We start from the raw sequence: 56,976 nt of genomic DNA on the forward strand, positions 1-56,976 counted from the left end.
GCCGTGGCCCACGCCGAGGAAGGCCGGAACCTGTGACCGACAAGTCCACCGACACCGCCACCGCCGAATCCGCCACCGAAGCCGCCGCCACCCCCGCCGCGCAGCACACTGTTGATCAGGATGCCGCCGAGGACCGCACCGGCGATGTTGCCGCCGCTACTGCCACCGCGCGGACCGTGGCGATTCTCCCAGTTCTGCACGTCGGACTGGGCGATCTGCGATGCGCGCGAGGCCAATTGGCTCGCAGCGTGCGCGTGCTTGAGGGCCTCGTCCGGGTTCTCGGGTTCGAGCTGACGCGCCGCACCGAGGTGCCGTTCGGCCTCGGACAGGCGCGTTCTGGCGTCGGCACCCACTCCGCCGCGGCGCGTCGAGATGTAGTCCGCAGCGGCGGTGATCTGCGCCTGAGCGGCCGCGATATCGCGATCCAGGCGGGCCCGAAGTTGGTCCTCGGCCGCCTTGTCCGCCGACGCCTCGTCGACGATCTTCTCGAGTTCGGCATCGGCTTCGGCGAGGGCGGTGTAGCTGCCGAGAGGGTCCGAGGACTGCGCCGTCTCCGCGTTCTTCAATGCAGTCTGGGCGGCTGTCACGGCTGCCTGCAGTTCGGCCCCGCCGTGTTCGGCCAATCCACGAGCCTGCTCGATGTCGCGTCGAACGTCCGCGATGGCGTCGGGCAGGGTTGCGATGGCATGCCTGATGTCGTCACGGGCATGGTCGACGCCATCGAGCAGGGTCTTGGCCTGGTCGACGGCTCGCTCGGCCGTGCGAATCGCGGTGACCGCCGGCCCCTGCTTGCCGGGCGGGAGTGCCGCCGCCGAGCGTCCGGCCTCGATGTTCTCCTCGGCCAGCGCCATGCGCTCCTTGGCCATCGTGACGTTGTCGGCAATCGAGTTCAGCGCCGATTCGGAGAAGTCCGAATGCAGCTGAGCAAGAACCGATTCGGACTGCGGAATTCTCACCGTCAAGCCGACGACAGCCTGGGTGAGCTCGTCGAGGTGGGCGTCGGCGTTCATCACGAGATCGCGGAACCCGTCGAATTCCTCCACCCGCGAATCGAGTTCGCGATCGGCCTGGCCACACGAGGAGATGATCTCGACGAGCATCGCCCGTCGCTGATCCGGAGTTTCCGGAATGGCGTCGTCGAGGCGTTGACGAATCTCGAACGCCGAGGCCAGGGCTTTCTTGGCGTTGTCGTAGGCGGTGATGAACGGCGCGGCCGCGGAATCTCCGAATTCTCCACGGGCGAGGTTCAATTCCTCTTCGCTGGCGCGCACCGCGTTGTCGGTCTCGATCAGAATTTCCTTGGCCCGCGTGTCGAGGACGTCGATGGGGAAGGCGGCCAGTGCGGCCGGGTCGCTCGGGTCGATCTTCGCCACGGCCTCGACCTCGGCGGCGACTCGGGCCTTCTTGCGGCGCGACGAGTAGACGACGGCTCCGCCGCCCGCCACGGCCAGTGCGCCGACTCCGATCAGCAGGGGTGCCGACGAGCCACCGCTGCCGCTCGAGGCGTACGCGTCGCCGAGTGCACCGGCTGCCGCAATGGCCGCACCGGACCAATCTTCTTCGCGCAGTGCAGGTTCGACATCGTCGACACGGATCGAATCTTGTTCGGAGGTGGTGATCTGAGACAGGCCGGTGTTCACCGCGAGGTAGTACGAACGGTCCACGGTGGCCACGGCGAGCAGAACGTCGCGCTGGCCGAGGTCACTTCTCTGGTACGTCTGCTCGGCCCAGTTCGCCGCCGACATGTTGTCGAAGTCCGCGACATAGGTGACCCACAACCGAACCTGGCTGCTGCCGTAGAGATCGTCGATCGAGGTCTGCACCTCGGCGAGTGCATCCGGGTCGAGTGCCTGGACGTTGTCGGTGATCTGTGTGGCCAGTCGCGACGGAGCCTCGGCGGATGCAACTCCCGGCGCGAGCAGGACCGCGGCGAAGAGGGTCAGAGCACCCACGGCGGCGAGACGACGAAATCGATGGATTGCTTCTCGAACGACTGGGGCGCTGGTGTGCCGCCGGTGCTGGACTGCCATGGCCTGAAATCTACCGGCTACGCGCCCGTGAGATCGAGCAGGTCGATCCGGATGCATGACAGTTGTCACCTCGCAATCGTGACGCCCGAACGAGGTCGGAGCTGCTCGGCCGCCGCAGAGTGATTCCCATGACCACAACGAAAGCAGTCGAACTGCGCAGCGTCACCAAGACCTACGGCTCGGTCCGGGCGGTCGACGGGCTGAGCCTGTCCATCGAACCGGGCGAGGTCGTCGCATTCCTCGGACCGAACGGAGCGGGAAAGACGACCACCATCGACATGATGCTCGGCCTGGCGACACCCACCACCGGGACGGTCTCGGTGTTCGGGGGAACGCCCGCCGACGCCATCGCCCAGGGGCGCATCTCGGCCGTCATGCAGACCGGCGGTCTGCTTCGCGATCTGACCGTCCGCGAAACCGTCGAGCTGACCTCGGCACTGTTCGCCCACACCCGGTCGGTGAAGGAGGTACTGACCAGGGCCGGCATCGCCGATATCGGAGACCGTCGAGTGGCGAAATGCTCCGGCGGTCAGCAGCAAAGGCTTCGGTTCGCGCTCGCTCTGCTGCCCGATCCGGATCTGCTGGTGCTGGACGAGCCGACCACCGGCATGGACGTCGAGGGGCGTCGCGACTTCTGGAACGCCATTCGCCAGGACGCCAGCACCGGCCGCACGGTGCTGTTCGCAACGCACTATCTGGACGAGGCCGACGCGTACGCAGACCGCATCGTGCTGGTGCGGCACGGCAAGATCGTCGCCGACGGCAGCGCCGCCGAGGTGAAGAACCTGGCGGCAGGACGCACCGTCACCGCCACCCTGCCCGGCGTCGACCAGTCGGTGTTGCTGGCTCTGCCGGGGGTGGACCGCGTCGACACACGTGGCGATCGGGTGATCGTGCACGGACGCGACTCCGACGCCGTGGCCCGATACCTACTCAACGATGCACACGCGACCGATCTGGAAATCGTCTCGCGCAACCTCGAAGACGCATTCCTCGCCCTGACCACCGATTCTGAAAACGACAGAGCCGAAAACGACACAGCCGCAAACGACCTCGCCGGGAGCATCCGATGACCACGACCGCACACTCCGCAGCCACCCGTACCTCTGCCAGAGCCGTTGCCTGGGGCGGATTCTCGCCGACCTTCCTCGGACTCGAGATCCGCAGGCTCTTCCGGAACAAGCGAACTCTGATCTTCACGTTGGTGATGCCGCCGGTGTTCTTCGTCATCTTCGGCACGCAATCCGACTACCGGACCGACTACCCCTTCGCGCACGGCAACGTCACCGGTTACATCGCCATCAGCATGGCCGTCTACGGCGCGATGCTCGCGACCACGAGCGGGGGAGCGATGGTCTCGGTCGAACGGGCGCAGGGGTGGAGCAGGCAACTGCGGTTGACTCCGCTGAAGCCCGTCGCCTACATCGTCACCAAGGTTCTCGTGGCCATGACGATGGGTGCAGCCGCGATCGTCGTGGTGTTCGTCGTCGCGAAGTTCTTCGGAGCAGACATGCCGATCTGGGTGTGGCTCGCGTGCGGAGTGATCGCGTGGCTCGGCTCTGCAGTGTTCGCCGCGTTCGGGCTGTTCATGGGCTACCTGCTGCCCTCGGAGAACGTCATGCAGATCCTCGGACCGGTGCTCGCCTTCCTGGCGTTGGCCGGCGGACTGTTCGTCCCGCTCGGTGACAGCGGCTGGTTTCCGATGCTGGCCCAGTTCACCCCGCTCTACGGCCTGGCGACCGTGTCCCGGGCACCGTTAACCTCGGCCGACACCGGCACCCTGGTGATCGCCGTGGTGAACCTGGTGGTGTGGGCCGCGATCTTCGTCGCCGGAGCGTCCTTGCTGTTCCGGAAAGACACCAAGCGTGCGTGAGACCGAAACCGCTGATCATGTCGTCCACAGAGATACCGTGGGCGACATGACCACGTTCACCGCCGACCTTCCCGAGGGACGGATCTGGCGGTTCGGCTGGATGTTCGGAGCCATCTGGCTGGTGTACCTGATCTATCCGTTGAACGACATCCTCGCTCTGGAATACGTGCCGGCTAAGGTTGCCGGGGTCGTCACGATCGTTGCCTTCGGTGCCGTGTTCACGTCCACTTTCTGGCGTTTTCGTAACGGACACCGCCGAGGAAAGCCGCTGCCGGTCTCCCAGGCGTGGATCGCGCTCGGAGTCATGATCACGCTGACCGTGTCCATGAGTGTATGGATCGGAACCACCGCATTCGGCGCGACCGTCTACATCGCAGTACTGGCCATGATGACCCTGCCGGTCAGGCAAGCGTGGGTGTTGGTGGTGGTGATGGTTGCGCTCGTCGAAGCGGTGCCACGCTTCATCTCGTCCTGGGAGCCCGACACCTTCTTCGCATTTCAGCTGCTGATCAGCGCGGCCGCGGCATGGGGGATCACGCAGGTCTTCCAGCGCAATCACGAATTGGCCGTGGCCAGGCAACAATTGGCCGATCTGGCCATCGTGGCCGAACGCGAGCGCATGAGCCGGGACGTGCACGACATTCTGGGCCACTCGCTGACCGTCATCACCGTCAAGAGCGAATTGGCGGGCAGGCTCATCGAGATCGATCCGGCCCGCGCGGCCGTGGAGATCGCGGAACTGGAAACCCTTGCTCGGCAAGCACTCGCCGACGTGCGCAGTACCGTCGGGGGCATGCGCCAGGTCGACGTCGGATCCGAGTTGGCCAGTGCACGAACGGCTTTGACCGCGGCGGGGATCGAAGCAGATCTGCCCTGTGACGCCGACGTGGTGCCGCTGCGGCATCGAGAACTCTTCGGCTGGGTGCTCCGCGAAGCAGTGACCAACGTGGTTCGACACTCGCGTGCACGGCAGTGCCGGGTGACGCTGACGGCGTCGAGCATCTCCATCGTCGACGACGGGGTGGGACCGGCAGACCAGCAGTCCGGTGGCAACGGTCTGCGCGGTCTCGGTGAACGGGTGACGGCAGCGGGTGGTTCACTGACGATCGCCCGGGTGCCGACCGGTGGGTTCAGGGTGGAGGTACACGGTGAATAGGACGCAGGCGCGATGACCATCACGTTGTTGTTGGCCGACGATCAGGCCCTGGTGCGCGGCGCACTTGCGGCCCTGCTGGGGCTCGAACACGATCTCGAGGTCGTCGCCGAAGTGGGACGTGGAGACGAGGTTGCCGCCGCCGTTCTCGAACATCGACCCGACGTCGTCCTGCTCGACGTCGAGATGCCCGGCAAGAACGGTATCGAGGTCACCGCCGAACTGGCGCTCGTCGCCCCGCAGTCGAGGGTGCTGATCGTCACCACGTTCGGGCGACCGGGATACCTGCGACGCGCCATCGATGCGGGTGCGTCGGGTTTCGTGGTCAAGGACACTCCCGCCAAGCAGCTGGCCGACGCCGTTCGGCGCGTACACATGGGGCTTCGCGTCGTCGATCCGACGCTGGCGACCGAAACCCTCACCGATGGCGTCTCTCCACTGACGGCCCGAGAGCAGGAGGTTCTCCGCGCGGCTGCCAGGGGCGGAACCGCTGGGGCCATCGCTGCTCAGGTCCACCTCTCCGAGGGCACGGTGCGCAATCATCTGTCGTCGGCGATCGGAAAAACTGGCACGAGCACCAGGGCCGAGGCGGTCCGGGTGGCCGAGGATCGAGGGTGGCTGTAGGTCGTTCGAGGCGCGCCGTGACGGTTCCGATGCCTGGGCCTGGCAAACTCGAGGAGTGAATTCAACTCTCGACCGAGATTCGTACGGCGATCCGTACGACGACCGGTATGCCCCGGACCCCGGTCCCGAGCGTCTCGGCTTCTTCGGAACGCTCGGACGCTGGACCGGTCGGCTGGTCGCGGGAGTGGTACTGATGTCGTTGGTGCTGGTCGCGGGAACAGCGGTGCGGGTATGGCAGGTGGCGCGCATCGACGACTACTCCAAGGCCGACGCCATCGTCGTACTCGGCGCTGCTCAGTACAGCGGCACACCCTCGACGGTGTTCGAGGCACGACTGTCCCAGGCCGCGTCGCTGTACGAGCAGGGAATCGCCCCCGAGATCGTCACCGTCGGTGGCAAGCAGGAGGGCGACCTGTTCACCGAGGCCGCGTCGGGTCGCAACTATCTGATCGATCAGGGAGTTCCCGCCGACGCCATCATTGCCGTCGAGACCGGCTCGGACACCCTCGAGAGCATCGAGGCGGTGAGCAACACACTGCGTGAGCAGGGCAGGTCGTCGGTGGTGTTGGTCAGCGATCCGTGGCATTCACTGCGCACCCGAACCATGGCGCGCGACGCCGGCCTCGATGCCTGGACTTCGCCCACGCGCACCGGGCCCGCGGTCTACACCAGAGAATCCCAGGCGCACGGAATCGCCAGGGAGACAGGCGCTCTGCTGTGGTATCAGCTGACCCACTTCACCGCGGACTTCTCCTACACGGCGGGCCAGTAGATGAGCGGCACGTACTCGGCGCACGACGTCGAACGATTCGTCACCGAACCCCCGAAGACCGCAGGACTGCGGGCCGGGGCGGACAACGCCTCGCATCGAAGCGCGTTCGCACGCGATCGAGCGCGCGTGTTGCATTGCGCCGCGTTGCGCAGGCTCGCCGACAAGACTCAGGTCACCGGTCCTCGAGACGGAGACACCCCGCGCACACGATTGACGCACTCGCTCGAAGTTGCGCAGATCGGCCGCAGCATCGCCGAGGGGCTCGGCAGCGATCCGGATCTGGTGGACCTCGCCGGGCTGGCGCACGACATCGGCCACCCGCCGTACGGACATAACGGCGAACGCGCCCTCGACGAAGTGGCTCAGGATTGCGGTGGGTTCGAAGGCAACGCGCAGAACCTGCGCATCCTGACCGGGCTCGAGCCGAAAATCCTCGACTCCGACGGCCGCAGCGCAGGACTCAACCTGACCCGGGCGTCGCTCGATGCCGCAACCAAGTACCCATGGATCAGGCCCGCCCCCGGAGCGAAGTTCGGTGCCTACGACGACGATTCCGCCATCTTGGGCTGGGTACGTGACGGCGCTCCGGACAAGCACAAGTGCCTCGAAGCGCAGAGTATGGACTGGTCCGACGACGTCGCGTATTCGGTCCACGATGTCGAGGACGGTGTGATCGACGCCCGAATCGATCTACGGGCGCTTTCTGATCCGATCGAGCGACGCGCCCTCGCCGAGCTCGGCGTCTCGGAATTTCGCGGACTCGATGTGGAGGAACTGATCGAGGCCGCAGATCGACTGTCCAGGATGCCCGTCGTGGTCGCGGTCGGACGCTACGACGGCACTCTCGCCGCATCCGTTGCGCTCAAGCACATGACCAGTGAACTGGTAGGCCGCTTCGCCACCGCCGCGATCGAGGGCACCCACGAGAAGTACGGCACTGCGCCGCTGAGCCGATACGACGCCGACCTGGTGGTGCCGTCGATCGTCGGCTCGGAAGTTGCACTGCTCAAGACGATGGCGTTGCGGTACGTGATGTCCGATGCCGGACACAAGATCCGCCAGGAGCGCCAACGCGACCGTATCCACCGCGTCGCCGAGTGGTTGATGCGCTCTGCTCCTGGCGAACTGGACCCCATTCTGGTGCCCGCGTGGCAGCGGGCCGACAGCGATGCGGAACGCACTCGTGTGGTCGTCGACCAGATCGCCTCGTACACCGAAAGTCGCCTCGAATTGATCGACAAGCGGTCACTCGGGGCTCAGGCCAGCTGGGGCTGATCGCTCCGCCGACCGAATGTGGGTAGGTCCGGATCGGGACTAGACTGCCCTTCGTGGCCGGCCGAATTCCTGAACGCGACATCGCCGCCATTCGCGAACGCACACGGATCGAGGACATAGTCGGCGACTACGTCTCGCTCAAGCGCGCGGGCGGCGACTCCATGAAGGGGCTGTGCCCCTTCCACGACGAGAAATCCCCGTCGTTCCACGTTCGCCCCAATCACGGTCACTATCACTGCTTCGGCTGCGGCGAGGGCGGTGACGCCTACTCCTTCCTGCAGAAGATAGAGCACATCTCGTTCGTCGAGGCCGTCGAGCAACTGGCCGACCGGCTGAACTATTCGATCTCCTACGAGGGCGGAGGCCCGTCGGTTCAGCGCGACCGCGGCACCCGTGCGCGACTGATCGCCGCCAACGCAGCAGCGCAGGAGTTCTACGCAGGCAGGCTCAGCGGTCCCGACGCCCAGGCCGCGCGGGACTACCTGACCGAACGCAATTTCGACGGCCATGCGGCGTTGGCCTACGGCTGTGGGTATGCACCCGACGGCTGGGACACCCTCACCAAACACCTGCTGGGCAAGGGGTTCGAGGCCAAGGAGATCGTCGACGCAGGGCTGGCGACACCCGGCAAGCGCGGAACGCCCATCGACCGCTTCCGGCGCCGGCTGGTGTGGCCCATTCGCAGCCAGAGCGGCGACGTCATCGGCTTCGGTGCGCGCAAGTTGTTCGACGACGACACGATGCCGGGTAAGTACATCAACACCCCGGAAACCATGCTGTACAAGAAGTCTCAGGTGTTGTTCGGCCTCGATCTGGCGCGCAAGGAAATCGCGAAGTCCCATCAGGCCGTCATCGTCGAGGGCTACACCGACGTGATGGCGATGCATCTGGCAGGCGTCAAGACTGCGGTGGCGTCCTGCGGAACCGCGTTCGGCGAGGACCACCTGGCGATGCTGCGCCGACTGATGATCGACGACAGCTACTTTCGCGGGGAAGTGATCTACACCTTCGACGGCGACGAAGCCGGCCAGGCCGCCGCGATGAAGGCGTTCGAGGGTGATCAGAAGATCGCCGGTCAGACGTTCGTCGCCGTCGCCCCGGACGGAATGGACCCGTGCGACCTACGGCTGAAGTCCGGCGACAACGCCGTTCGCGATCTGGTCGCCAGGCGTACCCCGATGTTCGCCTTCGTGGTCAAATCACTTCTGCGAGAACATGATCTGGATACGCCCGAGGGACGCGTCGAGGCGTTGAAGCGAACCGTCCCGGTGGTCGCCCGCATCAAGGACGCGTCGTTGCGGGACGAGTACGCCCGGCAGTTGGCCGGGTGGACCGGCTGGGACGACACCGCGATGGTGCTCGCCCGAGTGCGCGACGAGGCGAAGAAGGGTGCCAGGGGCGACACGAGCGGCAAACGTGTCCCGTTCGAGAAGCGTCAGGCCGCTCCGGCACCGGCCCCCACGGGTCCTCCGCGTCCCAACCCCACCGATCCGACGCTGTGGCCGCAGCGAGAAGCACTCAAGGCGGTGCTGCAGATGCCTGCCGTGGCGGGCACGGTCTTCGATTCGCTCCCGCCGGAGAGCTTCCACCACCCGGCGTATTCGGCCGTGCGCGACGCGGTGGCCGCTGCCGGCGGCACCGCAGCAGGCCTGGGCGGAGGGGAGTGGGTCGACGCCGTCGCCAAACAGGCCAAGGACGCCGTTGTCGTGTCGTTGGTCACCGAGTTGGCCGTCGACCCGATGCGCGTGGCCGACGACGCTCTCACCCGCTACATCTCGGGCGTACTCGCACGGCTGCAGGAGGTGTGGGTCGGCCAACAGGTGGCCGAACTGAAATCGAAACTGCAGCGCATGTCACCGGTGGAGAAGCCCGACGACTACAACGCGCTGTTCGGCGACCTCATCGCCCTCGAGCAGTACCGCCGCAGTCTGCTCGAGCTCGCCGTCGGAAGTGTGGCCGAGGTCGGTTAGCGCCGCAGCTGATCGCGGGGAACGAAGACCTGGGTCTCGTCGTCGATCGGCTGCATCGGCTCGAGCCGCGGTTGCGTGTTCAGGGAATCGGACAGCTTCTGACGGCCGACCTCGATCGCCTTCTTGGTGGCGGGGCTCGACGCAACGGCGTTCGCAGTCTTGCGAATCTGCTCGTACCGGCCCCGTCCTGCCTTGGCGCCGAGCACATAAGCAGCTCCAGCCGCCAGTACCAAACGAATCATCAGTAGGTCCTTCCATAGAGCGTGCGGCTGTTCTTCCATCTTGCCCGACGAACCTCGAGCAGGGCGATTTGGTACTCGGCAGGGGGTGTGCGCTATTGTTTCCAACGGCTCGCACGAGAGTGTGACGCCGCGAGGTAATCCCCCATAGCTCAATTGGCAGAGCATTCGACTGTTAATCGAAGGGTTCCTGGTTCGAGTCCAGGTGGGGGAGCGCAGTCCCCGTTCGGTTCGCCCGGGCGGGGATTTTTGCTGTCCGGAGTGAGCCGCACGAGCCGACCGGCACTGCCCGTGAACGTACCGAAACAAGTGGTACCGAGAGTTCGAGTCAGTTAACAGATCGTGACGGTTATTTCTGTATATCGATTGAATGAATCCCTTCGACCGATGCCAGTTTTGTCGGTCTCTCGCGACATACTGAACGAGCGATCCCGGTGGCTCAACAGTGCTATAAAAAGCCGGGTCGGTCGGTTTTAAGGGGCTTCATGAGTTTGAGTTACGCAGCAACAGTTCCACGGCACCTCGTGCATCGGAGGTCGCCGGGCGACGTTCTGTTGACCGATTACGAGACCGTCGAGGGCACCCATCGGGCGGCCGTTCAGTTCCCCACGTCGCATCGCATGTTCGCGCCGGTGCGCCGAACCCACGACTCGTTGATGGTGGCCGAGGCTCTGCGCCAAGCGATCAGCCTCTTCTGCCACGTCAACCACGGGGTGCCACTCGATCACGTGGTGTTCATCGAGCACTCCCGCTTCGAGATCCTGGACCCGCTCTCGGTCGACGACATCGATGATTCGCTTGTCGCAGAGTCGATCACGACCGACGTTACGTTCGAGAACGAGTCGCTCGACAACATGAAGCTGTCTGCCCGACTCCTGAACGGCACCCACCTCGTCGCGTCGGGGACGGCGTCGGTGCGGACCATCGGACCCGAGGTGTATTCGCAGTTCCGCAAATCGACCGTTGCCGACCCCCACTTCCGTTTCCTGCCGGCCGGAACCGAGGTGGTCCCGGCGTCCTCCGTCGGACGTCTCGATCCCTCCGACGTGGTGCTGGCACGGCACACATCCGACGGCACCATCGTCGTCGCGCCGGATCCGCGAAACCTGGCGATGTTCGACCATTCGGTCGAGTATCTCCCGGGAGTGACGATGCTCGAGGCGGCCCGTCAGGCTCTGCGTCTGGCGACCGAAACACCGACGTTGGATTTCACCTCCTGCGAGGTGAGATTCATGGGATTCGCCGAGTGGACCAACCCGTGCACGGTGATCGTCGACACGGACTCCACCGACGGCGTCTTTCGCATTCAGTTCGAGCACGACGGCGAGGTGTTGTCGGCAATGTCCGTCACGGTGACGTCCGAACCGTGGTTGGCCCCTACCGATCGCTCCAGTCGATAAGGGCGTCTTCGGCGACTGTCATCACGCGCGCGAGGCGTCGGCGCGGCACCACCGAGGGCAGCAACATCTGCCACATCTCGGTCAGCCTCTGCTGTAGATCGGCGCGTCCGGTCAACATCTCCGACACCGTCTGTACGCCGGTGAACGAGGCGACGATGTATCGACCGAGCGTGTGCGCGTCGATACCGTCGACGATGTCGCCCTCGGCCTGAGCACGTGCGGCGAGATCACCCATCTTGCCGATCCAGTCCTCGAATGCGCGCGCATTGGGGCTGTCCGCGATGGCCGACTCCAGCGTCAACCGCATACCCCCGCGGGCGATGGATTCGGTCTGCAGTTGGCGTCCCAATTCCTTGCTCACCAGGATCAAGGCATCCAAGGCCTTCGGCGTCCGCTCCATGATGAGGGCACTCGCGCTCGCCGCCATGGACAGTTGCGCGTCGATAACTGCCTGCGCCAAATCTTCCTTGGACGAGAAATGAAAGTACATCGCGCCTTTGCTGACCCCGGCATGGGCGATGATGGTGCTCAAACTTGCTGTGCCGTAACCGAACTTCTCGAAACTGGCGGCGGCCCCTTGGAGTACGGCCTGCCTGGTGGACGCTGCACGCTCCTGCATCGGTAGACAATAACTGTTACCCGGGTTCGCGGCACGACGGCGCGAAGGACTTCTCCCTGCGAATCGATGGCAGGCTGAGGCGATGGTCCATACCAGTGCAGGAATTCTGTTGTATCGCGTCGGTGTCGACGGTCCGCAAGTCCTGATCGCTCACCCCGGAGGACCGTTCTGGGCGCGTAAGGACGACGGGGCCTGGTCCATCGTCAAGGGGCTGATCACCGATGGTGAAGACCCCTGGACGGCGGCCCGACGGGAATTCCGAGAGGAAGTCGGTGTCGATGTGCCGGCCGGAGAACACATCGAACTCGGCACCGTCAGGCAACGCGGCGGGAAGATCGTCATCGCGTTCGGCGTCGAGGCCGATCTGGATGTCTCGAATGCGGTGAGCAACACATTCGAGATCGAATGGCCGCCGAAATCCGGTCTCATGAAGTCGTTTCCCGAGGTCGATCGCGTCGAATGGTTTCCGCTGGCGCAGGCGAGGACGAAGCTGCTCGCCTCCCAGCACCCCTTTCTGGACGCGGTGGAGGCGGTTGTCGCAGCACCGTAGTTTCGGCGCGGGTTCCCGGGGTATCCACCGGCCGGAAATGGCGAGGGTCGCGGATGCAGAGTGGGAAACAGATCATGACACCTACGGGTACGGCAGGCGTGACCGCTCACGCGGAGACTGCTCTCGTGGAGACAGTATGGGGCGGCCGGATAGTGGCATCGGGGTTCGTGGTTCTGGCCACAGGACTGTCGTGGGTCTTCGTCGCGTCGGCAATGATCGGACAGTGACCGAGGATCGGTCGGCCGAAACTGCTCGGCGACAACGACGAAGGACAGCACTGTGACCGACAGCATTGCCTCAGCAACACCACCCTCGACGGAGGTGCCCGCACGCGCCTGGAAAGCGCTCGTGGTTCTGCTGCTGGGGATGTTCATGGCGTTGCTGGACACCACCATCGTCAACGTGGCGTTGCCGACGATCAGCACCACCTTGGAAGCGTCGGAATCGGTTCTGTCGTGGATCATCTCGGGGTACGCACTTGCGTTCGGATTGGCTCTCATCCCGGCGGGCAAGGTGGGCGACCGCATCGGTCACAAGTGGGTCTTCTTCACCGGTCTGGCACTGTTCACTCTCGCGAGCTTCGCGTGCGGGCTGGCTCAGGACGATCTGCAACTGGTCGTCGCGCGAGTCGTCCAGGGCTTGGCGGGCGGCATGTTCGTCCCCGCCGTCACCGCGTTCATCCAGCTGTTGTTCCCAGGGCCGGTGCGAGGCAAGGCATTCGCCATCATGGGTGCCGTCATCGGCGTGTCGACCGCGCTCGGTCCCATCGCCGGCGGCCTGATCATCCAGGCTTTCGGCGACGAGAACGGCTGGCGGCTCGTCTTCTGGGTCAACCTGCCGATCGGAATCGTCGGTCTCGTCGCTGCTGCGGTGCTACTTCCGGGCAAGACCGATACCGAACCGGCTGCGCGCCCCGGAATCGACTGGCTCGGACTGGTGCTCATCTCCGCAGGTCTCATCGCGCTGCTCGTTCCGCTGATCGAGGGCCAGGAACTGGGCTGGCCCCTGTGGACCTACCTGACGATCGCAGCGGGACTCGGTCTGATCGCGTTGTTCGGCTGGTGGGAAGTGATTCGGACGGGCCGCGGACAGAATCCGTTGGTACCACCTCGATTGTTCACCCGTCCGGCGTTCACCGGAGGCGTGATCCTCGCGCTCGTCTACTTCGCTGCCTTCACGAGCATCTTCTTCACCATCTCGCTGCTGTGGCAGACCGGACTCGGCAACACGGCACTGGCATCGGGCCTGGTGTCCATACCCTTTGCGATCGGCAGCATCATCGCCGCCTCGCAGAGCAACAGGCTGACGATCAAACTCGGGCGTACCGTTCTGATACTCGGCGCGTCCCTCGTCTCGATCGGGCTCATCTGGTTGTGGATCATCCTCGCGACCAGCTCCGCCGACACGATCTCGCACTGGACGCTGATGGTGCCACTGTTCATCGCGGGTCTCGGCAACGGTGCGTTCATCGCACCCAACGCGCAGTTCATCGTCGCGACCGTCGATCGCGACGATGCGGGAGCCGCGAGCGGCGTCATTTCCACGATGCAGCGCGTCGGCTCGGCGATCGGCATCGCAGTGATCGGCAGCGTGCTGTTCGGGTCGCTCGAGATCACCGGGCCGGACACCGTCGGGTCGGGCTTTCTACACGGAGCAGCCATGGCAATGGCTGTCAGCGCGGCGTTCAGTGTGATTGCGCTGGCGTTGGTCTTCGCGCTTCCCAAGAAGGTGCAGGGCGCACACTGAGCGCTGCCGATCAGCCCTTCAGACCTTTGCTGTGTCGCGCGACCACGGTGGACGCGAGATCGGCGATCTTGACGTTCAGATCCTGGGAAGACTTGCGCAACAACGCGAACGCCTCGTCGCCGTTCACGTCGTGCAGGGCCATGATCAATCCGATCGCCTTGCCGATCTCACGGTTGCTCTCGAGGCCGGCGCGCAGCGTCGACGCCTCTTCGCCGTTCATGACGGCGGCGACGGTGATCGAGGTGAAGGCCGTCAGAATGACTGCCTTGTCCACACTGTCCGAGCCGAAGACGCCGGGACGATCGGTGAACAGATTGAGCGCGCCCACCTTCTGATCGTCGACCTTGAGCCGAAATCCCATCGCGCCTCGTACCGGCGTCCGGTTCAACACACCGCGAGCCATCGCCGGCCACTGGGTGGGAGTGCGGAAGTCGGCTTCGAGCTGGGCTGCCTCGCTGGTGATCGCGTCCAGGCACGGTCCTTCGCCGGTAGCGCGCTCGATATCGTCGACGACCCGCGCTATGTCGTCCGAGGCTGCGACCGTGACAGCCTTCCCGTGGCGCATCAACATCAAGCTGGCGTGGTCACAATGCGGAACCAACAGCGTGGCCGCATTGCACAGTGCGGTGTAGACCTCTTCGGCGGTGGTACCTCGGTACACGATGTCGGCCAGGGCCGCGAACACAGTAGCCGGGTCGGTGGACGGGGCGTCGAACTGTCGGTCGTCGTTCATTGCTTCTCCCGTCGCGTATGGAACCGTCTCCCCGATAACCGGGCGTAGGCGCTACTTACCGTACCGCCAGGCGGCTGGGGGTACGAACAGTCGGGTCTCGGCAGTAGCCTCAGGTCGTGAGCGATGCGCAGGAGTCCACCGGGTTCGAGTACGGCCACGACGGACCGAAATCGATCGTGGTGGGCGTCGACGGGTCCGATTCGTCCTGGCGCGCCGCGGCCTATGCGGCAGGGCTCGCCCGTAGGCAGCGGTCGCTGCTGGTATTGGTGTACGTGCAACCCATTGCGACGGCCTCGTGGGGCCAGGCAGGCATCTCACTCGTCGAAACCGGTCAACAGATAGCCGACGAACTGCTCGACTACATCAGAACGTCGGCCGCCCGGTTCGGGGATCGGGAGCACGTGCGGTGGGAGTTCCGAACCGCACAGGGTGACCCGTACAACGGGCTGATCGCCGTGGCAGAGCAATTGCGTACCGACGCCGTCGTGGTGGGGGCGTCCGAGACTGCCGGACATCGAATCGCCGGCTCGGTGGCGGTGCGATTGGTCAAAGCGGGACGGTGGCCGGTGACCGTCGTGCCCTGAACGGAGCGAAATCGAGCCGATCTGCCGTCTGCCCTGTAAAAATAGGCAGTCACCTCGTCGGATGCGAGGCGCACGTGGTGCCGTTTTCGGATCCGAGGAGTTCCATGACCGGGCTGTCGCGTAGACAATTCGTGGCGAGAGTGGGGACACTCGCGGCGGTGTGGGGTATCGCACCCCACGTGCTGGGTCAGGCTCTTGCGGCGAACGCCCAGCCCGTGAACGTGGGCGCAACCGGAACACTCGCGCAGACGATCCTGCGATCCTCGACAGGGCCGGGGAAGTACCGCGTGCTCGATGCCGGTCCGGGGGAGCCGTACGTTGCACGCCTCGACGTTCTCGGACGAGCGCCGAACCCGTCGAGGGCGCAGTCGCGACGGTCGCTGCTCTACCTCGGGCACCTCTCGGACATGCACGTCATCGACGCCCAATCTCCCGGCCGCATCGAGCCCATGATCGTCTCCGACCACGCCGCATGGGGTTCGGCGTTCCATCCGCAGGACACGCTGACCGTGCACGTCACCGCGGCGATGGTGAAAGCGTTCGCGGACGCGCGGATCAGCCCGGTCACCGGCGCACCGATGGGGGCTGCCGTGGTCACCGGGGACAGTGCCGACATGCATTCGCACCTCGAATTGCGCTGGTACATCGACGTTCTCGACGGCGTACCGGTTCGGCCGACGAGTGGGGCCGCGGACATCTTCGAGGGTGTTCAGGCCTGGCCGGAGGCGCAGTGGGCCTACCGACCCGGTGATCCTTCGGGAGGGTCGTTCGGCGATTACGGATTCCCGACGCTTCCCGACCTTCTCACCCAAGCGATGTCGGGAACCGTCGAATCGGTGGGTCTGCCCGTGCCGTGGTACTCGGTCTACGGCAACCACGACACTCTGTTGCTCGGCACCTTCGACCTGTCCTCGCAGCTGCACGCGCTCGCCGTCGGCGGCCGCAAGGCGTACACCCTCGAGGCGACGGCCACCTCCGCCCTGGCCGGCTACGCGTCGACGGCCAGTCCGCTGCAGAGAATGGTCGATGCGCTGGGCGTCGGATCCGGTGCGCGACCGGGGTTTCGCGCAGTGTCGGCCGACCCGGCACGGTACCTGTTCGAGCAACGCGAGTTCATGCAGGAGCACTTCGAGACCACCCCGACACCGGGACCGATCGGACACGGCTTCACCCAGCACAATCTCGACTCCGGTGAGACGTGGTGGGCGGCAGACCCCACCCCGAACATCCGAACGTTCGGACTCGACACCTGCAACGCCGTCGCCGGCCCCGACGGTGCGGTGCCCGAGAACCAATTCGACTGGCTCACCGAGCAATTGGAGAAAGCGCAGGCCGAGCGCAAGCTCGTGCTGATCTACACCCATCACAACAGTCTCACGCTGGAGAACCGAGCGCAGCGTCCAGGAGAATCGGGGAAGCTCTACGGCGCAGACGAATTCATCGACCTGCTGTTGAAGTATCCCGTGGTGATCGGCTGGCTCAACGGCCACACCCACCAGAACCAGATTCTGGCGCATTCGAGCGGCGGACGCGGATTCTGGGAGATCACCACCGCGTCGTGCATCGATTTCCCACAGCAGCAGCAGGTGGTCGAGATCGTCGACAACCGCGACGGAACTCTGTCGCTGTTCACCACGGTGCTCGATCACGCGTCGCCGATCACACCCGGAAACAGCGGAAGCTACCTGGATCTGGCGTCGCGCAGCCGCGAATTGGCGGCCAACGACTGGGCCGAGAATCCGCTGATGCGTCGAGGGTCGCGCCTGGATCGCAACACCGAATTGCTGTTGCCTGCACCGTTCGATCTGAGTGCCATCACCGACGCCGCGCTCGAGCAGCAACATCTGGACGAGCACGCGAGACTGATCGCCTACGAGACGAGGCAGGGTCGATGAACGGAGTGTGCAGGAAGATTCTCCTGGTCGCCGCCGTGGTGGCGTGCGCGGGATGTTCGCAGACCGCTGCGCTCGCGCCGGTCGGCGGTGCCGAACTCGGGGACCTCCGCTACGCAGTGAACGACGTTCTGTTCGAGAAGGGAATCGAGATACTGGTTGCGCCGGTCTGCTCCGGTACCGGAGCGGACATCGAATGTGTCGGGGAGACAACCGACAACGAGGCGATCACCGGCTCGGCCACGTCGGACGACGCGAGCACCGTCGAGGTGAAGGTCGGCACGGAGGTTCTCTACTCGGGGTCTGTGCAGGACGTGCTCGACCGCAATTCGACGGTCGGTGCGCCGTGAGGGGGAGTGCGGTGCTCGCTGCCGTTGTGCTCGTGTCTGCGCTGATTCAGGCGGTGACAGTCCTGGGCGATCCCGTTCCAGAATCCTCCGTGGGATTCGGTGGGTTGGTTGCGGCGTCTGCCGCGGCACTGGTGGTCGCCCTGTGGATCACCGCATCGACGGCACTCGATGTGGTGGACGGCAACATCCGCGGTGCGCTGGCTCGGGCATGGCGGCGGCCGCGCGTCCTGGTGTGGTGTGTGGTCTCGACTCTGGTGGCCGTCGCGCTGGCGATTCTGTTCCCGCTGCTTCCGATTGTCGTGATTCTGGTTGCGCTGCTGGTGCTTCCGGCCGTGGCCGACGGGCAACGACATCCGTTCCGCGCTGCGACGGCGACTGTCCGGCAGTCCCCGGGGCGGTGCGCAGTCGCGGCAGTCGTCACGATTGTTGCCTTCGTCCTCGCCTGGGTCGTAGCACTGGTACTGGGCTTCTTCGTCACCGGCGTGGTGGCGGCGTTTCTCACGTGGATGTGGTTCGGGGCGAATGCTGCTGTGCTGCTGGTGTATTCGTCACGGTTGTACCGTCGGGTGGGAAGCCGATGACTCGTTCGACCGGACACTCGAAGGCGGCGTGTCGGTAGCCGCAACGTTGCGCCACTGCGTCGGCACCCACTTCGGTTCGCGCATCATCTGAGCTGCCCAATTGCCGAACTCATCGCTCCCGCACGCGATGTGCCTTGTTTCGATACATCGCGGTATCGGCCCGATGAATCAGCGTCGCGGCCGAATCGGCGGGTCGTCGCCTTGCTGCACCTGTGCTGATCGATACACGCTCATGCCCATCGATTCCAAGGAGGTGCGTTGCTGCCCCCGCCGCCGCGGCGATGTAGTCGGCTAGATAACGCTGTTCGTCGAACTGCCAGACGAAGCCTCCGTGAGCCCACACGGATGGGCGGGACGCGATCAGGAACTCATCACCCGCATACCGGCAGACGATTCTGTCGTCATGCGACAGGGCGTGAAGTCGGTCTGCGATCGCGGACAGGACTGCGTCTCCGGCCGCATGGCCGTAGCCGTCGTTGACCTGCTTGAAGTGATCGACATCGGCGAACATCACCATTACTTCGTCGCCGGCTGCAAGCCAATCGTCGATGACCGAGACCGCAACGTTGCGACGGTACAGCCCGGTCAAGTCGTCGCGTTCTGCGCGCTCACGCCACGTTCGTGCCTCACTGACAATAGGATTCGCAAGATCCAGGGCAACGACGATGAGAGGCACGCCGTCGAACACCGCGAGTCCGGTGTGCGTCCAGCACGACACCGACACGTCGTCGTCTTGGTGGAGCCGTCGCATCGCGGCGACCGGTGTCTGCGACGATTCCCCTGTTCGGGCGAAGTCGGTCAGTAGATTCTCTGATACGGCCCGGATCTCCGCATGCTCCGTTGGGTGCACGAAGGCGAAGACATCACGGGTGTCGCTGTACGTGCGGGATAGATTCGCCGACTTTCGGCACGCGGTATTGACGGCCAGGATGTGAAAACTGGTGTCGTGAACGAGCGCAGGAAGCGGGATAGCGGCGACGATCTGCTGCGCAGTAACGATCCGTGGCACACCCTCGCTTCCACGTGCGTCCACCTGGCCAAGGGTAAACCGACGGGAATTGCCGAGAGCAAAAATACTACCGGTCAGTAAGCAACGCCACACACGACAAGAACACGACTCGCGGGACGCGGGCGCGTCGGGTACACCGAAGTCAGGTCTACAACGTCACTCCGGAACAACGGAGTCCGAGGCGTGCTCGCCGTAGAAGGACGACTGCGACTGCATGATGTCCTGCATACCGTCGCCGTGCGACGCGTCGTACACCGTTCCCGGAAAGTCCAGAGTTTGCTGGATGGCCCAGATTTCGTCGTGGCTGCTTGCCGGAAACATGCTGGCCGGATCTCCCACGGCAACCCACCCGGTGGGGAGGACCGACCCGGCGGCAAGCCTCGAATCGACCTGGAGCACTGCGTTGATTCGGACCTCCGACCCTGCCTCGACGATCGACCCGGGAAACGTCGACGCACCGGTGGCGATGAACGACTCCCGACCGATGACGGTGCCATTGACGTGCGCGTGCGGGCCGATCAACACACTGTCACCGACGATCGTGGGGTACTTCGCGCGTCCATTGACGACGGCGTTCTCCATCACGACCACATTCTCACCGATACTCACCTGACCATCCTCGGCCGTCAGGATCGCACCGTGCAGAATCCGCGACCCGGCGCCGACGACAACGTTGCCCACCAACACTGCCGTCGGCGCAACCCACGCATGCTCGGACACGGACGGGGACGAACCTCGGTGTTGGTACCGCATGGTGTCTTCTCCTCGGTAGTTGCTCGGCGAACTGGTCTGGTCGAGCGAAATTTTGAACTCGAAGGATGTTGGGAACGGGTGTCGATGGTCATCGAGGCGTATCGGCCGTCGAAAGTCTGCACCTTCGAGCCTTCATCGGTCGCATCATCAGCAGAGATCAGCACCGAAATCGCTGGCCACGGAACCGACGCAGCTGTGATTCGCATGGCGTCATCGATTCAGTGATCCGAACCACTGGGAATGGCAATGCAGTGCAAAAGCCTCTATGCCGCGGCGTGCACGCCAGAATTGCTGATGGGTCCGAGTCGCCCTGTGTCGCTGTATCTTCGGGCAGGGTCAGGCTGGGTATGTACGCAATCGCCAGGGCTCACCGACCTGACAGGGAGGTCGATCGGGTGTGGGGCGGGCGGGGCTCGAACCCGCGACCAATGGATTATGAGTCCACGGCTCTAACCGACTGAGCTACCGCCCCATGCCCGTACCAGGTACGAGCCTGCAGAATCGTACAGAATCGCGTCGCCTCGACGGTGCATCGGGGCAGCTATTTCGCTCGGACCTGCACCGGGACACCGTTGAGGATCGCGTTGGCCGAGACGGCGTCGACGCGATTGGGGTCGGTGATGTCGTTGACGCTCGGCCCCTGCACCGTCGTGGCAACGGACAACTGCACGCCGGGGCGCTGATGTCCGAATCCGTGCGGCATGCTCACCACGCCCGGCATCATCTTCTCCGACGCCGCTACCTCGATGTCGACGGTTCCGGCGGCGGAGGTGACCGACACCATCGAACCGTCCTCGATACCGCGATTCGCGAGATCCTCAGGATGCGCCAGAAGCTGATGTCGCGCTTTGCCTTTGGTGAGCCGGGCGGTGTTGTGCATCCACGAGTTGTTGCTGCGCAGGTGTCGCCGACCGATCATCAGCAGTTCATCGCCGGATGGAACTGCGCTGGAATGCATCAGATCCACCAACGCGGGGAGCTCGGCAACAACGATGTCCTGAATCAGTTGTACCCGCTTGTCCCGCGTCTTCAACTTCAGTGGGAAGCCGGGACGCAATGGTCCGAGATCGACACCGTGTGGGTTGGCTCGAAGTTTCTTCAGCGACAGTCTTTTTCGTTGACTCCGGAGCAGGATGTCCAGTGTGCGGGCGGGGGACAGGCGCAGCCGGGCTTCGCCGATGATGTTCTTCGGAGTCACTCGTGACTTCAACCGACCGACCGTCGAACCGGCCATACGGCTCTTGTAGCGCAGCGACAGATCACGGAAGATCTCCCAATCGTGCTTGGCGTCGGCTTGCTTGGGCAGCACTGCAGGCATGTACTTCGCCGTGTTGTGAACGGCGAAGGAGTTGAAGATCAGGTCGTAGTGGTCGCGTTCGAGCGACATCGTCGGCGGCAGAATCACGTGTGCGTGACGCGATGTCTCGTTGATGTAGAAGTCGAACGACACCATGAAATCGAGACCCGCGAACGCGTCGTTCAGGGTGGTGCCGCCGGGCATCGACAACACCGGATTGCCGGACAGGACCGCCATCGCACGGATCTGGTCCTTGCCCTCGGTGGTGATCTCGTCGACGAGCGTCGAACAGGGGTATTCGCCTGCGAACTCGGGCAGGTCGCGAACGCGACTGCGCCACTTGTCGAAATGGCCGCGGCCGACGATGCCCTGCTTGATCAGATCGATCGCGGGATCGGTCACCATGGCACCGCCGGGGCGGTCGAGATTGCCCGTGATGATGTTCAGTACCTGAATCGCCCACTGGCACACGGTGCCGAACTGCTGAGTCGAGACCCCCATTCGGCCGTATGCCACCGCGGACCTCGCCGAGGCGAAATCACGTGCCAGGGCCGAGATCTCTTCCGCAGCAATCCCGACGACCGGAGCGACGGATTCCGGTGCGAATTCCGCGACGAGATCCGCGAGTCGGTCGGCACCGTCGACGTAGTCGGCCACGGTCACCGTGCCGTCGGCCACGATCGTGTGGATCATCGCGAGCAGCAGCAGTGCGTCGCTGCCGGGCCGAACGAAGAAGTGGGTGTCTGCGATGTCGGCGGTCTCGGTCTTGCGCGGATCGACCACGACGAGGCGGCCGCCCCGTTTGCGCAGTGCCCGCGCCCTCTTTGCGAAATCGGGCACGGTCATCATGCTGCCGTTCGAGGCCATCGGATTGCCGCCGAGGACGAGGAAGAAGTCGGTTCGATCGATGTCCGGGATCGGCAGTAGCAACTGATGCCCGTACAGCAGGTGATCGACGAGCTGGTGCGGGAGCTGATCCAGCGAGGTGGCGGAGTATCGATTGCGCGTCCGCATGAGCGAGGTGAAGGGAATACCGTGGGTCATCGCACCCATCGAATGCACGTTGGGGTTGCCCTGATAGATCCCGACGGCATTGCGGCCGTACTTCTCACGCGTCGAGACCAAACCGTCGATCACGAGGTCGTATGCCTCGTCCCAGCCGATCTTCTCCCATTTCTCGCCCACACGTTTGACCGGTGTGGTGAGCCGATCGGTATCGGCGTGCAGATCGATCAGCGACAGCGCCTTGGGGCAGATGTGGCCGCGTGAGAGCGGATCCTTCTCGTCACCGCGAATCGAGACCACCGCATCGTTCTCCACCGTGAACTCGAGCCCACAGATCGCCTCGCACAGATTGCACGATCCATACACAACCGACATCGCATTCCTCCCACTCATGTGCTGCGAGCGTAGCCCGGCGGGGGACCGGGGCACCGTCGTCGACCGACAATTAGGCTCGTGAGTCGTGACCACCCTCGATCTCACGGCCTCCTGGCCCGTCGACCATGTCAGTGCAGCAGTCGTCACCGACTCCGGAGTTCGTGAGGAGGTCGGGGACACCGATCGCGTCTACGAGCTGGCCTCGGTCACCAAGCTGCTCAGTGCGTACGCAGTTTTCGTCGCCGTCGAGGAAGGTGCGGTGGAGCTCGATCAGCCCGCAGGACCGGAAGGGTCGACGGTTCGACACCTCCTCGCACACGCGTCGGGACTGGCGTTCGGCGACCTCACAGTCCAGGCACCGGCCGGTACCAAGCGGATCTACTCGAGCGCCGGGTTCGAGGTGCTGGCCGAGCTGATCGAAACCGAGGCAGGCATTGCCTTCCCCGACTACTTGGACGAGGCCGTGTGTCGGCCGCTGCAGATGACGAACACGTCGTTGCCGGGATCGGCGGGCCACGGGGCCAGCTCGACCCTCGCCGATCTGACGAGGTTCGCCGCCGAACTGTTGGCACCGACGCTGCTGGCGTCGCAGACACTCGCGTCGGCGACCGAAGTGCAGTTTCCCGGCCTGAACGGGATCGTGCCCGGATACGGATCGCACAAGCCCTGCGACTGGGGACTCGGGTTCGAGCTGCGCGACGGCAAGAGCCCGCACTGGACCGGAAGCAAGAACTCGTCCGCGACGTTCGGCCACTTCGGGCAGGCCGGAACGTTCCTGTGGGTCGATCCGGCCGTGCGGACCGCGTGTGTGGTGTTGACCGATCGAGCCTTCGGAGACTGGGCGAAACCGCTGTGGCCGGAGCTCTCCGACGCAGTGCTGGCCGGGTGAAACTCCATCGTTCACAGATTGCACTGGCGCAACAGGGGCAACTCGGGGCACACTAGTACACAGACGCATTGATTCACTGCAGCCAGCCGAAGCATGTCGAGGTCGTTGGGGAAGACGTCCCTCGTCGAAGCTGGAGGTAGTGCAATGCGTGGATCGAATCAATTCGCAGAAGCGACGTCGGGTGTTGTGTACATCCACTCGTCGCCCGCTGCGTTGTGCCCGCATGTCGAATGGGCGTTGACCGACGCCCTCGATTGCCGTGCGAACTTGAAGTGGTCTGCGCAGCCCGCCTCCGATGGGCAGCTGCGCGCCACCACCGACTGGGTCGGCCCCGTCGGCACCGGAGCAAAGCTGGCCGGCATCCTGCGCTCGTGGCAGATGCTGCGGTTCGAGGTGACCGAGGACGCCAGCGAAGGCGTGGACGGCGAACGGTTCTCCCATGTGCCCGGTTTGGGGCTGTGGCGCGGAACGACGAGCGCGAACGGGGACGTGATGCTCGGCGAGATGCGGCTGCGCGCCCTGATGGAGAACAACCAGGGCAACTTCACCGCGGCCGTCGAGCAGGCTCTCGGATCGGACTGGGACGCAGCCCTCGAGCCGTACCGAACCGGCGGGGCCGGAGCCGAAGTGACGTGGCTGAGTCGCAACGTCGGCTAGGGGTTGCTGGGGGTTCTGGCTCGCGGTAGTTTGCGTCCGTGCCTGGGGTAGGCATGTGGGAACGACCGTGGAGTGGTGAGTTCGATGTTGTCGACCGGAAAAGTGATTCGATTCGACGAGTTCAAGGGGTACGGATTCGTAGCGCCGGACGAGGGCGGCGAGGACGTGTTCATTCACGTCAACGATCTGGACTTCGACAAACGACTGTTGGCACCGGGGGTTCGCGTCGAATACGTTGCCGTCGAAGGCGATCGAGGCCTCAAGGCCACCCAGGTGCAGATCATCGACACCCCCGCGTCGACCGCGCTGGTCACCCGGCGCAAGCCCGACGTGCCGTTCCACGACGTTCCGATCAGCGAACGCGAGCAACTCGAGGACGTCATCTGCGACGTGCTCTCCGAGGCGGACTTCACCGCCGAAGTGACCGAGGCACTGCTGACAGCCAACGGAACTGTCACCGCAGCGCAGATCCTCGACATCCGATCGGCAATGCTGCGACTGGCTCACGACCACAAGTGGATCGAGAGCTGACGCCGGAGTTCGCCCGTCCGTTGTGACGCCCGTTCGGTTCAGGATGAATGTGGCTTTGTTGCACTCGGAGCGCCTCGGAGCCGCATTGATCCCAACCGGGGCCGGGGGTGACACCACCCGAGGCGGCGGGGCACCCCGTGACGATCAGAGCGGAATGTTCTTGTGGTTGCCGCGTGCCGCAGGGGCGGCCGCGAGCGCCCTGGCGACCGTGCTGCGGGTCTTGCACGGCTCGATGACCTCGTCGACGACACCGATGGCCACGGCGCGCTCGACGCCACCGGCGATGCTTTCGTGCTCGACGGTGAGGCGATCGTGCAATGCCTCACGCTCCTCCTCGGGAGCGGCTGCGAGTGCCTTCTTGTGCAGGATGCCGACGGCGGCCTTCGCGCCCATCACGGCGACCTCGGAGCCGGGCCAGGCGTAGACCGCGGTAGCACCGAGTGCACGGGCGTTCATCGCGATGTACGCGCCGCCGTAGATCTTGCGGGTCACCAGGGTGACGCGGGGGACCGTGGCTTCGGCGAAGGCGTGCAACAGCTTTGCTCCGCGACGGACGACGCCCTCCCATTCCATGCTGACGCCGGGGAGGTACCCGGGAACGTCGACGACCACGATCAGTGGGATGCCGAATGCGTCGCACAGTCGCACGAAACGGGCTGCCTTCTCGGCACTTTCGGAGTTGAGGCAACCGCCGAGACGAATGGGGTTGTTGGCGATGACGCCGACGGTGCGGCCGCTGATGCGTCCGAGGCCGATGACAATGCTGCGGGCCCAGCCGCCCTGGAACTCCTCGAAGGTCGATTCCCCTTCGACGTTGTCCAGCAGCTCGTGCACGATCGGGTGCACATCGTATGCGCGACGGTTGGATTCGGGCATCAGCGCTCGGAGGTCGGTGTCTCCGTGCTCGGCGGCGGCGATGTCGAATTCGCCCTGCTCGCAGAACATGGACACCAGGCGGCGGGCGCGGGTGAACGCGTCCATCTCGCTGTCGGCGACGATGTGGCACACGCCGGACTTCTTGTGGTGGGTGTCGGGGCCGCCGAGCGAGGCCATGTCGACCTGCTCACCGGTGACGCTGCGGACGACGTCGGGACCGGTGACGAACACGCGTCCCTCGGGAGCCATGATGACGACGTCGGTCAGCGCAGGACCGTAGGCGGCGCCGCCGGCTGCGAAGCCGAGGACGACGGAAACTTGGGGGACGAGGCCGGATGCTCGAACCATGGCCTCGAAGACGAGCCCGACGGCATGGAGGGCTTCGACGCCCTCGGCGAGGCGCGCGCCGCCGGAATGCCAGACGCCGACGATCGGAGCGCGCTGCTCGATGGCCGTGTCGATGGCGGCGACGATGTGCTTGCAGCCGTCGACGCCCATGGCACCGCCCATGACGGTGGCGTCGGAGCAATACGCGATGGTGTGGACGCCGTCGATCTCGCCGGACGCTGCGAGGATGCCGGACTTGTCCCGATCGTGCAGGGGCACAGTGGTTCCGGCGTCGAACAGATTCTCGAGGCGGGCGAGTGGATCGCGGGGATCGGTGGAGGTACCGGATCGTGTGACGGGGGCCAGAATGGTCATCGCTTGTCCTTCTTCAGGGCCCCTGGGGGGCGAGGCCCGAACCGGGGCCGTTCACTGGGAACGGCCCCAGCCCGGATCATGCACTGCGAGAGCGGGATTCGCTGAGTCGAAAGAACGACTCAGTGCATCACGCCTTTCCGAAGGCGAGCGCTACGTTGTGCCCACCGAATCCGAACGAGTTGTTGATCGCGTAATCGATCTGTCCGACGCGGGGCTCGCCCTTGACGACGTCGAGATCGATCTGGGGATCTTGATTCTCCAAATTCAGTGTGGGAGGGATGATTCCCTCACGCACTGCCAGCACCGTCAGAACCGATTCGAGAGCGCCGACGGCACCGATCGAGTGGCCCAGCGCGGATTTCGGTGCGTACACGGCTGCGTGATTTCCGACGGCCTTGTTGATCGCGAGCGCTTCGGCGGTGTCTCCGATGGGAGTTGCCGTTGCGTGGGCGTTCACGTGGGTGATGTCGGACTTCTGCAGTCCTGCGGTCTCGATTGCACGCTTCATGGCGCGCGCGGCACCCGTGCCCTCCGGGTCGGGAGCCACGAGGTGGAACCCGTCGGAGGTGATTCCGGCACCGAGCAGGCGGGCGTGGATCGTTGCGCCGCGTGCCTTGGCGTGCTCCTCGGTCTCGATGACCATGAGCGCACCCGCTTCACCGAAGACGAAGCCGTCACGATCCTTGTCGAACGGACGTGACGCACCCTTCGGGTTGTCGTTGTTGGTGCTCATCGCCCGCATCATGGAGAAGCTGGCGATCGGAACCGCGTCGATGTAACCCTCGACGCCGCCGGTGACGACCATGTCCGCGTCGCCCATCACGATCATCCGCCACGCGTGTGCGATGGCTTCCGATCCCGAGGAGCAGGCGGAGACGGGAGTGATGACACCGGCCTGTGCTTTGAGCTCGAGTCCGACGACCGCTGCAGGGCCGTTCGGCATGACCATCTGAACGGCGAGCGGAGACACCTTGCGATAACCACCGGCCTTCATCTTGTCGTTGGCGTCGATCAGAGAATCGCCGCCACCGAGGCCGGTACCGATAGATACGCCGAGGCGGAGGGGATCGACGTCGGGAGTCCCGGCGTTCTTCCAGACCTCACGACCGAGAACGGTGGCCAGCTGCTCCACATAGCTCAGGCGACGAATCTCGACCCGCGAGAGCAGGCTCTGCGGGTTCACCGCGAGGTGGCCGCCGATCCGCACGGGCAGGTCGTACTCGGCGACGAAATCGTCTTCCAGCGTTGCAATTCCGCTGTCGCCGTTCAGCAGACCCTTCCACGTGGCATCGACGTCACCCGCGAGTGACGTGGTCGCAGCGAGGCTGGTGACGACGACACTGGGGAAGCGTCCGTTGGCGGTGGATGGGTTGGTCATGGGCCGTGTCACTCGCTCGCGGAGTCGTCGAGCTTGGCCTTGATAGCTTCTGCGGCTTCGGGGTTCTCCGCTTCGAGCTTCTGGATGTAGTTCACGGCGTCGCCGACGGTGCGCAGACCTGCGAGGTCCTCGTCGGGGATCTTCACGCCGTACTTGTCCTCGGTCTGCACTGCGATCTCGACCATGGAGAGTGAGTCGATGTCGAGGTCGTCCACGAAGGACTTCTCGATGGTCACCTCGGACGGTTCGATGCCCGTGACCTCCTCGATGATCTCTGCAAGTCCGGCGATGAGGTCTTCCTGGCTGGCCACTGTTGTGGCTCCCTTCTCTTCTGTGTAGAACGCCGAAGTCATGTGCTTCGAGACGCGATTGTGCATTTCTGCCACTCGGGGAGTGGAAGTGCGAGCCGCAGTGCTGTGACTGCGAAGTGTGTGGGACGAGCTAACCGAGCTCGGCCATTGCGGAAATGTCCGCCGGTGTCTTCAGGCCGAGGTTGGCGACGCCGCGCAGTTCGCGTTTGGCGATACCGACAAGTGCGCCTGCCGGGGGCAGTTCGACGAGTCCGGTCACCTGCGCGGTCCGCAGGTAGGCGTTGCACAGATCCCATCGCACGGGGCGAGTGACCTGGGCAGCGAGCTTGTTCAGGGCGTCGGCACCAGAGGAGACCGGCTGACCGTCCGAGTTGGACAGCAACGTCCGCGTCGGCTCCGACGGGCTGATGGCGGCAGCGGCTGCGGCAACGGTGTCGCCCGCGGACGCCATGTACTTGGTGTGGAACGCGCCCGCGACCGGTAGTGCGCGAACCCGAGCCTTCTCGGGCGCGCTCTCGGCCAACTCGGCGAGCTTGGTGCGCAGCCCGGCTGCGACGATCTGACCTGCAGCATTGACGTTGGCCGGAGCGAGGTCCAGCTCTTCGAGGCGGGCCAGGACAGCAGCTTCGTCGCCCCCGAGCACGGCGGACATGCCGGTCGGCTCGAGCGCGCAGGCCTTGGCCATTGCTGCGCCACGGACGGCAGCGAGCGATACGGCGTCGTCGGAGGAGATGACGCCGGCGATCGCAGCGGCGGCGAGTTCGCCCACCGAGTGTCCGGCGATGACGGCGTCCTCGGGGAACAGGCCGCGCGATGCGATCTCCTCGAACGCGAGCAATGCCGACGCGACGACCAGAGGCTGGGTCACTGCGGTGTCGGTGATCTCCTCGGCGGTGGCTGTGGTGCCGAGGCGGACGAGGTCGAGACCGGAGGCCTTCGACCACAACGCGAGTCGGTCTGCCGCACCCGGCAATTCGAGCCAAGGCAGCAGCATGCCGGGAGTCTGGGAGCCCTGACCGGGCGCAAGCAACGCAATCACAGGGTTAAGAGAACACCGTCGGGTGCCGAATGAGTGATGTCGCGCTCGATGAACTCTCGACAAGCAATTTGTGGGAACCCTACAAATTGCCTCGTGGGGATCCGCTATCGCCGAAGGGTGGTCCGGCGTTACGTGACTACTTCTCCGAATGTGACCTGTGTGACATATGGGGCAGGATGGGGCGGTTCGTGATGCGTTCGAGCCAACCTACCTACCGTTGCCGCAACCCTGAGTACGTACGCGTCGCGCGGATGCGTGGGGTCTCGACCGGTGACCTCGGCGATGCGCTTGAGCCGATACCGGACGGTATTTGGATGAACAAACAGCTGCCGTGCGCAGGTTTCCACCGCTCCGCCACAGTCCAGATACGCATCGAGGGTGTCGGCCAGTCCCGAACCTGCCGCGGCCAACGGAACGACCACGTGATCGTTCAACGCCGATATCGCCGCACCGTCGTTGAGCAGTGCGCGTTCGGGCAGTAGCTCGCCCGCATGCACCGGACGCGGCGCACCCCGCCACCCCGCCACGGCCTGCATCCCCGCGAATGCCTCCACCGCGCTCGAGTGCGCCGCACCGAGGGTGCGGGTGGTCGGGCCGATGACGACGGGTCCGTCCGAGAAGTTCTGCAGCATGTCGTCGATGAAGGCGCGATGGGTGGCAGTGTCGTCGAGCTGACCGCTGACCACCATCACCAGCCGCGTTCCCTGCACCACTGCCAGTGCGGCGCGACCGTGCTTCTGCGCCACGGCGTGCACGGTTCCGACGACCGAGACGCCTCGATCGTCGGGAGGAGTGCCCACCAGCACCGTTGCGGGCGCGGTGGCGTCCCAGTTCAACGTGGCGGCACGCGAGAGCATGTCCGAGCCGGTATCTCCGCGTACGACGGCGTCGACCACGAGGGCTTCGAGGCGGGTGTCCCAGGCTCCGCGTGATTCGGCTGCGCTGGCGTAGACCGACGCGGCCGCGAAACCCAGCTCGCGCCCGTAGCGCAACACGGCCTCGGTCAGGGCCACCAGCTGCTGATCGTTGCGTGCCAGCGCCGGGAGCCACTGCTCGAAGAACTCCATCGCCACCCGCACCATGTCCACTGTCTGGCGCAGAGTGAGGCGTCGGGCAAGGTCCTGGGGAATGACCTGGAAGGCATCGAGGCTGAAGCGAATATCGCTGTTGGGGTTCTTCAGCCATTCGAGGAAGTTGTCGACGGCTGTCTGAATCAACAGTTGGACGCTGGCACGTTGGGCCGCGTCGAGATCACCGAAGAACGGCAACTGCCCCTGCATCGTGGTGACGGCCTCGGTCGAGAGTCGGCCGGAGAACTGTTTGACGCGACGCAGCAGGGCATCGGGCAGGGGATCGCGTTTCTGGCGGGAGGGTGCCAGTGAGGCGACCGGAAGGTGCACTTCGTTGTCCGAGGTCAACGATTCACGCAACGCCTCACGGTAGGCGTCGCGTCGGGACACATCGCGTGATGACGCGCTGCCCGGTGAGTCGGGTTTCGCATCGGACATAAGGAGAACCTACGCCCGACCCCCGCCCCTATCGCGACGGACATGCTTCGCGACGTGGGACGGGGGTCGGCCGAACAGGGGTGGAACCTACGCCGAACCGGTGTCGGCGTACGACGTCGGAGCTGCGGTGACGTCGTCGATCTTGTACTTCTCCGCGGCCTCGACTGCCTTGGACTTGTCGATCTCACCGGATGCGGCGAGAGCGGACAACGTGGCGACGACGATCGACTCGGCGTCGACGTTGAACACCCGTCGGGCGGCCGGACGGGTATCGGAGAATCCGAAGCCGTCGGTGCCGAGGGTGACGTAGTCGCCCGGAACCCACTGACGAATCTGGTCCGGAACAGCGCGCATCCAATCCGACGATGCGATGACCGGGCCGTTGGCGTCGGCCAGCGCCGAGGTGACGAACGGAACCCGCTTGTCGGCACCGGGGTTGCGCAGTGACTCCTTCTCGGCGTCGACGCCGTCGCGGCGCAGCTCGCCCCAGGACGTCACCGACCACACGGCCGAACGCACGCCCCACTCCTCGAACAGCAGCTCACGGGCCTTGCGGGCCGAGACCATGCCGACACCCGAGGCCAACAGCTGCGCCTCGGGTCCGTCGCCCTCCTGCGGAGCTGCGAAGCGGTAGATGCCCTTGAGCAGACCCTCGACGTCGAGGTTCTCCGGCTCGGCCGGCTGTACGTACGGCTCGTTGTACAGGGTGATGTAGTAGAAGATGTTCTCGCCGCCGAAGCCTTCCACGCCCTCGGTGCCGCCGTACATCCGTCGCAGACCGTCCTTGACGATGTGTGCGATCTCGTACGAGAACGCCGGGTCGTAGGCCACGGCCGCCGGGTTGGTCGACGCCAGGAGCAGCGAATGACCGTCGGCGTGCTGCAGACCCTCACCGGTGAGCGTGGTACGACCCGCCGTGGCACCGAGGACGAATCCGCGAGCCATCTGGTCAGCCGCAGCCCAGAGACCGTCGCCGGTGCGCTGGAATCCGAACATCGAGTAGAAGATGTACAGCGGGATCATGACCTCGCCGTGCGTGGCGTACGAGGTGCCGACCGCGGTGAACGACGACGTGGAACCGGCCTCGTTGATGCCCTCGTGCAGGATCTGGCCGACCGAGCTCTCCTTGTAGGCGAGCATCAGCTCCGAGTCCACCGAGGTGTACAGCTGGCCGTTGCGGTTGTAGATCTTCAGCGACGGGAACCACGAGTCCATACCGAACGTGCGGGCCTCGTCGGGGATGATCGGCACGATTCGGTGGCCGATCTCCTTGTCTCGCAACAACTCTTTCATGACGCGCACGAGCGCCATGGTGGTGGCGACTTCCTGCTTGCCCGAGCCCTTGCGCAGCGTCTTGTACGTGTCGTCGCCCGGCTGCGGCAGCGGCTTGACGTCCACTCGCCGCTCGGGGACGAATCCACCGAGCTTGTTGCGACGATCGAGCATGTACTGGATCTCGGGAGCGTCCGCACCGGGGTGGTAGTACGGCGGCATGTACGGATCCTTCTCGAGCTCCTCGTCGGAGATCGGGATGTGCTGGAGATCGCGGAACGTCTTGAGATCGTCGAGCGTCAGCTTCTTCATCTGGTGCGTGGCATTACGGCCCTCGAAGTGCTTGCCGAGGGTGTAGCCCTTGATGGTGTGCGCCAGGATGACCGTCGGCTGGCCCTTGTGCGACATCGCGGCCGCGTAGGCAGCGTGCACCTTGCGGTAGTCGTGGCCGCCGCGCTTGAGGTTCCAGATCTCGTCGTCCGAGAGATCCTTCACGAGCTCCTTGGTGCGCGGATCGCGGCCGAAGAAGTGATCGCGAACGTAGCCGCCGTCGTTGGCCTTGTAGGTCTGGAAGTCGCCGTCGGGCGTGGTGTTCATGAGGTTCACCAGTGCGCCGTCGCGGTCCTTGTGCAGCAGCGAGTCCCACTCGCGGCCCCAGACGACCTTGATGACGTTCCAGCCGGCACCGCGGAAGAACGACTCCAATTCCTGGATGATCTTGCCGTTGCCGCGGACCGGGCCGTCGAGGCGCTGCAGGTTGCAGTTGACGACGAACGTGAGGTTGTCGAGGCCTTCGGTAGCGGCCACGTGCGCGAGTCCACGCGATTCCGGCTCGTCCATCTCGCCGTCACCGAGGTACGCCCACACGTGCTGATCGGTGGTGTCCTTGATGCCGCGGTCGTTGAGGTAGTGATTGAAGCGGGCCTGGTAGATGGCGTTCATCGGGCCGAGACCCATCGATACCGTCGGGAATTCCCAGAAGTCCTGCATCAGGCGCGGGTGCGGGTAGGACGGCAGTCCGCCACCCTCGTTCACGTGGCTGGCTTCCTGGCGGAAGCCGTCCATGCGCTCGGCCGGGATACGTCCTTCGAGGAAGGCGCGGGCGTAGATGCCGGGGGAGGCGTGACCCTGGATGAAGATGTGGTCGCCGCCGCCCGGGTGGTCCTTGCCGCGGAAGAAGTGGTTGAAGCCGACCTCGTAGAGCGCTGCCGACGAGGCATACGTGGAGATGTGGCCACCGACACCGACGCCGGGACGCTGCGCGCGGTGCACCATGATCGCGGCGTTCCAGCGGATCCAGGCGCGGTAGCGGCGTTCCATGGACTCGTCGCCGGGGAACCACGGCTCGTTCTCGGTGGGAATGGTGTTGACGTAATCCGTCGACGTCAGCGACGGCAACGCGACGCGGCGTTCGCCGGCGCGCTCGAGCAACCTGAGCATCAGGTAGCGAGCGCGGTTGGGGCCGGACCTCTCCAACAAGCCGTCGAACGATTCGATCCATTCGTTGGTCTCGTCGTTGTCGATATCGGGCAGGTACGACGCGACACCCTCACGGATGACGCGGACCCGGCCGTCCGAGCCCTTCTTGCCTGCAGACGATGTGTTCTGCCGTTCGCCGCTGTTCACTTCGGACAACGTGTGCACTCCTCAATGTGGCGGACGCTCGGTGTGGCGCCCGGTCCCGGTAGTCCCGCCCCTGTGACGGCGGTCTACTTTCCTCGTTCTCGTGATTCCTCCCCAATCCTGCCGCATCTCGTCGGTTCTGGTAGTACAGAGGTCCGATACCCACCAGTAGAAATTTATGTACGCAATTTCGGCGCGGTCAGCTTGCGCGAACGGCTTCGACACTGTTCGCTTTGACTACTGCACCCACAATTCAAGGAGGTCACCACCGTGGTCGCCGCGGCGGACGCTCAGAACTACGCTCAGAAACTTGGCATCACTCGCGACATGGTCGTACAGGAGCTGGGCTGGGACGAGGACACCGACGATGATCTGCGCGCCGACGTAGAAGATGCGATCGGTGGCGAGACCCTCGACGAGGATTCCGACGAGGTGATCGACGTTGTACTGCTGTGGTGGCGCGACGGAGACGGTGACCTGGTCGATGCGCTCATGGATGCGATCGGTCCGCTCTCGGACGATGGCATCGTGTGGGTCCTCAGCCCCAAGACCGGCATGTCCGGTCATGTCGAACCCAGTGAGATTGCCGAGTCCGCCCCGACCGCAGGGTTGACGCAGACCTCTGCGGCAAACCTCGGTGACTGGATCGGAAGTCGATTGGTTCAGCCCAAGACCCCTGCCACCAAGCGGTAGGCCGATGCTCGATACAGGAAGACGGTTCTAGATGCCGATCGAGGTTGGCGCAGTTGCGCCCGACTTCACCCTCAAAGACCAGAACAACCAACTGGTCACGTTGTCGTCGTACAGGAACGTGAAAAACGTTCTGCTCGTGTTCTATCCACTGGCCTTCACCGGCACGTGCCAGGGCGAGCTGTGCAGAGTGCGCGACGAGCTACCGACCTTCGAGAACGACGAGACTGCGATCCTGGCGATCTCGGTGGGTCCGCCTCCGACCCACAAGATCTGGGCTGCAGAACAGGGTTACACCTTTCCGCTGCTGTCGGACTTCTGGCCGCACGGTGAGGTTGCTCAGGCGTACGGCGTGTTCAACGACAGCGCCGGCTTCGCTAATCGTGGAACGTTCGTCGTCGATAAATCCGGAATCATCAGGTTCGCCGAAATGAACGGACCCGGCGAGGCTCGCGACAGTTCTTCGTGGGCCGAGGCTCTCGCACAGGTGAGCTGACCTGCGGAATTGTAGTTAGAGATCAGACACGATAAATTTCTCCAAGCGTTCCGGTGGCCCGGGGTTATCCCCAGGCCACCGGTACTCGGGCGTATAGCTCAGCGGTAGAGCTCTGGTTTTACACACCAGCGGTCGGGGGTTCGAACCCCTCTGCGCCCACCGTCTTCCGATACGCGGCTCGCCGGGACCCCGCACAACGCGCCCGATGCTCCTCTGGCAGCCGTTCATCCGCGCCGAAGAGTGTGTGGCTGGGTTCAGCCGTGGTGTTACGTTCGACCCGCACCCGACGACACCGACACGAGGCGGACGATGTGACCCGGTACGACGCACTGACAGAACTTCTCGACGAGAGGTATTCGTGCCGGCAGTTCCTGCCGAAGCAGGTCTCGCGTGAGGTACTCGAACAGTTACTGTCTGCCGCCCGGCGTACACCGTCGTGGTCCAACACCCAGTCGTGGCAGATCATCGTGACCGAAGGCGATGCCACCCGGAAGTTCTCCGACGCTTTGGTGGAGCACGTGGCGTCCGGTGTGCCGCAACCGGATTTTCCGTTCCCAGCCAACTACAACGCTGTGCACCGCGCGCGCAGACGCGAATGCGGTGGCGCGCTGTACGAAAGCATCGGCGTGGTCAAGTCCGACACCGAGGCGACGACGCGTCAATTCATTCGCAATTACGAGCTGTTCGACGCCCCGCACGCGGCCATCATCACCACCGACGCCGATCTGGGTGTGTACGGCGCGGTCGACTGCGGTTTGTATCTGCAGACTTTTCTGCTGGCCGCGCAGAGTCTCGGTCTCGGAGCGATCGCACAAGCAGCCCTCGCCGCGTACTCACCGTTTCTGCACGAGTGGTTCGACATCCCGGACACTCGAAAAGTGGTGGCCGGCATCTCCTTCGGCTACCCGGACGAGACGCACTCGATCAACGGATTCCGTACCAGCCGAGCCCCTTTGGACGAGACGGTCACGTTCGTCGGGAGCTGACATCGTCGAGCGCTCCCGACTGCGACGGCAGTCCGTCGGCGACTCGGCTGCCGGTCCGCAATCCGCCGTAGGTCTTCTGCCGGATGGTCGCGAGGGTGATCATGCCGATCACGGCCGAGCCTATGACGAAGTAGGCGGGTGAAACCGAGCTTCCGGTGCGGTCGATCAGCCACGTCGCAATGTAGGCAGCGGTCCCACCGGTCGCGATCGTCGCAATGTTGAAGCCGAGAGCGACGCCGGTCAATCGAACTCGCGAGTCGAACAACGACGGGAACAGGGGAGCGGTTGCCGTCTGGATCAAGGGTGTGCCTACCGCGAAGAACATGAAAGCAATTGCAGCAACGAACAACCCGTGACCACTCATCATCGACATTGCCGGGTACGCGAGCAGTGCCGAGGCGAGCAATCCGCTGGCCAGCACACGAACGCTGCCGAACCGATCTACCAGCAACCCGGCGAGCGGCATGGACGCCGCGACGAGCACGATCACACCGGCCGCAGTCCAGGTGACCGAACTCTGACTGAATCCACCTTCGCGCACCAAATGGATGCCGATGTAGGTGAGCACCATGTATCCGGTCGCGTTCTGAGCCACACCCAGTCCGAAGACCTGCAAAACCTGCTTGGGGTGAGTGCGAAGCAGTTCGGTCAACGGTGCCTTCGCGACTTCGTTTTCCGCGACTGCGTTGACGAACTGCGGGGTGTCTTCGATTCGAGTTCGGGTCCAGAGGCAGAACAGCACCAGTGGGATGCCGAGCAGGAACGGAATTCGCCAGCCCCAGCTGGTCATTTGTGCATCGGTGGTGAGAGTGGAGGTGACGGCCACGGCGATGGCCGCGAGTGCGAAACCGCTGTTGCTACCCAATGCGACGAAAGATGCGCCGAGCCCCTTGCGTTTTTCGCCGACCGTTTCGTAGACGTATGTGAGCGCGCCGCCGAGTTCGCCACCGGCAGAGAAGCCCTGAACCAGACGGGCTATGACCAGCAGGATCGGCGCGAGAACCCCCGCGTTCTCGTAGGTGGGGAGGAAGGCCATCAGCGCACTGCCGACGCCCATGAGCAGTACCGAGAACAACAATGCGCGCTTGCGGCCGTGGCGGTCACCGAGGCGGCCGAAGAAGATTCCGCCGATCGGACGCATCAGGTAGGCAGATGCGAAGACGGCCAGACTGGCGAGTAACGACGCCGTCGGGTCGTCGCCGGGGAAGAACAATGGGCTGACGACCACCGCGAGGTAGGCGTAGACGGTGAGGTCGTAGTACTCGACGATGGTGCCGACGGTGGCAGCGAGTACGCCACGGCGTCTGGTCTGCTCCGGGGTTCGGATGGTGGCCACGGACTGCTCCGATTCTGTGTGCGACGGCGACGAGGGGGCGAGATCTGCGCGTGTCGTCACACCTTAATCGGTTAAATGTGTACATACTTCGAAATAGTGAACAAGAATTAAAGTAACTATCCTACGGTCGAAGTGGCTGCCGGCGATCCGGTTGAGAGATGTTCGCGCGCACTGTTTTCGGTGGCATCAGCGGGCATGAACACGGCAACGGTCCACGCCGATTGCGCTACCGCCACGAGGGAACCCGAGCGCACAAGGGAGTGGAGCAGTCGCGCCGCGAGGTTCAGTGCCGGAGCGCGTCGATCAGCGCACGCGCCACATCCGTGCCCGAACGCCAGGCGCTCTCCACTCGGGGCACTCCGGACTCGCACCACTGATCGCCCGCCGAACCGACGAAGCGTCCGTCCTGCTCGCGAAGCGCGAAGTTGGAATCGTGCTGCGCTGCGGGCTTGGCGAAGGTCCACCGATGAGCGTGGGTCCATGTGGGTTGCGTGGATGCGACGGCCAATTCGCGAAGGGCGTCGACAACTGGGGCGATCGCACCGTCCGGTTCGTCGAGATGCTGCTGAGCTCGTTCCGACGTGGTGTGCACCACCAGAACCGGAGCGCCGTCTCCGCGGCGTGCACCGTCGTCGACGACAAAATCGATATCGGGATGATCGTTGACGAACGCTGCGTCCCGGAAGGGAATGTCCAGCACGTCGAACCCACACGCCACCGCGATGACGGGTACGTAGTCGACCGCATCGGGAACTGTGGTCAGTCGCATCGCCTGAGGATCCGGCATCGCGATCACGACGTGGCCGTCGGGCAATTCGGTCAGCTCGGTGGAATGCTCGATGTCGAAGCCCTCGAGCATGTTTCGTACCAGCGATCGCAGCCCGTTCGGGGTAGCCCAGCGAACGGGTCCGGTCGTTGTGCACGGGGCTGTTGCGGGCTTGAGGATGCCGAACGTGTTGGCCCACTGGCGCGCCAACCCAGCCGACTCCCAATCGGCAACCACGGTCGAGAATTCCTGATCACGAACGGTGAAGTAACCGGCGCCCAGGTCGACGCGACGGCCGTGCAACTCCGGCGATGACATCCGCCCACCCGGAGCTCGGCCTCGGTCGACGATGCGGAACGGCACGTCTGCGTCGCGAAGAACCCGCGCGCAGGCCGCACCGGCTATGCCGGCACCGACGATGGTGACCGGATCGGTGATGCTGTCCGCTTCGGAGTTCATGCGTCCAGTATGCCCGGATTCGCGCGAATATCTCTGTACCACCGCCTGTCTGGACATAACGGTCACCCGCTGCGTCGGCGTTCACATTGTGTTCGACTACAGGGATGGCCATTACGGAGAAGCCGGACACCGGCGAGAACGGACTCGGTACCAGCCTGAAACCACGGCACGTGACGATGATTTCGATAGCCGGAGTCATCGGCGCGGGATTGTTCGTGGGTTCGGCCAACGCGATCGCGACGGCAGGCCCGGCGGTGCTGCTGGCGTACCTGTTCGCGGGAACACTCGTGATTCTGGTGATGCGCATGCTGGGGGAGATGGCGACGGCCAATCCCGACACCGGCTCGTTCTCCACCTATGCCACACGCGCACTCGGACATTGGGCCGGGTTCTCGGTCGGATGGCTCTACTGGTGGTTCTGGGTGTTGGTGATACCGGTGGAAGCCACCGCGGCAGCGTCGATTCTCACCAACTGGCTCGGCGGAGCCCAGTGGATGTGGGCACTGCTCATCGTCATTGCCCTCACCGCGACCAACCTGATCAGCGTCGGTAACTACGGCGAATTCGAGTTCTGGTTCGCGCTGGTGAAGGTGGTGGCAATCATCGCGTTCATCGGCCTCGGGATCGCGGCCATCCTGGGATGGCTACCCGATTCGGAAGTCAGTGGTGTGGACCAACTCTGGGCCTCGGGAGGATTCATGCCTCTCGGGTTCGGCGCGGTGATCGCGGCCATGCTGACGACGATGTTCTCGTTCATGGGCTCGGAAATCGTCACCATCGCTGCTGCTGAATCCAAGGACCCGGCGAAGGGAATCACCCGCGCCACCAACTCGGTGATCTGGCGAATCTCGATCTTCTACTTCGGTTCCATCTTCGTCATCGTCGCTTTGGTGCCCTGGAACGAGCTGGATCCCAATACGGGCTCGTACCAATTCGTGCTGTCCAAGATGGGAATTCCGCACGCCGAGACCATCATGGACATCGTCATCCTGACTGCCGTTGCGTCCTGCCTGAACTCTGCGCTCTACACCGCGTCGCGCATGCTGTATTCGCTCGGCGATCGAGGCGACGCACCCAGGGCGGTCAAGAAGATCACCACGAACGGGGTGCCGTGGATCGCGGTGATCGCCTCGATGGTGCTCGGCTTCCTCGCCGTGGTCGGAAACTACATCCTGCCCGAGAAACTCTTCACCTACCTGCTGGCGACCACCGGGGCCGTCGCGCTCTTCGTCTACCTCGCCATCGCCAGCAGCCAGCTGGTGCTGCGACGTCAACTCGACCGCGACGACGAACGCCCTGCCGTTCGGATGTGGCTGTACCCGTGGTTGACCTACCTGGCCATCGGGTTCATCGTCTTCGTCCTGGTGATGATGGTGGTGCGGCCGGAGCAGCGGTCGTCGATCCTGCTCTCGGCCGTCCTCGCCGCAGTGACCGTGATCGGCGGAATCATGGTGCAACGCCGAAATACGCGGCGCGACACTGTTGCCGCCCGCGCATCGGAGTGAGTGCGACTAGATTCCCGCGTACACCTGCCGGTACAGATCGACGATCTGTTCGGCGGTCGGCACGACCGGATTGTTGCCCGGGCTGCCGGACGCGAGTGCCTGCTCGGCCATGAGCGGCAACAGGTCGTCCCATTTCGCCTTGTCGATACCGAAGGTCTCCGGCGTCGGCACCTCCACCTCACGGCACAGTGTGACGATCGCATCCTGCAACTTGCCACCGGCAACCTGATCGGAATCGCTTTCCGACGCCGCGCCCAGTGCGCGTGCGCAGTCGGCGTAGCGCGCCTGTGCCCCGTCGATCGAGAATGCGGTGACGGCGGGCAACAGCATCGCATTGGAAAGCCCATGTGCAACATGGAAATGCGCCCCGATGGGACGACTCATCCCGTGCACCAGGCAGACGCTCGCATTGGAGAAGGCCATTCCCGCCTGCGTCGAGGCATGCATCATCGCCTCGCGCGCCTGCCGGTCGCCGCCGTCCCGATACGCCCGCAGCAACGACGTCCCGATCGTGCGAATCGCGCTGAGCGCCAAACCGTCGGAGATGGGGTTGGCCTTCTTGCTGACGTACGCCTCGATGGCGTGGGTGAGAGCATCGACACCGGTGTCGGCCGTCAGGCGTGCCGGCATCGACATCGTCAACTCGAAGTCGATGATCGAGGCGATCGGGAGAAAGGACAGGCCGGGGCACAACATCTTTTCGTCCGAGGCGACGTCGGTGATGATGGTGAACTGAGTTGCCTCCGAACCACTTCCGGCCGTGGTGGGGATTGCGATGATCGGTAGGGCCGGGCCGGTCGACAGCACGGGAGCTTTGAAGTCCCGCATCGTGCCGCCCTGCACCGCGAGGATGGCCAACGCCTTGGCCGTGTCCATCGGACTGCCACCGCCGAACCCGATGATCGAATCGGCCGAATGCTGCTGCACCGCGTCGAGACCGGCGACCAACGAATCGGTCGTCGGATCCGGAACGGTACCCGAGAACAATGCAGGCGTCTTACCGGCATCGGTCATGATCTTCATCAAACGATCCGCCGAGCCGTTACCGGCCATGAACGCATCGGTGACGAGCAACGGCCGTGACACGTCGAGGTCGGTCAGAACCGTCCCCAGATCCTCGACGGCACCGCCGCCGAGCTTGAGGAACCGAGGAAACGAAATATTGGCAACCATGGGTGTGCTCCTTAGCGCTGTGGACCCATGTGAGCGGAAATTCGTAACCTGCTACGAAGTTCCGTGCACATGCGTCAGCTCTGTTTCTGGGCTCAGCTGTTTTCAGGGAAGCCGAGGTTGATGCCGCCGTGGCTGGGGTCGAGCCAGCGACTGGTGACGGCTTTGCCGCGGGTGAAGAAGTGGACACCCTCGGTGCCGTGGGCGTGGCTGTCGCCGAAGAGGGAGTTCTTCCAGCCACCGAAGCTGTAGTACGCCATGGGAACCGGGATGGGCACGTTGATGCCGACCATGCCGACCTCCACCTCGTTCTGGAAGCGGCGGGCAGCCCCACCGTCGTTGGTGAAGATGGCGGTGCCGTTGCCGTACGGGTTCTCGTTGATCAGTCGAAGCGCGTCGTCGTAGGTCTCGACGCGGACGACCGAGAGGACCGGTCCGAAGATCTCGTCGGTGTAGACGCTCATGTCGGGAGTCACGTTGTCGATGAGGGTGGGGCCGAGCCAGAAACCGTCGGTGCCACCGTCGGGCTGGACGGTGCGTCCGTCGACGACGAGGGTGGCTCCGGCTGCTTCGCCTGCATCGACGTACGAGGCGACCTTGTCACGGTGGGCCTTGGTGACGAGTGGACCCATGTCTGCCCCTCGGGTGCCGTCGCCGGTGACCAGCGGGGTGGTGCGTTCGGCGATCTTCGCGACCAGTTCGTCGGCGACGTTCCCGACGGCCACGAGTGCGGAGATGGCCATACAGCGTTCGCCTGCGGAGCCGAAGCCTGCGTTGACCATGGCGTCGGCGGCGAGGTCGAGATCTGCATCGGGGAGTACGACGGCGTGGTTCTTGGCACCGCCGAGGGCTTGGACGCGCTTTCCGTGTGCGGTGCCGGTGGAGTAGACGTACTGGGCGATGGGGGTGGAGCCGACGAAGGAGATCGACTTGATCTTCTTGTTCTCGAGGAGTTCGTCGACGGCAACCTTGTCGCCTTGGAGGACGTTGAACACCCCGTCGGGCAGACCGGCCTCGGCCCAGAGCCGGGCGAGCCAGATACTCGCGCTCGGGTCTTTCTCCGAGGGCTTGAGTACCACGGTGTTGCCGGCCGCGATGGCGATGGGGAAGAACCACATCGGGACCATGGCCGGAAAGTTGAAGGGGGAAATGATGCCGACCGGTCCGAGCGGCTGGCGGATGGAGTAGACATCCACGCCGGTCGAGGCATTCTCGGTGTATCCGCCCTTGAGCAGATGCGCCATGCCGCAGGCAAATTCGACGACTTCCTGGCCACGAGAGATCTCACCGAGGGCGTCGGAGAGCACCTTTCCGTGCTCGGCGGTGATGATCTCGGCAAGCTCGTTCTTCCTCGCGTTCAACAATTCTCGAAACGAGAACAAGATCGATGTGCGCTTGGCGAGGGAGGTGTCACGCCACGCCGGGAATGCGGCTGCAGCGGCGTCGATGACCGCCCGGGCGTCGCCCTGATCGGCCAGGGTGAGCGCGCCGGTGACCTCACCGGTCGCGGGATTCGTGACGGGCGCGGTTCGGTCGGAGGTGCCGGAATAGGTCTTTCCATCGAGCCAGTGCGCAATGACGTCGGTCAACGTTCGATCCTTCCATCGGTGTGTTCCGAGTCTCACTTGTAAGGATGCACATGTCAAAGGCCAAAACCGCAGATCGCTGTGCAGAAATGCACACCGGCGATAGTCTCGGTGGGTGTTCAACGCAGACCACCTCCGCTACTTCCTCGAAGTGTCGAGGACCGGGCGTTTGACCGACGCCGCGCACACTCTCGGTGTGGACCACACCACCGTCGGTCGGCGCATCACCGCGCTCGAGAAATCGGCCGGTCAACGCCTGTTCGACAGAACGCCGACGGGTTGGCGACTCACCGAGGCGGGTCGACGCCTCGTCGGATATGCCGAGACCGTCGAATCGACACTCATCGCCGCCTTCGAGGATCAGACCTCCGACACCGGCACACTGCGAGGGACCGTTCGCATCGCAGCCCCGGACGGGTTCGGAGCGTTCGTTCTGACACCGAAACTGGGGCTGCTCAGAGACAAGCACCCCGACCTCGACATCGAATTGGTCACCGCGACCGAGCACAACTCGTTGGCCACCAGGGAATTCGACATCGCAATCACGTTGGAGCGGCCGTCGCCGCGATTCGTGGTGACTCGCAGGTTGGCCACGTACTCCCTCGGGCTCTACGCTGCCGCCGAGTATCTCGCCGCGACGTCGCCCATCGACACCGTCGACGATCTACGAGAACACACGCTGATCTCGTACGTCGACGCGTTGCTCGATGTGGCACCGCTGCGAATCCTGGATGCGATTCTGCCGGAGGGCCGCGCGCAGATTCAGACCAACAACATCACCGGGCAGTGGATCGCGGCGAGATCCGGGGTGGGAATTGCGCCCTTGCCCAGCTACATCGGTGAGCCCGACGAGGCCCTCGCGTCGGTGTTGCCCGGCGTCGTCTCGGTCGAGCGGACGTATTGGACGGTGGTGCCGCGAGAGCTGACCGGTCTGGCGCGGGTGAAGGCCGTCGACGAATTCCTGCGGTCGGTCGTGACCGACGAACAACATCTCTTTCCTGTGTCGCAGTAACGACGCGAGAAGTGCACAGTCCGAGAGTGCCGGTGGCCGTTGATATTTGGACGTTTCGATGAGACGCGCGTCTCGTGATGACGGACACACGTGACGCCGACCTCAAAGAAGTGGGAAACAGTGAAGATAGGGGTAACAATCTGTTACAGACACATCCGCGGACGCGGATCCACTCGAGATTCTGGGGGAATCATGACACTGTTCGTAATGGCAACGGTCGGCTTCGTCGGTATGGCAATCGCACTGCTCAACGACGGAAGCGACATGAATTTCCGTGGCCGCCAGTTGGCGGGCGCGTACCGCCAGCGCTGAGTCCGGCATACCGAATTCCTGCGCCGGGTGCACAGTTGGCAAGATTCGTGGGATGTGGACACACCCCCGAGCGATCGGCTTACTGGTCGGCTACGGCCTCGATCGAGTGTTCGCAGACCCACAACGCTGGCACCCGGTGGCAGGATTCGGCACCACGGCGCTGCGCGTCGAACACGTCCTCTATCGCGATAGTCGGACGCTGGGCGTCGTCCACGCAGTCGCGCTGATCGGCTCGGTGACCGCACTCGGCGTCGGGTCGAACCGCGTGGCCGTTCGTGTGGGTGCACCCGCCGAGGTCGCTCTGGTCGCGGCCGCTACCTGGGCCGCCCTCGGTGGCACGTCCCTGTCGAAGGTGGGTCGGCAGATGGCGGACCAGCTCGACAACAACGACCTCGCGAGCGCACGCGCACTGCTGCCGTCACTGTGCGGTCGGGATCCGGAACCACTCGACTCCGACGGCCTCGCGCGCGCCGCACTGGAGTCCATCGCGGAGAACACCTCCGACGCGACCGTCGGAGTGCTGGTGTGGGGAGCACTGGCCGGGGTCCCGGGAATTCTGGCCTACCGAGCGAGCAACACGCTCGACGCGATGGTCGGCTACCGGTCCCCGAAGTATCTGCGTTTCGGTTGGGCCGCAGCGCGAATCGACGACGTTCTGAACCTGCTACCGGCTCGCGTCACCGGTGTGGCGACGGTTGTCGCAGCGCCCTCGGTGCAGGGATCGCCCGCCCGAGCCCTGAAGATGTGGCGACGCGACGCCGCGCAGCACCCCAGCCCCAACGCCGGTGTTGCGGAGGCGTCGGCTGCCGGGGCACTGGGGCTGCAGCTCGGCGGCAGAACGCAGTACCGTCACGGCATCGAGATCAGGCCGACACTCGGTGACGGCCACTCGCCGACCGCACGCGATCTTCGTCGATCGGTGGCACTGTCGAGCCGAGTGCAGGAACTGTCCGCGGTCGCGTCAGCGATTCTTGCCGTAGCGATCGGCCAAGCGAGGATCCGACGGCGTCGTCGGGCGTGACGCCGCGCGCGCCTTTGCCCGCTTCTCGCGGCGGGTGGGCAGCGTGAATTCTTCTTCCTCGTCCGGTCCGGCCTTGTCCTCGGGCTCGGGCTCGGGCTCGGTCTCCGGCTCGCCGGACATCGCATTCGCGAGCTCGGCACGCGAATTGCGGCGTTCGCGTATCTCCGCCCGAGCGAAATACGCCAGACCCAGCGGTGCCATGATGCCGAACGCCAGCCATTGCAGACCGTAGGACAGATAGGGGCCCGCGTCGGTCTGCGGTAGCTCGATCAAGCCGAGACCGCCCGGCTGAGCGTCGTCGAGCTGTAGGTATCCGTCGATGCCGTCGACTCCGACCGCCGCGCCGATCTGTTCCGGATTGATGTTGTAGACCTGCAGCCGGCCGTCGTCCTCGACGGGCTCGCGCGAGGTGCCCTCGGCTTGGCGTACCCGTGCGTTCAGCGTCACTTCACCGGCGGGTGCCGCCTCGAACTCGGGCGCTCTGGTTCCCTCCACCGGCAACACGTACCCGCGATTGACGAGCACAGTGGGCCCGCCGTCGATCACGAACGGGGTGATGACCTCGTATGCGGGCTGATCGCGGATGCTGCGCAGTCGCACCAGCACGTCGGAATCGGTGACATAGGCCCCGGAGGCGATGACCCGACGCCACTCGTCCTCGGCCGGAAACCCGTTTGCGGTGAGAACGTCGGAGATCGGCACCGGATCCGCGTCGACGGATCGGGTGATCAGATCGTTGCGCGCGGACGTCGAGGTGTTCTTCCCCAACTGCCACGGAGCGAGCACGCTGAAACACAGGAACGCGAAGGCCAGCACCACCGCAGCCAGCACCAACCATTTGGGTCGCAGCAAGAACGCTAACTTTCGCACTCCACCACGGTAGCCGGGTCAGCGAGAGAGTCGAGACCGTGCCCAGTCCAGCATGCCGGGAACGGCACTTTCGATTTGCTCGCGCACCTCGGTGAACGCCGAATCGGAGGAGTAGTACGGATCGGCCACCGAGGAGTCGTCGGCATCGGGATCGAACGACCGCAGCAAGGCGACGCGATCTGCCGGAGCGCCGAGCTGCAGCAGGGCGCGGGCGTGGCCGGAGTCGAGGGCGACGATCAGATCTGCCGCCAGGTGATCCGGTCCTACCTGCGCTGCCTCGTGTTCGCTGTCGTATCCGTGGGCATCGAGCTCGGCGACGGTGCGTGGATCTGCGCCGTCGCCCACGTGCCAACCGCCGGTCCCGGCACTCGAGACGCGCACCGCGTCGCCCAGACCGGCGTCGCGCAGATGCCCGGCGAAGACCTTCTCGGCCATCGGCGACCGGCAGATGTTGCCGGTGCACACGAAGGTCACATGCAGTGGCTCGTTCACTGCACGGCCGCCGTGTTCTGCTCCAGCACGGTGGCCAGTTCGTCCATGCTCGACGCGGTGAACGCGGCGTCGTCGCTCTCGCCGTCGACGCCGTAGCCCCACTCCACGTACACCGTGGGAATGCCGAATCGAGCGGCACCGTGCACATCGTGATCACGATCACCGATCATGATCACCCCGGCTGTGCCGCCGTCCGCGGACTCCACCGGATCGATGCCGAGGTTGGTCAGCGAATGCGCGATCACGTCGGACTTCGCCCGTCGGGTGCCGTCGTTGCTGGCACCGCCGATGAACTCGAAGTACCGCGACAGACCGAAGTGGTCCAGAATCCGGACGGCGAATCGCTCCGACTTCGACGTCGCAACGCCGAGGCGCACGCCGCGATCCTGCAACCGCGTCAACACCGTCTCGATGCCGTCGAACGCGGTGTTCTCGGCCCAGCCCCGCTCGTCGTAGCGCTGGAAGTACGCCGCCAGGGCACGCTGCGCTGCATCCTCGTCCAGGCCGAGCCCGCGCAGCGTGTCGATCAGGGGTGGTCCGACGACCATCGACAGCTGTTCCTCGGTCGGTTCGGGAGCCTCCACCGACGCCAATGCATGGCGGAAACCGGCATGAATTCCCGGTGCGGAATCGGTCAACGTCCCATCGAGATCGAACAGGACAACGGACGCTGGAGCATCGACAGACATGGCCCGAGCCTATCGGTGCGGGCTGTTCTGTGAAGGCGCGGCTACGCTCGTCGCGATGTCCGACACAGCTGCCGATCCCGATGCGCTACTCCGTCACCACGGCGACGTCGAGGTCGATTCCGGATTCGTCGACTTCGCAGTCAACGTGCGGGGCGACGGACCGCCGGCATGGCTTCGCGATCGGCTGGCTGCGGCACTGAATTCGCTGGGTACGTACCCGAGCACGGCCGCCGACAAGGCCGCACGAGAACAGGTGGCCGAACACCACGGCCGCTCACCGGACGAGGTGCTGCTGCTCAGCGGTGGGGCCGAGGGCTTCTCGATGCTGCCGCGGCTGGAGCCCCAGCTGGTGGCGACGATCCACCCGTCGTTCACCGAGCCCGACTGGGTGCTGGAGCAGGCGGGCATTTCGGTGCACCGAGTGATCCTGCCGCCGCCCTTCGAGCTCGATCCGACGCTCGTGCCCGATGCCGCCGACATGGTGATCCTCGGCAATCCGACCAACCCCACCTCGGTTCTGCATCCCCGTCAGGCGGTACTGGGTCTGCGTGGACCCGGACGCACGCTGGTGGTCGACGAGGCCTTCGCCGACGCCGTTCTCGGGTCGGGGGAGTCGATTGCCTCACAGAGCCTTCCCGACGTACTGGTTCTGCGCAGTCTGACGAAGACGTGGGCGCTGGCGGGATTGCGATGCGGATATGCGCTGGGCCACCCCGACGTCCTCGCGAAGCTGCAATACGGCCGCGCGCATTGGCCGCTGGGGAGCCTGCAGCTCGAAGCGATCCGCGCCTGTACCGAACCGTTCGCGACGCAGCAGGCACGCGCCGAGTCCGAACGAATTCACCGCGAACGAACCGCGATGATCCCGCGATTCGAGGCTCTCGGCCTCTTTGTCGCAGGCCCGGCTCGCGCCCCGTTCCTGCTGCTGCGCGTCGACGGAGCCGATTCGGTCCGAGAACGCCTGCGCACGATGGGTATCGCGGTGCGGCGTGCAGACACGTTCCCGGGGCTCGACCGTCACTACCTGCGCGTCGCAGTACGGGACTCGCAGCAGGTCGACATACTGGTGGACGCGTTGAACACCGTTCTGTGAGGAGAGCATCGACCATGGCAGTGACACTGGCGGACGTCATCGAGGTACTCGACGATGCGTACCCACCGCGCTTGGCCGAGAGCTGGGACTCGGTGGGCCTGGTGTGCGGGGATCCCGAAGCTGTTGTGCAGCAGGTCGTGTACACCGTCGACGTCACCGACGCCGTGGTCGACGACGCCATCGCTCGGGGTGCCGACCTCATCGTCGCCCACCATCCCTTGCTGCTCAAAGGCGTCGACACCGTCGCGGCCGATACCGCGAAGGGCTCGGTGATCCATCGCCTGATCAAGGCCGACTGCGCGCTGTTCACCGCCCACACCAACGCCGACTCCGCCGATCCCGGTGTCTCCGATGCACTCGCGTCCGCCCTCGGGGTGGTCGACACCCGGCCACTCGACCCCATTCCTGCTCCCGCACACGACAAGTGGGTGGTCTTCGTGCCGACCTCCGACTCGGCCGCAGTGCGACAGGCGATGTTCGACGCCGGAGCCGGACAGATCGGCGAGTACAGCGAAGCGAGCTGGCAGAGCGCAGGACTCGGCCAATTCCGTCCGGGTCCGAATGCGCACCCGACGCTCGGTGTTGCCGGAGAGGTGCACACCGAGGCGGAGGATCGCATCGAAGTCGTTGCCCCGAAAGGGCTACGTGCAGAAGTGCTTTCGGCGATGCGTCGGGCACACCCGTACGAGGAGCCCGCGTTCGACGTCTTCGAGTCCGCGGCCTTACCGTCGTGCACCGGTTTGGGGCGCATCGGAAAGCTACCGAATCCGATGACCCTCGCCGAGTTCACCGACGTCGTCCGCGAGGCGTTGCCTGCCACGACATGGGGAGTACGTGCGGCAGGGAATCCTGAGGCCACGGTCTCGGTGGTTGCGATGTGTGGGGGAGCGGGTGACTCGTTCCTGTCCGCGGTGGCGCGCACCGACGCCGATGTGTACGTCACCTCGGATCTGCGGCACCACCCCGTCGACGAGCATCTGCGCGCCGGTGGACCCGCCGTGATCGACACCGCGCACTGGGCCTCGGAGTTTCCGTGGTGCGAACAGGCGAGAGGCATCGTCGACGCCGCGTTCGGCGACACCGACGGGTGGAGCAGCCGCGTGACCGAGGTGCGTACCGACCCGTGGACCATCTGACTTGCGGTCGGGCAGGAGTGGAGCCTGCAGAAACGACCCTGATGGCCTCTATCCGGCTTTCTTGCTTTCGAGCAGCCGGTAGGGTGATCGGAACCAACTTCCATAGTCGCAGGAGTCATCAAGCGTGAACGTCGATCCCAAAGTCCAGGCCTCGCTGCTCGAATTGGCCGGTGTGGATACCGAACTCTCGCAGATCGCCCACCGCCGCAAGAGCCTCCCCGAGCAGCAGGAGGTGGACAAGCTCGAGACCGAGCGCACCACCCGCAAGGATGCCGCGGTGACGGTGCAGATCTCGATGGACGATCTCGACCGGGACATCCGCAAACTCGAAGGCGAGGTCGATGCGGTCCGGCAACGCGAGGCTCGCGACAAGAAGATGCTCGAGAGCGGCACCATCGCCCCCAAGCAGATGACCGAACTGCAGCACGAACTCGGCAGCCTCGAACGTCGCCAGGGCATTCTCGAGGAGGAACTACTCGAGGTCATGGAGCAGCGCGAGGCCAGTGAGCGGGACTACGAGCACGCCGGCGCGCAGCTGACGCAGATCGAGGACGAACTCGTCGACGCCGGTCGTCGCCGTGACGACGCCGTCGCAGACCTCGATGTCGCCGAGAAGCGCAGCGCCGAGCGCCGCGAATCGTTGGCGTCGGGATTGCCCGCGGACCTGCTGGCGCTCTACGAGAAGCAGCGAGCACTCACCGGCCGAGGTGCGGCACTGCTGCAGGCACGCCGTTGTGGAGCGTGTCGTATCGAACTCGATCGCAACGAGATCGCAAGCATCGCCAACAAGCCAGCGGATGCTCTCATTCGTTGCTCCGAGTGCAATGCAATCCTGGTGCGCACCAAGGAATCCGGAATTTGAGTCAGGTATCGAGGGTCGTCGCCGAGGCCGACGGTGGATCGCGTGGTAACCCAGGCCCGGCCGGGTACGGCGCAGTGGTGTTCAGTGCCGATCGCTCGCAGGTTCTCGCCGAGCGTCGGGCATCGCTCGGCGTGGCCACGAACAACGTCGCCGAGTACAACGGACTGATCGCTGCGCTGAGCGCGGCCCGTGACGTCGGGGCCCGTGAGGTTGCAGTCCGCATGGACTCGAAACTCGTCGTCGAACAGATGTCCGGGCGCTGGAAAGTGAAGCATCCGGACATGATTCCGCTTCAGCGACAAGCGGCCGAACTTGCTCGCGAATTCGATTCCGTCACCTACGAGTGGATTCCGCGCGCGCAGAACTCGCACGCCGACGCACTGGCGAACGAGGCGATGGACGCCGCTGCCGAGGGCATCGACCTGACGGAACTGCCCGATGCCGAGCCGGTTGCGAAGAAGACCGAGTCGCCCGGGTGGACCGGTGCCATGGGAGAACCCACCCGACTGCTGCTGTTGCGCCATGGACAGACCCCGATGTCGGTCGACCGCCGCTACTCCGGTCGCGGCAATCCGGATCTGACCGAATTGGGTCGACGTCAAGCCGATTCTGCCGCAACGGTTCTCGGCTCACGAACGGATATCGATGCCATCGTGGCCTCGCCACTGGCGCGCGCGCAACAGACCGCCTCGGCGACAGCCGACCGCTTGGGATTGCCCGTCACCACAGTCGACGGTCTCATCGAGACCGACTTCGGTGACTGGGAAGGACTGACGTTCACCGAGGCCATGGAACGTCACCCGGAGGGCCACAAGGCGTGGCGTGGCGACACCTCCGTCGCACCGCCGAACGGGGAGAGCTTCGACGCGGTGCGCGTGCGCATCGAAGCGACCCGCGACCAGTTGCTCACCGAGTACGCCGGCAAAACGCTGCTGGTGGTCACCCATGTCACCCCGATCAAGATGCTGCTGCAACTCGCACTCGACGTCGGCCCGTCGCTGCTGTATCGACTGCACCTCGACCTCGCGTCGCTGAGCATCGCGGAGTTCTACCCCGACGGCGGGGCTTCGGTGCGATTGGTGAACGACACCTCCCACTTAGCTGGACTGGCCTGATCGCTGCGCTGGTATATGGGACTCGACGTTCAACGACTATGTGGAGCTTGTGTAACTCGGCCAGTTCCACTAGTGCGTCACGCGAAGGCACGTAATGTTCTGCAGACGTTTGTTTGTTGCAGCGGCGATCTGCCACGGTGTTACAGTCCGAGACCTCGCGATTGACTATCGGACCTTAATAGAGACGGGATCGAGTAGTAGAAGACAAGTCCTCTCCTCGAATTCCTCCACGACCGCGGTGACTCGGAGAGAGTCGGGGACACTCAACGTGTCCGGGATGCCAGGGCCGGTGAGCCCTAGGTCAGACACGATATTTACGTCCCGAAACTGCAAATTCGGCCCACCGCCGTCACTTTCGTCGCAATCCCTGGCACCGATCAAAATGTCGTAGCGAGTTTCGTAATCTTCGTGGTTGTTTATCGCCGCAAAATGTGACCATCGAACTGGATGCTCTGGCCCGCGTACTGACCAGCGAAATAGGCGACTAATTGGCCAGACGTGTCCGTGGCGCGGAGGATCCGCGCGAGATCCACCGTGTGCTGCACTGCCCCGAATGCCGCGGCGGCAATGGTGCCGATCGCATATTCAATTGTGTAAGATTACATCCATGCTTGTTGGGCCAGCCGCCGCGCCGAAAGCCCTTGTTGTAGTTCGGTTATCCAGAATGACAGACGAGTCCACGAGTCCCGAGCGCCAGCGTCGGACGTGCGAGGAACTGTGCTCATCTCGAGGGTACGACGTCATCGGAGTTGCCGAGGATCTGGACGTCTCAGCTGGATCTACATCACCGTTCGATCGTCCGTCTCTCCGAGGCTGGCTCGCAAAGCCCGAAGAGTACGACGTGATCGTGTTCTACCGGGTCGACCGGCTCGTCAGGCGTATGCACCACCTGACGGACATGATCCGTTGGTCCGAGGACTACGGAGTCAACCTCGTCTCGGCCTCCGAGTCTCACTTCGATCTGTCGACTCCGGTCGGCAAGGTCATCGCCCAGCTTGTCGCGTCGTTCGGTGAGATGGAACTCGAAGCTATCTCCGAGCGAAACTCGAATGCGTTCCGGCACAACGTGAAAGCTGGGAAGTGGAGGGGCGGTGTACCCCCGTGGGGGTACCTGCCCGAGCAGCAGGACGACGGGACGTGGAAGTACGTCCAGGACACGAAGACCGCCGTGGTCATCCGGTCGGTGGTCGATCGGGTGCTCGGTGGCGAACCGCTGCGAGCGATCGCTCACGATCTGACCGAGCGCGGTGTACCAACCGCGAAGGATAGGTTCGCAGAGCATCAGGGCCGCAAGATGAGCGGCTATCAGTGGCACCCTGGACCGCTGAAACGCTCGCTGTCGTCTCCAACTCTGCTGGGGTACGCGGTTACCCGAGAACCGCTGACAGACGATCAGGGGCGCATTCAGCGCGACTCGAACGGGAAGAAGAAGTTCGGACCCGAGACCGTCGTTCGTGCCGACGACGGCTCTCCCATTATTCGGGCAGAACCGATCCTGACGGTGCCCGTCTTCGAGCGTATGCAAGCCGAACTCGGCAGCCGCGAGAACCGCAAGGAACCAACGAAGCGGTCCCAGTCGCTGCTGCTCCAAGTCATCAAGTGCGGGGTCTGTGGCAGGCCCGCGTACCGCCTCAAGGGTGGTACCGGACGTGCGGTGCGGTACCGGTGTGCGTCGGCTCAGTACAAGTCGACGTGCGGGAACCGAACGATCAGGGAGGACTACGCAGACGACGTAGTCGAGTCGCTACTGCTGACGATGCTCGGTGAATCCGAGCGGAAGGAACGAGTGCGGGACTCGGGATCGGATCACTCGGCAGAGCTGGCCGAGCTGGACTCGACCCTGACCGATCTCGTCGAGCAGCTCGGTACCGGGCCATTCAAGGCCGGCACTCCTCAGAGGATCAAGCTGGACCAGCGGATAGCCGAGCTCGCTGCTCGGCAGGAAGAGCTGTCGAAGGCCGAGACGAAGGCGGCAGGCTGGACGTGGCAACCGACCGGTGAGCTGTTCTCGCAGTGGTGGGAGCGTCAGACCACCGAGCAGCGGAACATCTGGCTCAGGACGATGGGCGTCGAGCTGACGTGGACGTTCGACGGCGACGAGAAAGAGCCGAACGTGAGGCTGAACCTCGGGGATCTTGAGACGCTGGGAGAGCAAATACGCTTCAGGGGAGCTGCTGCCATGTGGGGCGATGTTCTCAGCCCTTAGGCCTGATGCGCCCGGCCCTGACGACCTCGACACCAAACGGCAAGCTAAGAGTCCATCTCTTCGTGGCCTCTGGGTGACTTTGGAGGTTGTTCCTCGCATTCGCAACGTCAGCTTCCAACTGGTCGATTGCAGCCTCTTGGGCGGCATCGTAGACCGCTAGTCGTTCATCAAACTGGGTCGCGGAATCGTAATTTCCAGCAGCCGTTATCAGCGGGGTATTGACTTCGCCGAAGAGACGTCGAGATTCCTGGAGGTGTAGCGCGATTAGTTGTGCACTGACCTCGTTACGCCGTTGAAGATTGAGGTCGAGCTGCTTCACGAATACCGACCAATCGTCATGCGTCTTACGAGGCAGGTATCTACGGGACAGGAGTAGTTGTCTTGCCTCGGTCAACGCCGCGATTCCATCGATAAGTGCCTGACGTTTTAGCGCGAGGTCTTCTTTCTTAGCCTCGGCGTCGATCTGCCGGGCTAGGTTGCCTGCGGCTGCATTGATCTGACGCTTCACGCCCCGCCAAGCGATTATGGCTGCGCCGAGCGCGATGAACGACGCCAAGATTGTGGCGACAGGCTGCGTGAACCAGCCTGGATCGGGAGGCGTCAGCGTCTCCAGCAGTTCGGGCGGGATCGTAACCTGTGGCTCGACTACGACGGTCGGAACCGGGGCGACGGATACAGGGGGCTCCTGCGCCAACCACTGCGCGGTCAATTGTTCAGCTTCCATTCGCGCTCGACCCGGTCAATCTCCTCTGCCAGCAACGCAGAGATCACGCGCACCCGATCTCTGCGGCCCTCGGGGTCCGACGCTGCTGGGACAAGTGGAAATTCGGCCTTGGCTCGGGCGTCGACTGACAAGTACGGACGCAGCTGTTGATACCAATTCTTGCTGGAGATGGACTTGCCCGTCCTTCGGTACTCACCGAGTCCGTCCCTTGACTGCGTCAACAAAGCCAATCTGTGTTGCAATTTCATCTGACGCTTGTCGACCGCCCACTTCGCCCAGGGAGCAAACAGGGACGAGACGACGCCCGTTCCGAGACCTGCCACTCCACCGATTATCGCCGCCCACAGCTCACTGCTCATCGCAGCAATGTAGCGGTGAACTCGGACAATCCTTGCGTCAACCCTCGGTGGGGACGATTCGTTCGAGGATCTGGGTCGCCTCGGGGGTCAGCTGACCGCCTTTGCGTCCGCTGGACCCGGTGAGTAAGCCGCGCTTACGCGCCTGCCACAAGTGCCCCTTCACGGTCGTCAGGGACTTGCCCAGCTCGTCTGCGAGCTGCTGAACCGGCTTGTCCTGCCCGATGTTCACGCGGTGGACGTACACGCTGGCGATAAGCGCTAGATACTCCTCGGTGATGCCCTCGGCAAGAGCGGCTCGGACTCGATCCATCCGCTTGGCTTCGTAGTTCTTGTCGGCTTTGTTCCAGCGGTCGTGGAACGCGAGCTGCTTGCGTAGGCGCTCAGCTGCGTACCGGAAGTCGATCTCTCGAAGGACGGTGCTCGATAGACCGCCTGCGGGGTACGAATCGGGGTCTGACGGTCGGATCACGAGAGCTGCGGGGCCACCTTGGGTCTCACCCTCGGGCCACTGCATCTCTACTACCCAATCGGTACCGACGTCGATCGTGACGCTCCAGTCGGGTTCGGTCCTTCGTGCCATGACCAGCACCGTACCACTCGGTGTGTCCATACGGTTTGATATACCGTATGGCTCGTCGTTTTCTAAGGGTGGGCAGGAGACCACCTACCCCTGACGAAAGGAACGGAATTGAAGGTTGCCGAATGGCTGACGGCTGTCAGCGAAGATCCCGACACACTCGACAGCGACTTGATCGTCGCGTCTGCTATGCGCTGGGCGAGGCAGGTCAGGCCGGCGACGTAGAGGGACTTGACCCGGAACAAGTCGCAGACAGCATCGAGGAATTACAGGCCCTGGGCTACCTCGAGTCGGTGGTCGAGGTGCCCACCGCCAGCGAGACCGCATGCTTGCTGGAGCTGCGTTTGCCGAACTAGATCAGACCCCACTCACGTTCGATACGTGCAATCTCATCAGCGAGTCGCAAGCCCCGAACCGGGTCGTACGACACCTCCGCGCCGAACACGAGCGCCTGTAACCCGGCTTCCGATGCCGCGAGGTGGGGGCGGAGGCTCTCGAACCACACTTGTCCGGTGACTGTGGGCCGAATCGGTGCTACCGCGTTCAAGTCCATGAGTCGTCCCCACTCGGCCTCGTCTTGTGCGGCCTGTGCAAGACCGATTCGCCAGTCGGTCACGAGCTTCTGTTTGTACTCACGCCGAGCTTTGTCCTCGGCAATGTCTCGCGTCTTGTCCAGCTCGTCGAGCCTGCCGTTGCGCTCGTTCCGCGCTCCCAAGATGGTCGCCAGCGTGGTGAACCCACCACCGACGGCACCGCCGACGACACCTGCCCAGATCGGATCAATCATGCCGAGCATCCTGCCGTAGCTCATCGAGCGAATACGGCATTCACGACACGAGCGACAACGGGTCGCTTGACCAACAGTAAGGAGAAATATGTCTTCACCCGACGCCAGCGACTGGCTCAATGATCCACCCCCGAACCACGAACTGTCCCAGATTGCGTTCACTGAGAACGAGCGAGGAGAAGAACTCGTAGTCCCGAAGAAGGACTACGGGGCGAGACGAATGCTCCGAACCGACGAGGTGAGGTTGGCCGAGGCGGCAGTAGACCTCGGGGACCTGATCGAGGGCGGTCACCGGTTCAGCGTCGAATCCTTCTCTCGGGCAGCCGAACTACCGACCACTTGCCGATACTGCGGAGGACCGCTGGAACTTCCTGTATTCGACGCTCCGTGCGAGTTCGGGGAACGTCCGTGGTCGAAGTGCAGATGCAACGTCTGCTACTCGAAGGCCCACGGCTTGTACCGCAGGCGCGGTGGGCAGCCCAAGGTCTGCAAAGCCACCGAGTGCCAGCGTCTCAAAGAACGGGATCAACAACGTCGGTATAGAGCTAGGAAGAAGGCCGAAGCTCTCGCGCCAGCAGCTGCATGACCACTCGTAGTACTTGAATCCCATAGGTAGAGCAGAAGGGCCGAACAGCCCTTCGTCTTCGGTCACTCGACCACATCGCTTTATTCGCACGCTCCAGCTTTGCGCTGGGGCTTATTCGTGTACCGCAAACCCTGTTCAAACAGGAAGGAGGAATACAGATTTGGACGTACAGGAACTCTGCCCACAAGGGCACCCGATCCGGTCTTCTCGAGACCGGCAATCCGACGGCTGGTGCCGGTTGTGCAGACGAGCCGCCAACGAACGCCGCGTCTGAAGCAACGCGCGGCACTGGAGTTCGTCAAGGCTCTCGAAGCCAGAGGAGTTCGCTTCGTCGACGGTGACCGACCCGTGAGCGTGGACGAGCTAGCCGATGCTCTGGGCGCCAACTACACCGAGTGAAGACGTTGCAACGCAACGCTGCTCGATGAACGTACAGGCAGGGCCACAACAAGCGCTCAGCTCGATTCTGAGCGACTTTCACCGCAACCGAGGGTTACGACACCCGACACCACCGAAGAAAGGGTT

The 56,976-nt window shown here is 64.3% G+C and carries 57 protein-coding genes and 3 tRNA genes; 33 read left to right on the forward strand and 27 right to left on the reverse strand.

Annotated features, from left to right (window positions below):
• Nucleotides 1–2,030, reverse strand: a 2,030-nt coding sequence (locus CH256_RS17230) for a TPM domain-containing protein (protein WP_256989469.1), incomplete at its 3' end; no start/stop codon positions are given.
• Between the two features lie 128 nt (nt 2,031–2,158).
• Here CH256_RS17230 and CH256_RS17235 point away from each other — a divergent pair.
• The 7 genes from CH256_RS17235 to dnaG are packed head-to-tail and all read left to right on the forward strand — an operon-like array spanning nt 2,159 to nt 9,697.
• The gene (locus CH256_RS17235; RefSeq protein ID WP_094640184.1) at nt 2,159–3,103 is read left to right on the forward strand and encodes an ABC transporter ATP-binding protein; all 945 of its coding nucleotides are present in this window, start codon (nt 2,159–2,161) and stop codon (nt 3,101–3,103) included.
• Nucleotides 3,100–3,903 (forward strand): ABC transporter permease, encoded by an 804-nt coding sequence (locus CH256_RS17240; protein WP_094670113.1) that lies wholly within the window; start codon nt 3,100–3,102, stop codon nt 3,901–3,903. The genes CH256_RS17235 and CH256_RS17240 overlap by 4 nt, the downstream gene beginning before the upstream one ends.
• Before the next feature lie 46 nt (nt 3,904–3,949).
• The gene (locus CH256_RS17245) at nt 3,950–5,059 is read left to right on the forward strand and encodes a sensor histidine kinase (protein WP_094670145.1); all 1,110 of its coding nucleotides are present in this window, start codon (nt 3,950–3,952) and stop codon (nt 5,057–5,059) included.
• 12 nt (nt 5,060–5,071) lie between these two features.
• The gene (locus CH256_RS17250) at nt 5,072–5,680 is read left to right on the forward strand and encodes a response regulator transcription factor (protein WP_068052311.1); all 609 of its coding nucleotides are present in this window, start codon (nt 5,072–5,074) and stop codon (nt 5,678–5,680) included.
• Nucleotides 5,681–5,735: 55 nt separating this feature from the next.
• Nucleotides 5,736–6,452, forward strand: coding sequence for a YdcF family protein (locus CH256_RS17255; protein ID WP_068052310.1), 717 nt, complete (start codon nt 5,736–5,738; stop codon nt 6,450–6,452).
• Nucleotides 6,453–7,727: a deoxyguanosinetriphosphate triphosphohydrolase gene (locus CH256_RS17260; RefSeq protein WP_068052304.1), complete on the forward strand. Its 1,275-nt coding sequence runs from the start codon at nt 6,453–6,455 to the stop codon at nt 7,725–7,727. It begins immediately after the preceding gene.
• A 53-nt stretch (nt 7,728–7,780) separates the two neighbouring features.
• Entirely contained in the window at nt 7,781–9,697 is a 1,917-nt protein-coding gene (gene dnaG, locus CH256_RS17265; RefSeq protein ID WP_094670114.1) for a DNA primase, read from the forward strand.
• On the opposite strand, the gene CH256_RS17270 is transcribed toward dnaG, so the two are convergent.
• On the reverse strand, nt 9,694–9,939 hold the full coding sequence (locus CH256_RS17270) for a hypothetical protein (RefSeq protein ID WP_068052299.1): 246 nt from the start codon (nt 9,937–9,939) through the stop codon (nt 9,694–9,696). The genes dnaG and CH256_RS17270 overlap by 4 nt on opposite strands.
• A 138-nt stretch (nt 9,940–10,077) precedes the next feature.
• Here CH256_RS17270 and CH256_RS17275 point away from each other — a divergent pair.
• Both CH256_RS17275 and CH256_RS17280 read left to right on the forward strand, forming a co-directional pair.
• A tRNA-Asn gene (locus CH256_RS17275) sits at nt 10,078–10,150 on the forward strand.
• A 271-nt stretch (nt 10,151–10,421) separates the two neighbouring features.
• Nucleotides 10,422–11,336, forward strand: a complete 915-nt coding sequence (locus tag CH256_RS17280) for an AfsA-related hotdog domain-containing protein (protein ID WP_094640179.1) — start codon at nt 10,422–10,424, stop codon at nt 11,334–11,336.
• Here CH256_RS17280 and CH256_RS17285 read toward each other — a convergent pair.
• Nucleotides 11,314–11,955 carry a ScbR family autoregulator-binding transcription factor gene (locus CH256_RS17285; protein WP_094670115.1) on the reverse strand — a complete coding sequence of 214 codons (642 nt, stop codon included), beginning with the start codon at nt 11,953–11,955 and terminating at the stop codon, nt 11,314–11,316. The two genes, CH256_RS17280 and CH256_RS17285, sit on opposite strands and share 23 nt — an antisense overlap.
• 82 nt (nt 11,956–12,037) lie before the next feature.
• Here CH256_RS17285 and CH256_RS17290 point away from each other — a divergent pair, with 82 nt between their 5' ends.
• From CH256_RS17290 to CH256_RS17295, 3 genes are all read left to right on the forward strand, one after another.
• Nucleotides 12,038–12,505, forward strand: coding sequence for an NUDIX domain-containing protein (locus CH256_RS17290; RefSeq protein ID WP_068052286.1), 468 nt, complete (start codon nt 12,038–12,040; stop codon nt 12,503–12,505).
• 74 nt (nt 12,506–12,579) lie between these two features.
• Nucleotides 12,580–12,732 carry a hypothetical protein gene (locus CH256_RS28145; protein ID WP_156516304.1) on the forward strand — a complete coding sequence of 51 codons (153 nt, stop codon included), beginning with the start codon at nt 12,580–12,582 and terminating at the stop codon, nt 12,730–12,732.
• Nucleotides 12,733–12,784: 52 nt separating this feature from the next.
• Entirely contained in the window at nt 12,785–14,251 is a 1,467-nt protein-coding gene (locus tag CH256_RS17295) for a DHA2 family efflux MFS transporter permease subunit (RefSeq protein WP_094670116.1), read from the forward strand.
• A 10-nt stretch (nt 14,252–14,261) separates the two neighbouring features.
• Here CH256_RS17295 and CH256_RS17300 read toward each other — a convergent pair whose 3' ends face one another.
• Nucleotides 14,262–14,984: a GAF and ANTAR domain-containing protein gene (locus CH256_RS17300; protein ID WP_068052282.1), complete on the reverse strand. Its 723-nt coding sequence runs from the start codon at nt 14,982–14,984 to the stop codon at nt 14,262–14,264.
• Nucleotides 14,985–15,100: 116 nt separating this feature from the next.
• On the opposite strand from CH256_RS17300, the gene CH256_RS17305 reads away from it, so the two are divergent.
• The 4 genes from CH256_RS17305 (at nt 15,101) to CH256_RS17320 (ending at nt 18,391) form a co-directional block, all read left to right on the forward strand.
• Nucleotides 15,101–15,568: a universal stress protein gene (locus CH256_RS17305; RefSeq protein ID WP_068052281.1), complete on the forward strand. Its 468-nt coding sequence runs from the start codon at nt 15,101–15,103 to the stop codon at nt 15,566–15,568.
• A 104-nt stretch (nt 15,569–15,672) separates the two neighbouring features.
• On the forward strand, nt 15,673–17,463 hold the full coding sequence (locus tag CH256_RS17310) for a TIGR03767 family metallophosphoesterase (RefSeq protein WP_094670117.1): 1,791 nt from the start codon (nt 15,673–15,675) through the stop codon (nt 17,461–17,463).
• Nucleotides 17,460–17,810, forward strand: coding sequence for a hypothetical protein (locus CH256_RS17315; protein WP_094670118.1), 351 nt, complete (start codon nt 17,460–17,462; stop codon nt 17,808–17,810). Before CH256_RS17310 ends, CH256_RS17315 begins: the two co-directional genes overlap by 4 nt.
• A gap of 32 nt (nt 17,811–17,842) precedes the next feature.
• On the forward strand, nt 17,843–18,391 hold the full coding sequence (locus CH256_RS17320) for a hypothetical protein (RefSeq protein ID WP_143536609.1): 549 nt from the start codon (nt 17,843–17,845) through the stop codon (nt 18,389–18,391).
• A 109-nt stretch (nt 18,392–18,500) separates the two neighbouring features.
• On the opposite strand, the gene CH256_RS17325 is transcribed toward CH256_RS17320, so the two are convergent.
• The 4 genes from CH256_RS17325 to CH256_RS17340 all read right to left on the reverse strand — a co-directional run bounded on the left by CH256_RS17325 (nt 18,501) and on the right by CH256_RS17340 (nt 22,830).
• A complete protein-coding gene (locus CH256_RS17325) occupies nt 18,501–19,424 on the reverse strand; it encodes a sensor domain-containing diguanylate cyclase (protein ID WP_094640172.1) in 924 nt (307 codons plus the stop codon).
• A 132-nt stretch (nt 19,425–19,556) separates the two neighbouring features.
• Nucleotides 19,557–20,120, reverse strand: a complete 564-nt coding sequence (locus CH256_RS17330) for a gamma carbonic anhydrase family protein (protein WP_218829148.1) — start codon at nt 20,118–20,120, stop codon at nt 19,557–19,559.
• Between the two features lie 431 nt (nt 20,121–20,551).
• Nucleotides 20,552–20,625: transfer RNA gene (locus tag CH256_RS17335), tRNA-Ile, on the reverse strand.
• 69 nt (nt 20,626–20,694) lie between these two features.
• Entirely contained in the window at nt 20,695–22,830 is a 2,136-nt protein-coding gene (locus CH256_RS17340) for a molybdopterin-dependent oxidoreductase (RefSeq protein ID WP_094670121.1), read from the reverse strand.
• Between the two features lie 85 nt (nt 22,831–22,915).
• Between CH256_RS17340 and CH256_RS17345 the strand changes: the two genes are divergently transcribed.
• The 3 genes from CH256_RS17345 (at nt 22,916) to CH256_RS17355 (ending at nt 24,907) form a co-directional block, all read left to right on the forward strand.
• Nucleotides 22,916–23,719 (forward strand): serine hydrolase domain-containing protein, encoded by an 804-nt coding sequence (locus tag CH256_RS17345; RefSeq protein WP_094640169.1) that lies wholly within the window; start codon nt 22,916–22,918, stop codon nt 23,717–23,719.
• 144 nt (nt 23,720–23,863) lie between these two features.
• Nucleotides 23,864–24,376, forward strand: coding sequence for a DUF3145 domain-containing protein (locus CH256_RS17350; RefSeq protein WP_068052258.1), 513 nt, complete (start codon nt 23,864–23,866; stop codon nt 24,374–24,376).
• An 84-nt stretch (nt 24,377–24,460) separates the two neighbouring features.
• A complete protein-coding gene (locus CH256_RS17355; RefSeq protein WP_068052255.1) occupies nt 24,461–24,907 on the forward strand; it encodes a cold-shock protein in 447 nt (148 codons plus the stop codon).
• A 144-nt stretch (nt 24,908–25,051) separates the two neighbouring features.
• Here CH256_RS17355 and CH256_RS17360 read toward each other — a convergent pair whose 3' ends face one another.
• The 6 genes from CH256_RS17360 to aceE all read right to left on the reverse strand — a co-directional run bounded on the left by CH256_RS17360 (nt 25,052) and on the right by aceE (nt 33,628).
• Nucleotides 25,052–26,485, reverse strand: a complete 1,434-nt coding sequence (locus CH256_RS17360) for an acyl-CoA carboxylase subunit beta (protein WP_094640168.1) — start codon at nt 26,483–26,485, stop codon at nt 25,052–25,054.
• Between the two features lie 127 nt (nt 26,486–26,612).
• Nucleotides 26,613–27,863, reverse strand: a complete 1,251-nt coding sequence (locus tag CH256_RS17365; protein ID WP_068052249.1) for a KasA/KasB family beta-ketoacyl-ACP synthase — start codon at nt 27,861–27,863, stop codon at nt 26,613–26,615.
• Between the two features lie 8 nt (nt 27,864–27,871).
• Nucleotides 27,872–28,216, reverse strand: a complete 345-nt coding sequence (gene acpM, locus CH256_RS17370) for a meromycolate extension acyl carrier protein AcpM (protein ID WP_045199610.1) — start codon at nt 28,214–28,216, stop codon at nt 27,872–27,874.
• Between the two features lie 88 nt (nt 28,217–28,304).
• Nucleotides 28,305–29,213 carry an ACP S-malonyltransferase gene (locus CH256_RS17375; RefSeq protein WP_094670122.1) on the reverse strand — a complete coding sequence of 303 codons (909 nt, stop codon included), beginning with the start codon at nt 29,211–29,213 and terminating at the stop codon, nt 28,305–28,307.
• 128 nt (nt 29,214–29,341) lie between these two features.
• Complete coding sequence (locus CH256_RS17380) at nt 29,342–30,721, reverse strand: PucR family transcriptional regulator (protein ID WP_231893914.1); 1,380 nt, start codon at nt 30,719–30,721, stop codon at nt 29,342–29,344.
• Nucleotides 30,722–30,808: 87 nt separating this feature from the next.
• Complete coding sequence (gene aceE, locus CH256_RS17385; protein WP_094640411.1) at nt 30,809–33,628, reverse strand: pyruvate dehydrogenase (acetyl-transferring), homodimeric type; 2,820 nt, start codon at nt 33,626–33,628, stop codon at nt 30,809–30,811.
• Nucleotides 33,629–33,886: 258 nt separating this feature from the next.
• On the opposite strand from aceE, the gene CH256_RS17390 reads away from it, so the two are divergent.
• From CH256_RS17390 to CH256_RS17405, 4 genes are all read left to right on the forward strand, one after another.
• On the forward strand, nt 33,887–34,309 hold the full coding sequence (locus CH256_RS17390) for a DUF3052 domain-containing protein (protein ID WP_032379129.1): 423 nt from the start codon (nt 33,887–33,889) through the stop codon (nt 34,307–34,309).
• A 31-nt stretch (nt 34,310–34,340) separates the two neighbouring features.
• On the forward strand, nt 34,341–34,802 hold the full coding sequence (locus CH256_RS17395) for a peroxiredoxin (protein ID WP_094640166.1): 462 nt from the start codon (nt 34,341–34,343) through the stop codon (nt 34,800–34,802).
• Between the two features lie 87 nt (nt 34,803–34,889).
• Nucleotides 34,890–34,961, forward strand: a tRNA-Val gene (locus CH256_RS17400).
• Nucleotides 34,962–35,113: 152 nt separating this feature from the next.
• On the forward strand, nt 35,114–35,788 hold the full coding sequence (locus tag CH256_RS17405; RefSeq protein WP_179272132.1) for a nitroreductase: 675 nt from the start codon (nt 35,114–35,116) through the stop codon (nt 35,786–35,788).
• Here the strand turns inward: CH256_RS17405 and CH256_RS17410 are convergent.
• Together CH256_RS17410 and CH256_RS17415 are read right to left on the reverse strand one after the other, a co-directional pair.
• A complete protein-coding gene (locus tag CH256_RS17410) occupies nt 35,769–37,124 on the reverse strand; it encodes an MFS transporter (protein WP_094640410.1) in 1,356 nt (451 codons plus the stop codon). The two genes, CH256_RS17405 and CH256_RS17410, sit on opposite strands and share 20 nt — an antisense overlap.
• Before the next feature lie 283 nt (nt 37,125–37,407).
• Nucleotides 37,408–38,349: an NAD(P)/FAD-dependent oxidoreductase gene (locus tag CH256_RS17415; RefSeq protein WP_094670124.1), complete on the reverse strand. Its 942-nt coding sequence runs from the start codon at nt 38,347–38,349 to the stop codon at nt 37,408–37,410.
• 104 nt (nt 38,350–38,453) lie between these two features.
• Here CH256_RS17415 and CH256_RS17420 point away from each other — a divergent pair, with 104 nt between their 5' ends.
• The gene (locus tag CH256_RS17420) at nt 38,454–39,854 is read left to right on the forward strand and encodes an amino acid permease (protein ID WP_094670125.1); all 1,401 of its coding nucleotides are present in this window, start codon (nt 38,454–38,456) and stop codon (nt 39,852–39,854) included.
• A 6-nt stretch (nt 39,855–39,860) separates the two neighbouring features.
• Here CH256_RS17420 and CH256_RS17425 read toward each other — a convergent pair whose 3' ends face one another.
• Together CH256_RS17425 and CH256_RS17430 are read right to left on the reverse strand one after the other, a co-directional pair.
• Entirely contained in the window at nt 39,861–41,027 is a 1,167-nt protein-coding gene (locus tag CH256_RS17425; protein ID WP_094670126.1) for an iron-containing alcohol dehydrogenase, read from the reverse strand.
• 92 nt (nt 41,028–41,119) lie between these two features.
• The gene (locus CH256_RS17430; RefSeq protein ID WP_094670127.1) at nt 41,120–42,613 is read right to left on the reverse strand and encodes a CoA-acylating methylmalonate-semialdehyde dehydrogenase; all 1,494 of its coding nucleotides are present in this window, start codon (nt 42,611–42,613) and stop codon (nt 41,120–41,122) included.
• Between the two features lie 112 nt (nt 42,614–42,725).
• On the opposite strand from CH256_RS17430, the gene CH256_RS17435 reads away from it, so the two are divergent.
• On the forward strand, nt 42,726–43,622 hold the full coding sequence (locus CH256_RS17435; RefSeq protein WP_094670128.1) for a LysR family transcriptional regulator: 897 nt from the start codon (nt 42,726–42,728) through the stop codon (nt 43,620–43,622).
• Between the two features lie 364 nt (nt 43,623–43,986).
• A complete protein-coding gene (locus CH256_RS17440; RefSeq protein WP_094640160.1) occupies nt 43,987–44,955 on the forward strand; it encodes a cobalamin biosynthesis protein in 969 nt (322 codons plus the stop codon).
• On the opposite strand, the gene CH256_RS17445 is transcribed toward CH256_RS17440, so the two are convergent.
• Genes CH256_RS17445 through CH256_RS17455 form a run of 3 tightly spaced genes read right to left on the reverse strand, consistent with a single transcriptional unit; the run spans nt 44,896 to nt 47,006 of the window.
• Entirely contained in the window at nt 44,896–45,825 is a 930-nt protein-coding gene (locus tag CH256_RS17445; RefSeq protein WP_094670129.1) for an SURF1 family cytochrome oxidase biogenesis protein, read from the reverse strand. The two genes, CH256_RS17440 and CH256_RS17445, sit on opposite strands and share 60 nt — an antisense overlap.
• 18 nt (nt 45,826–45,843) lie before the next feature.
• Nucleotides 45,844–46,317, reverse strand: a complete 474-nt coding sequence (locus tag CH256_RS17450) for a low molecular weight protein-tyrosine-phosphatase (RefSeq protein ID WP_179272133.1) — start codon at nt 46,315–46,317, stop codon at nt 45,844–45,846.
• Nucleotides 46,314–47,006, reverse strand: coding sequence for an HAD-IA family hydrolase (locus CH256_RS17455; protein ID WP_094670130.1), 693 nt, complete (start codon nt 47,004–47,006; stop codon nt 46,314–46,316). Before CH256_RS17455 ends, CH256_RS17450 begins: the two co-directional genes overlap by 4 nt.
• Nucleotides 47,007–47,061: 55 nt before the next feature.
• Here CH256_RS17455 and cobC point away from each other — a divergent pair, with 55 nt between their 5' ends.
• From cobC to CH256_RS17475, 4 genes are all read left to right on the forward strand, one after another.
• Nucleotides 47,062–48,099, forward strand: coding sequence for an Rv2231c family pyridoxal phosphate-dependent protein CobC (gene cobC / locus CH256_RS17460; protein ID WP_094670146.1), 1,038 nt, complete (start codon nt 47,062–47,064; stop codon nt 48,097–48,099).
• A gap of 14 nt (nt 48,100–48,113) precedes the next feature.
• The gene (locus CH256_RS17465) at nt 48,114–49,235 is read left to right on the forward strand and encodes a Nif3-like dinuclear metal center hexameric protein (protein WP_094670131.1); all 1,122 of its coding nucleotides are present in this window, start codon (nt 48,114–48,116) and stop codon (nt 49,233–49,235) included.
• Nucleotides 49,236–49,359: 124 nt separating this feature from the next.
• The gene (locus tag CH256_RS17470; RefSeq protein ID WP_032394446.1) at nt 49,360–50,097 is read left to right on the forward strand and encodes a zinc ribbon domain-containing protein; all 738 of its coding nucleotides are present in this window, start codon (nt 49,360–49,362) and stop codon (nt 50,095–50,097) included.
• Entirely contained in the window at nt 50,094–51,212 is a 1,119-nt protein-coding gene (locus CH256_RS17475) for a bifunctional RNase H/acid phosphatase (RefSeq protein ID WP_094670132.1), read from the forward strand. Before CH256_RS17470 ends, CH256_RS17475 begins: the two co-directional genes overlap by 4 nt.
• A gap of 165 nt (nt 51,213–51,377) precedes the next feature.
• Here the strand turns inward: CH256_RS17475 and CH256_RS29020 are convergent, their stop codons facing one another.
• Both CH256_RS29020 and CH256_RS29025 read right to left on the reverse strand, forming a co-directional pair.
• The gene (locus tag CH256_RS29020; protein WP_373454837.1) at nt 51,378–51,632 is read right to left on the reverse strand and encodes a DUF4839 domain-containing protein; all 255 of its coding nucleotides are present in this window, start codon (nt 51,630–51,632) and stop codon (nt 51,378–51,380) included.
• Nucleotides 51,629–51,757, reverse strand: a complete 129-nt coding sequence (locus CH256_RS29025; protein WP_373454836.1) for a DUF4839 domain-containing protein — start codon at nt 51,755–51,757, stop codon at nt 51,629–51,631. Before CH256_RS29025 ends, CH256_RS29020 begins: the two co-directional genes overlap by 4 nt.
• 62 nt (nt 51,758–51,819) lie before the next feature.
• Between CH256_RS29025 and CH256_RS17480 the strand changes: the two genes are divergently transcribed.
• Nucleotides 51,820–53,418, forward strand: coding sequence for a recombinase family protein (locus CH256_RS17480; protein WP_094670133.1), 1,599 nt, complete (start codon nt 51,820–51,822; stop codon nt 53,416–53,418).
• Here CH256_RS17480 and CH256_RS17485 read toward each other — a convergent pair.
• The 4 genes from CH256_RS17485 to CH256_RS17505 all read right to left on the reverse strand — a co-directional run bounded on the left by CH256_RS17485 (nt 53,408) and on the right by CH256_RS17505 (nt 55,865).
• A complete protein-coding gene (locus CH256_RS17485; RefSeq protein WP_143536610.1) occupies nt 53,408–54,142 on the reverse strand; it encodes a hypothetical protein in 735 nt (244 codons plus the stop codon). The two genes, CH256_RS17480 and CH256_RS17485, sit on opposite strands and share 11 nt — an antisense overlap.
• Nucleotides 54,124–54,501, reverse strand: coding sequence for a hypothetical protein (locus CH256_RS17490; protein WP_143536611.1), 378 nt, complete (start codon nt 54,499–54,501; stop codon nt 54,124–54,126). The genes CH256_RS17485 and CH256_RS17490 overlap by 19 nt, the downstream gene beginning before the upstream one ends.
• A 37-nt stretch (nt 54,502–54,538) precedes the next feature.
• Nucleotides 54,539–55,081, reverse strand: a complete 543-nt coding sequence (locus CH256_RS17495) for a sigma-70 family RNA polymerase sigma factor (RefSeq protein WP_094670147.1) — start codon at nt 55,079–55,081, stop codon at nt 54,539–54,541.
• 349 nt (nt 55,082–55,430) lie between these two features.
• Entirely contained in the window at nt 55,431–55,865 is a 435-nt protein-coding gene (locus CH256_RS17505) for a hypothetical protein (protein ID WP_143536612.1), read from the reverse strand.
• A gap of 88 nt (nt 55,866–55,953) precedes the next feature.
• Between CH256_RS17505 and CH256_RS27740 the strand changes: the two genes are divergently transcribed.
• The gene (locus CH256_RS27740) at nt 55,954–56,451 is read left to right on the forward strand and encodes a hypothetical protein (RefSeq protein ID WP_143536613.1); all 498 of its coding nucleotides are present in this window, start codon (nt 55,954–55,956) and stop codon (nt 56,449–56,451) included.
• A 240-nt stretch (nt 56,452–56,691) separates the two neighbouring features.
• Complete coding sequence (locus CH256_RS27745; RefSeq protein WP_256989471.1) at nt 56,692–56,850, forward strand: hypothetical protein; 159 nt, start codon at nt 56,692–56,694, stop codon at nt 56,848–56,850.
• Nucleotides 56,851–56,976: the final 126 nt, after the last annotated feature.

The organism is Rhodococcus sp. 05-2254-6, assembly GCF_002258565.1.
Lineage (GTDB): Bacteria > Actinomycetota > Actinomycetes > Mycobacteriales > Mycobacteriaceae > Rhodococcoides.

Coding starts and splice junctions, on each gene's coding strand:
- CH256_RS17340 (WP_094670121.1), bottom strand. CDS start 22,830: ATGTCGGTTGTGTATGGATCGTGCAATCTGTGCGAGGCGATCTGTGGG.
- CH256_RS17365 (WP_068052249.1), bottom strand. CDS start 27,863: ATGACCAACCCATCCACCGCCAACGGACGCTTCCCCAGTGTCGTCGTC.
- CH256_RS17285 (WP_094670115.1), bottom strand. CDS start 11,955: ATGCAGGAGCGTGCAGCGTCCACCAGGCAGGCCGTACTCCAAGGGGCC.
- CH256_RS17425 (WP_094670126.1), bottom strand. CDS start 41,027: ATGGTTGCCAATATTTCGTTTCCTCGGTTCCTCAAGCTCGGCGGCGGT.
- acpM (WP_045199610.1), bottom strand. CDS start 28,216: ATGACTTCGGCGTTCTACACAGAAGAGAAGGGAGCCACAACAGTGGCC.
- CH256_RS17455 (WP_094670130.1), bottom strand. CDS start 47,006: ATGTCTGTCGATGCTCCAGCGTCCGTTGTCCTGTTCGATCTCGATGGG.
- CH256_RS17505 (WP_143536612.1), bottom strand. CDS start 55,865: ATGATTGATCCGATCTGGGCAGGTGTCGTCGGCGGTGCCGTCGGTGGT.
- CH256_RS17495 (WP_094670147.1), bottom strand. CDS start 55,081: ATGGCACGAAGGACCGAACCCGACTGGAGCGTCACGATCGACGTCGGT.
- CH256_RS17350 (WP_068052258.1), top strand. CDS start 23,864: ATGCGTGGATCGAATCAATTCGCAGAAGCGACGTCGGGTGTTGTGTAC.
- CH256_RS17245 (WP_094670145.1), top strand. CDS start 3,950: ATGACCACGTTCACCGCCGACCTTCCCGAGGGACGGATCTGGCGGTTC.
- CH256_RS17480 (WP_094670133.1), top strand. CDS start 51,820: ATGCTTGTTGGGCCAGCCGCCGCGCCGAAAGCCCTTGTTGTAGTTCGG.
- CH256_RS28145 (WP_156516304.1), top strand. CDS start 12,580: ATGACACCTACGGGTACGGCAGGCGTGACCGCTCACGCGGAGACTGCT.
- CH256_RS17420 (WP_094670125.1), top strand. CDS start 38,454: ATGGCCATTACGGAGAAGCCGGACACCGGCGAGAACGGACTCGGTACC.
- CH256_RS17300 (WP_068052282.1), bottom strand. CDS start 14,984: ATGAACGACGACCGACAGTTCGACGCCCCGTCCACCGACCCGGCTACT.
- CH256_RS17355 (WP_068052255.1), top strand. CDS start 24,461: ATGTTGTCGACCGGAAAAGTGATTCGATTCGACGAGTTCAAGGGGTAC.
- CH256_RS17235 (WP_094640184.1), top strand. CDS start 2,159: ATGACCACAACGAAAGCAGTCGAACTGCGCAGCGTCACCAAGACCTAC.
- CH256_RS17490 (WP_143536611.1), bottom strand. CDS start 54,501: ATGAGCAGTGAGCTGTGGGCGGCGATAATCGGTGGAGTGGCAGGTCTC.
- CH256_RS17360 (WP_094640168.1), bottom strand. CDS start 26,485: ATGACCATTCTGGCCCCCGTCACACGATCCGGTACCTCCACCGATCCC.
- CH256_RS17315 (WP_094670118.1), top strand. CDS start 17,460: ATGAACGGAGTGTGCAGGAAGATTCTCCTGGTCGCCGCCGTGGTGGCG.
- CH256_RS17395 (WP_094640166.1), top strand. CDS start 34,341: ATGCCGATCGAGGTTGGCGCAGTTGCGCCCGACTTCACCCTCAAAGAC.
- CH256_RS17290 (WP_068052286.1), top strand. CDS start 12,038: ATGGTCCATACCAGTGCAGGAATTCTGTTGTATCGCGTCGGTGTCGAC.
- CH256_RS17270 (WP_068052299.1), bottom strand. CDS start 9,939: ATGATTCGTTTGGTACTGGCGGCTGGAGCTGCTTATGTGCTCGGCGCC.
- cobC (WP_094670146.1), top strand. CDS start 47,062: ATGTCCGACACAGCTGCCGATCCCGATGCGCTACTCCGTCACCACGGC.
- CH256_RS27740 (WP_143536613.1), top strand. CDS start 55,954: ATGTCTTCACCCGACGCCAGCGACTGGCTCAATGATCCACCCCCGAAC.
- CH256_RS17260 (WP_068052304.1), top strand. CDS start 6,453: ATGAGCGGCACGTACTCGGCGCACGACGTCGAACGATTCGTCACCGAA.
- CH256_RS17380 (WP_231893914.1), bottom strand. CDS start 30,721: ATGTCCGATGCGAAACCCGACTCACCGGGCAGCGCGTCATCACGCGAT.
- CH256_RS17250 (WP_068052311.1), top strand. CDS start 5,072: ATGACCATCACGTTGTTGTTGGCCGACGATCAGGCCCTGGTGCGCGGC.
- CH256_RS17240 (WP_094670113.1), top strand. CDS start 3,100: ATGACCACGACCGCACACTCCGCAGCCACCCGTACCTCTGCCAGAGCC.
- CH256_RS17440 (WP_094640160.1), top strand. CDS start 43,987: ATGTGGACACACCCCCGAGCGATCGGCTTACTGGTCGGCTACGGCCTC.
- CH256_RS17415 (WP_094670124.1), bottom strand. CDS start 38,349: ATGAACTCCGAAGCGGACAGCATCACCGATCCGGTCACCATCGTCGGT.
- CH256_RS17310 (WP_094670117.1), top strand. CDS start 15,673: ATGACCGGGCTGTCGCGTAGACAATTCGTGGCGAGAGTGGGGACACTC.
- CH256_RS17485 (WP_143536610.1), bottom strand. CDS start 54,142: ATGGAAGCTGAACAATTGACCGCGCAGTGGTTGGCGCAGGAGCCCCCT.
- CH256_RS17280 (WP_094640179.1), top strand. CDS start 10,422: ATGAGTTTGAGTTACGCAGCAACAGTTCCACGGCACCTCGTGCATCGG.
- CH256_RS17465 (WP_094670131.1), top strand. CDS start 48,114: ATGGCAGTGACACTGGCGGACGTCATCGAGGTACTCGACGATGCGTAC.